The sequence below is a fragment of the Rhodoferax sp. genome (assembly GCF_014859475.1).
Classification (GTDB): Bacteria; Pseudomonadota; Gammaproteobacteria; order Burkholderiales; family Burkholderiaceae_C; genus Rhodoferax.
This window is the reverse complement of the sequence record NZ_JACUUE010000002.1, coordinates 1-44,535: the sequence shown is the minus strand read 5'-3', so window position 1 is coordinate 44,535 and position 44,535 is coordinate 1. Positions and strand designations below refer to the sequence as shown.

The 44,535-nt window shown below is 61.1% G+C and carries 40 protein-coding genes; 19 read left to right on the top strand and 21 right to left on the bottom strand.

Going from position 1 to position 44,535, the window contains the following annotated elements; genetic code table 11:
* Window positions 1-5: 5 nt before the first annotated feature.
* The 6 genes from pheS to aceA form a co-directional block, all read right to left on the bottom strand.
* Complete coding sequence (gene pheS / locus IBX54_RS00470) at window positions 6-1,079, bottom strand: phenylalanine--tRNA ligase subunit alpha (protein ID WP_296540695.1); 1,074 nt, start codon at window positions 1,077-1,079, stop codon at window positions 6-8.
* Window positions 1,080-1,197: 118 nt separating this feature from the next.
* Window positions 1,198-1,557 (bottom strand): 50S ribosomal protein L20, encoded by a 360-nt coding sequence (gene rplT, locus IBX54_RS00465; RefSeq protein WP_296540694.1) that lies wholly within the window; start codon window positions 1,555-1,557, stop codon window positions 1,198-1,200.
* A gap of 25 nt (window positions 1,558-1,582) precedes the next feature.
* Window positions 1,583-1,786, bottom strand: coding sequence for a 50S ribosomal protein L35 (gene rpmI, locus IBX54_RS00460; RefSeq protein WP_296275693.1), 204 nt, complete (start codon window positions 1,784-1,786; stop codon window positions 1,583-1,585).
* 171 nt (window positions 1,787-1,957) lie between these two features.
* Window positions 1,958-2,584 carry a translation initiation factor IF-3 gene (gene infC / locus IBX54_RS00455; protein ID WP_296540698.1) on the bottom strand — a complete coding sequence of 209 codons (627 nt, stop codon included), beginning with the start codon at window positions 2,582-2,584 and terminating at the stop codon, window positions 1,958-1,960.
* 43 nt (window positions 2,585-2,627) lie between these two features.
* Entirely contained in the window at window positions 2,628-4,541 is a 1,914-nt protein-coding gene (gene thrS / locus IBX54_RS00450) for a threonine--tRNA ligase (protein ID WP_296540693.1), read from the bottom strand.
* A 143-nt stretch (window positions 4,542-4,684) separates the two neighbouring features.
* Entirely contained in the window at window positions 4,685-6,004 is a 1,320-nt protein-coding gene (gene aceA / locus IBX54_RS00445; protein WP_296540692.1) for an isocitrate lyase, read from the bottom strand.
* A 252-nt stretch (window positions 6,005-6,256) separates the two neighbouring features.
* Here aceA and IBX54_RS00440 point away from each other — a divergent pair, with 252 nt between their 5' ends.
* Window positions 6,257-6,415 (top strand): hypothetical protein, encoded by a 159-nt coding sequence (locus IBX54_RS00440; protein WP_296540691.1) that lies wholly within the window; start codon window positions 6,257-6,259, stop codon window positions 6,413-6,415.
* A gap of 6 nt (window positions 6,416-6,421) precedes the next feature.
* Here the strand turns inward: IBX54_RS00440 and IBX54_RS00435 are convergent, their stop codons facing one another.
* The 7 genes from IBX54_RS00435 to IBX54_RS00405 form a co-directional block, all read right to left on the bottom strand.
* Window positions 6,422-7,891, bottom strand: a complete 1,470-nt coding sequence (locus IBX54_RS00435) for an aldehyde dehydrogenase (RefSeq protein ID WP_296540690.1) — start codon at window positions 7,889-7,891, stop codon at window positions 6,422-6,424.
* Window positions 7,892-7,950: 59 nt separating this feature from the next.
* Window positions 7,951-8,811, bottom strand: a complete 861-nt coding sequence (locus IBX54_RS00430; protein ID WP_296540689.1) for an ABC transporter permease — start codon at window positions 8,809-8,811, stop codon at window positions 7,951-7,953.
* Between the two features lie 8 nt (window positions 8,812-8,819).
* Entirely contained in the window at window positions 8,820-9,737 is a 918-nt protein-coding gene (locus IBX54_RS00425) for an ABC transporter permease (protein ID WP_296540688.1), read from the bottom strand.
* Window positions 9,738-9,746: 9 nt separating this feature from the next.
* Complete coding sequence (locus IBX54_RS00420) at window positions 9,747-10,847, bottom strand: polyamine ABC transporter ATP-binding protein (protein ID WP_296540687.1); 1,101 nt, start codon at window positions 10,845-10,847, stop codon at window positions 9,747-9,749.
* A gap of 308 nt (window positions 10,848-11,155) precedes the next feature.
* Window positions 11,156-12,316 (bottom strand): extracellular solute-binding protein, encoded by a 1,161-nt coding sequence (locus IBX54_RS00415; protein ID WP_296540697.1) that lies wholly within the window; start codon window positions 12,314-12,316, stop codon window positions 11,156-11,158.
* Between the two features lie 95 nt (window positions 12,317-12,411).
* Window positions 12,412-13,821, bottom strand: coding sequence for an aspartate aminotransferase family protein (locus tag IBX54_RS00410; RefSeq protein WP_296540686.1), 1,410 nt, complete (start codon window positions 13,819-13,821; stop codon window positions 12,412-12,414).
* Between the two features lie 55 nt (window positions 13,822-13,876).
* Window positions 13,877-15,244: a glutamine synthetase family protein gene (locus tag IBX54_RS00405; protein ID WP_296540685.1), complete on the bottom strand. Its 1,368-nt coding sequence runs from the start codon at window positions 15,242-15,244 to the stop codon at window positions 13,877-13,879.
* Window positions 15,245-15,367: 123 nt separating this feature from the next.
* Between IBX54_RS00405 and IBX54_RS00400 the strand changes: the two genes are divergently transcribed.
* The 8 genes from IBX54_RS00400 to egtD are packed head-to-tail and all read left to right on the top strand — an operon-like array spanning window position 15,368 to window position 27,888.
* The gene (locus IBX54_RS00400; RefSeq protein ID WP_296540684.1) at window positions 15,368-16,846 is read left to right on the top strand and encodes a PLP-dependent aminotransferase family protein; all 1,479 of its coding nucleotides are present in this window, start codon (window positions 15,368-15,370) and stop codon (window positions 16,844-16,846) included.
* Entirely contained in the window at window positions 16,843-20,496 is a 3,654-nt protein-coding gene (gene recC / locus IBX54_RS00395; protein WP_296540683.1) for an exodeoxyribonuclease V subunit gamma, read from the top strand. Before IBX54_RS00400 ends, recC begins: the two co-directional genes overlap by 4 nt.
* Window positions 20,493-24,137 carry an exodeoxyribonuclease V subunit beta gene (recB, locus tag IBX54_RS00390; RefSeq protein WP_296540682.1) on the top strand — a complete coding sequence of 1,215 codons (3,645 nt, stop codon included), beginning with the start codon at window positions 20,493-20,495 and terminating at the stop codon, window positions 24,135-24,137. Before recC ends, recB begins: the two co-directional genes overlap by 4 nt.
* Entirely contained in the window at window positions 24,134-25,903 is a 1,770-nt protein-coding gene (recD, locus tag IBX54_RS00385) for an exodeoxyribonuclease V subunit alpha (RefSeq protein WP_296540681.1), read from the top strand. The genes recB and recD overlap by 4 nt, the downstream gene beginning before the upstream one ends.
* Window positions 25,884-26,252 carry a type II toxin-antitoxin system RelE/ParE family toxin gene (locus IBX54_RS00380; protein WP_296540680.1) on the top strand — a complete coding sequence of 123 codons (369 nt, stop codon included), beginning with the start codon at window positions 25,884-25,886 and terminating at the stop codon, window positions 26,250-26,252. The genes recD and IBX54_RS00380 overlap by 20 nt, the downstream gene beginning before the upstream one ends.
* A 17-nt stretch (window positions 26,253-26,269) precedes the next feature.
* Entirely contained in the window at window positions 26,270-26,419 is a 150-nt protein-coding gene (locus IBX54_RS00375; RefSeq protein ID WP_296540679.1) for a hypothetical protein, read from the top strand.
* Window positions 26,419-26,931, top strand: coding sequence for a type II toxin-antitoxin system VapC family toxin (locus IBX54_RS00370; RefSeq protein ID WP_296540678.1), 513 nt, complete (start codon window positions 26,419-26,421; stop codon window positions 26,929-26,931). The genes IBX54_RS00375 and IBX54_RS00370 overlap by 1 nt, the downstream gene beginning before the upstream one ends.
* 45 nt (window positions 26,932-26,976) lie before the next feature.
* Entirely contained in the window at window positions 26,977-27,888 is a 912-nt protein-coding gene (gene egtD, locus IBX54_RS00365; protein WP_296540677.1) for an L-histidine N(alpha)-methyltransferase, read from the top strand.
* 7 nt (window positions 27,889-27,895) lie between these two features.
* Here the strand turns inward: egtD and selD are convergent, their stop codons facing one another.
* From selD to senA, 3 genes are all read right to left on the bottom strand, one after another.
* Entirely contained in the window at window positions 27,896-30,193 is a 2,298-nt protein-coding gene (gene selD / locus IBX54_RS00360; protein WP_296540676.1) for a selenide, water dikinase SelD, read from the bottom strand.
* On the bottom strand, window positions 30,180-31,169 hold the full coding sequence (senB, locus tag IBX54_RS00355) for a selenoneine biosynthesis selenosugar synthase SenB (RefSeq protein ID WP_296540675.1): 990 nt from the start codon (window positions 31,167-31,169) through the stop codon (window positions 30,180-30,182). The genes selD and senB overlap by 14 nt, the downstream gene beginning before the upstream one ends.
* Window positions 31,170-31,259: 90 nt before the next feature.
* Complete coding sequence (senA, locus tag IBX54_RS00350) at window positions 31,260-32,456, bottom strand: selenoneine synthase SenA (RefSeq protein WP_296540674.1); 1,197 nt, start codon at window positions 32,454-32,456, stop codon at window positions 31,260-31,262.
* 280 nt (window positions 32,457-32,736) lie between these two features.
* On the opposite strand from senA, the gene mtnP reads away from it, so the two are divergent.
* The 7 genes from mtnP to IBX54_RS00315 are packed head-to-tail and all read left to right on the top strand — an operon-like array spanning window position 32,737 to window position 39,044.
* The gene (gene mtnP / locus IBX54_RS00345; protein WP_296540673.1) at window positions 32,737-33,615 is read left to right on the top strand and encodes an S-methyl-5'-thioadenosine phosphorylase; all 879 of its coding nucleotides are present in this window, start codon (window positions 32,737-32,739) and stop codon (window positions 33,613-33,615) included.
* 22 nt (window positions 33,616-33,637) lie between these two features.
* Complete coding sequence (gene arsS, locus IBX54_RS00340) at window positions 33,638-34,600, top strand: arsenosugar biosynthesis radical SAM (seleno)protein ArsS (RefSeq protein ID WP_296540672.1); 963 nt, start codon at window positions 33,638-33,640, stop codon at window positions 34,598-34,600.
* 37 nt (window positions 34,601-34,637) lie between these two features.
* Entirely contained in the window at window positions 34,638-35,708 is a 1,071-nt protein-coding gene (locus IBX54_RS00335; RefSeq protein ID WP_296540671.1) for a methyltransferase domain-containing protein, read from the top strand.
* A gap of 14 nt (window positions 35,709-35,722) precedes the next feature.
* The gene (locus IBX54_RS00330; RefSeq protein ID WP_296540670.1) at window positions 35,723-36,544 is read left to right on the top strand and encodes a phosphate ABC transporter substrate-binding protein; all 822 of its coding nucleotides are present in this window, start codon (window positions 35,723-35,725) and stop codon (window positions 36,542-36,544) included.
* The gene (pstC, locus tag IBX54_RS00325) at window positions 36,525-37,379 is read left to right on the top strand and encodes a phosphate ABC transporter permease subunit PstC (protein ID WP_296540669.1); all 855 of its coding nucleotides are present in this window, start codon (window positions 36,525-36,527) and stop codon (window positions 37,377-37,379) included. The genes IBX54_RS00330 and pstC overlap by 20 nt, the downstream gene beginning before the upstream one ends.
* Window positions 37,372-38,205, top strand: a complete 834-nt coding sequence (gene pstA, locus IBX54_RS00320; protein ID WP_296540668.1) for a phosphate ABC transporter permease PstA — start codon at window positions 37,372-37,374, stop codon at window positions 38,203-38,205. The genes pstC and pstA overlap by 8 nt, the downstream gene beginning before the upstream one ends.
* Window positions 38,202-39,044, top strand: coding sequence for a phosphate ABC transporter ATP-binding protein (locus tag IBX54_RS00315; RefSeq protein WP_296540667.1), 843 nt, complete (start codon window positions 38,202-38,204; stop codon window positions 39,042-39,044). The genes pstA and IBX54_RS00315 overlap by 4 nt, the downstream gene beginning before the upstream one ends.
* A gap of 17 nt (window positions 39,045-39,061) precedes the next feature.
* Here IBX54_RS00315 and merR read toward each other — a convergent pair whose 3' ends face one another.
* Window positions 39,062-39,523: an Hg(II)-responsive transcriptional regulator gene (gene merR / locus IBX54_RS00310; protein WP_296540666.1), complete on the bottom strand. Its 462-nt coding sequence runs from the start codon at window positions 39,521-39,523 to the stop codon at window positions 39,062-39,064.
* 80 nt (window positions 39,524-39,603) lie between these two features.
* Between merR and merF the strand changes: the two genes are divergently transcribed.
* The 3 genes from merF to IBX54_RS00295 all read left to right on the top strand — a co-directional run bounded on the left by merF (window position 39,604) and on the right by IBX54_RS00295 (window position 41,672).
* Window positions 39,604-39,849: a mercury resistance system transport protein MerF gene (gene merF / locus IBX54_RS00305; RefSeq protein ID WP_296540665.1), complete on the top strand. Its 246-nt coding sequence runs from the start codon at window positions 39,604-39,606 to the stop codon at window positions 39,847-39,849.
* The gene (gene merA, locus IBX54_RS00300) at window positions 39,846-41,354 is read left to right on the top strand and encodes a mercury(II) reductase (RefSeq protein WP_367141792.1); all 1,509 of its coding nucleotides are present in this window, start codon (window positions 39,846-39,848) and stop codon (window positions 41,352-41,354) included. The genes merF and merA overlap by 4 nt, the downstream gene beginning before the upstream one ends.
* A gap of 81 nt (window positions 41,355-41,435) precedes the next feature.
* Window positions 41,436-41,672 (top strand): SHOCT domain-containing protein, encoded by a 237-nt coding sequence (locus tag IBX54_RS00295; RefSeq protein WP_296540664.1) that lies wholly within the window; start codon window positions 41,436-41,438, stop codon window positions 41,670-41,672.
* 50 nt (window positions 41,673-41,722) lie between these two features.
* Here the strand turns inward: IBX54_RS00295 and IBX54_RS00290 are convergent, their stop codons facing one another.
* From IBX54_RS00290 to IBX54_RS00275, 4 genes are all read right to left on the bottom strand, one after another.
* Complete coding sequence (locus tag IBX54_RS00290) at window positions 41,723-43,150, bottom strand: patatin-like phospholipase family protein (protein WP_296540663.1); 1,428 nt, start codon at window positions 43,148-43,150, stop codon at window positions 41,723-41,725.
* Between the two features lie 31 nt (window positions 43,151-43,181).
* Window positions 43,182-43,430, bottom strand: a complete 249-nt coding sequence (locus IBX54_RS00285) for a zf-HC2 domain-containing protein (RefSeq protein WP_296540662.1) — start codon at window positions 43,428-43,430, stop codon at window positions 43,182-43,184.
* A complete protein-coding gene (locus tag IBX54_RS00280) occupies window positions 43,427-44,047 on the bottom strand; it encodes a sigma-70 family RNA polymerase sigma factor (RefSeq protein ID WP_296540661.1) in 621 nt (206 codons plus the stop codon). The genes IBX54_RS00285 and IBX54_RS00280 overlap by 4 nt, the downstream gene beginning before the upstream one ends.
* Before the next feature lie 164 nt (window positions 44,048-44,211).
* Window positions 44,212-44,535 (bottom strand): DUF4148 domain-containing protein (locus IBX54_RS00275; protein ID WP_296540660.1); only part of this gene is annotated, 324 nt, incomplete at its 5' end.

The following is a 44,535-nucleotide window of genomic DNA, read 5'->3' as shown; positions in this document are numbered from 1 at the left end:
GCGGCTTAACGGAACTGCGACAAAAAGCGAATGTCGCCGTCAAAAAACAGCCGCAAGTCATTCACGCCATAGCGCAGCATGGTAAGCCGGTCCGGGCCCATGCCAAAGGCGAAGCCGATGTAGCGCTCGGGGTCCAGGCCCATGTTGCGGATGACATTGGGATGCACCTGACCGGAACCAGCCACTTCGAGCCAGCGCCCGGCCAGCGGGCCGCTGGGAAACTGGATGTCGATTTCGGCGCTGGGTTCGGTGAACGGAAAAAAGCTGGGCCGAAAGCGCAGCACGAGATCAGGGTTTTCAAAGAAGGTGCGGCAGAAATCGGTAAAAACGTACTTCAGGTCTTTGAAGCTGATGGCCTCGCCCACCCACAGGCCTTCGCACTGGTGGAACATGGGCGAATGGGTGGCATCGCTGTCCACCCGGTAGGTGCGCCCTGGGGCGATGACGCGAATCTCGGGCATCTCACCGCTGTAGAGCGTGCCGTCGTTAGTGCTGCCATGGGCCAGGCGGTGTTGCTTGACGTGCTGCACCGCGTGCCGGATTTGCATCGGGCTGGTGTGGGTGCGCAATAAATTGGGCGCTGTTGCGCTGCCGCCTTCGACATAAAAAGTGTCGTGCATCGAGCGCGCCGGATGGTCTTCGGGGGTGTTGAGCGCGGTGAAGTTGAACCAGTCAGACTCGATCTCGGGGCCCTGCGCCACTTCAAAACCCATCGAGCCAAAAATGGCTTCGATGCGCTCCAGCGTGAGCGATACCGGGTGCAGGCCACCGCTGCCGCGTTGGCGCCCCGGCAGAGTCACATCGAGCGCCTCGGCTTGCAACTGCGCCTGCAATTCACGCTCGGCCAGCGCTTGGCGGCGCGCATTGAGCGCGGCTTCGATGCCTTGCTTGGCCTGGTTGATGGCGGCGCCCTGCAACTTTTTTTCTTCGATCGGCAAGCGGCCCAGACCTTTCATCAGCTCGGTGATGCGACCTGACTTACCCAAAAAAAGTGCCTTGCTGTTTTCAAGATCAGCAGGGGTGTGCGCCAGCTCAAAAGCGGCACGGGCTTGTTCAACAACAGTGGTCAAGTCGTTCATAAATACTCTAGAAAGCGCAAATCCAAGGAAAAAGGGCTAGTGCCTTTTCAAGCTCTAGCCCTCATCTGATTTTGCAAGATGCTATAACTTAAATAGCAACAATTACAGATAATGCAACTCAAGCCGCCAGTTTGGCCTTGACTTGTTCCACGATACCAGCAAATGCGGCCACATCATGGATCGCAATATCAGACAGAACCTTGCGGTCGATCTCGATATTGGCCTTCTTCAGACCATTGGCGAACTGACTGTAAGTCATGCCACACTGACGGGCAGCAGCATTGATACGGGCAATCCACAACTGACGGAAGACACGTTTTTTGGTACGACGGTCACGGTAGGCGTATTGCCCAGCCTTCATCACCGCTTCTTTAGCGACCCGGAAGACATTACCACGACGACCGCGGAAACCTTTGGCAAGGGCGAGAACTTTTTTGTGGCGGGCGCGAGCCGTTACACCACGTTTGACGCGAGGCATGTGAGTACTCCTTGTTCGTCGTTAATTAAAGGCCACGGCCGGGTAACATCTGTGCCATGCGACCCATTTCGGTCTCACGAACAGTCAACGTACCACGATGATGGCGCTTAAGCTTGGTGGACTTCTTGGTCAAGATGTGACGTTTAAAGGCTTGACCGCGTTTAACGGTACCACCTGGACGAACGCGGAAACGCTTTTTAGCGCCGCTCTTGGTCTTCATTTTGGGCATCTTCATGCTCCTTTTTACATTGTGCTCGTGAGGCGTCTGCAAACAATTTGCAGCCTTGATGGCCCCGAGCCACTTTGAGTGGCGAGTCAAAAACCCACCACCTTCAAGCGACAAACCTGGATTTGCCACTTGTCTCTTGGTCAACACCCTGCAGGCGTTGACCGTAATTTTCTAACCGTTTACAGCAGCCTCTGTCACTACCGCTTTGGGCGCAGAGGGCTTCTTGCGGCTTGGCGCGATCATCATGATCATCTGGCGCCCTTCCAGCCTGGGAAACTGCTCGACCAAAATCAAATCACCCAGCTCATCACGAATGCGGTTGAGCAAAGCCATGCCCAAATCCTGGTGCGTGATTTCGCGCCCGCGAAAGCGCAAAGTAATCTTGCACTTGTCGCCTTCGGCCAAAAAGCGCCGGATGTTGCGCATCTTGATGTTGTAGTCGCCATCATCGGTACCGGGTCGGAACTTGATCTCCTTGATTTCGATCACGGTCTGCTTGGCTTTGGCTTCGGAAGCTTTCTTTTGTTCCTGGTACTTGAATTTGCCGTAATCCATCAAACGACACACCGGCGGATTGGCCGTGGCGGCAATCTCGACCAGATCAACGTCAAGTTCGCCCGCCATGCGTAGCGCGTCGTTGATATTGACCACACCCAAGGGTTCATTTTCCACACCCGAGAGGCGAACCTCCGGAGCCATGATTTCCCGATTCAATCGGTGTTTGCGTTCTTCGCGGTGACGGCGATCACGGTATTCGGTAGCGATGACTTGATCCTTTACAAAAACTGCCACATCCATCGTGGCCACAGCTGGCAAAGCCAGCCCCTGAACATTTCAAAAATCAAACGAGTGATTTGTTTGTGACATCTGCCGAGATCTTTTGAACGAACTCAGCGACCGACATCACGCCAAGGTCTTGTCCACCTCGGGCTCGCACTGCAACAGCGCCGGAAGCCATCTCTTTGTCACCAATGACGAGCAGATACGGCACCTTTTGCATTGAATGCTCGCGTATTTTATACGTGATTTTCTCATTGCGAAGATCAGCCTCTACCCTAAAGCCTTGATTTTGCAGCGTTTTGACGACATCCATGGCATATTCTGCCTGCGCGTCGGTGATATTGAGCACCTTGACCTGCACCGGCGCGAGCCAGGTTGGCAGGGCACCGGCGGTTTCTTCGATCAAAATTCCTATAAAACGCTCGAGGCTGCCGACGATGGCACGGTGCAGCATGACCGGGCGATGGCGTGCGCTGTCTTCACCCACATAATCGGCATCGAGCCGCTCGGGCATGGAAAAATCGACCTGGATGGTGCCGCATTGCCAGTGCCGGCCAATGGCGTCTTTCAGGGTGTACTCCACCTTGGGGCCGTAAAAGGCGCCCTCGCCGGGAGACAGTTCGAACTCGCACCCCGAGGCGCGCAAGCTCTCGATGAGCGCGTGCTCGGCTTTGTCCCAGATGTCGTCCGAGCCAATGCGCTGCTCGGGCCGGGTGGCGATTTTGTAGATGATGTCCTTGAAACCGAAGTCGGCATACACCTTTTGCAGCAGCGTGGTGTAGGCCACGCATTCGGCCAGTATCTGATCTTCGGTGCAAAAAATGTGGCCGTCGTCCTGGGTGAAGCCGCGCACCCGCATGATGCCGTGCAGGCCGCCGGTGGCTTCGTTGCGGTGGCATTGACCGAACTCACCGTAGCGCAGTGGCAGGTCGCGGTAGCTTTTCAGGCCCTGCTTGAAGATCAGGATGTGGCCCGGGCAGTTCATGGGCTTGAGAGCGTAGTCGCGCTTTTCGGACTCGGTGGTGAACATGTTGTCACGGTACTTGTCCCAGTGACCGGTTTTTTCCCACAGGCCCTTGTCGAGCAGTTGTGGTGCCTTGACCTCTTGATAGCCGTTGTCGCGATAAACCTGGCGCATGTACTGCTCCACCGCCTGCCAGATCGCCCAGCCCTTGGGGTGCCAGAACACCAGCCCCGGGGAGTGGTCGTCGATATGGAACAAGTCAAGCTCGCGACCTAATCTGCGGTGGTCGCGCTTTTCGGCCTCTTCGAGCATTGTCAAATGCTGCTGCAACTCGTCTTTGGTGGCCCAGGCGGTGCCGTAAATGCGCTGCAGCATTTCATTTTTGTGGTCACCGCGCCAATAAGCGCCCGCCACTTTCATTAGCTTGAAGTGTTTGAGCTTGCCGGTGCTGGGCACGTGCGGGCCGCGGCACAGGTCTTCGAAAGCGCCCTCGCGGTACAGGCTGACGTCTTCATTGGCCGGAATGCTGGCAATGATCTCGGCCTTGTAGTGCTCGCCCAGACCCTTGAAATAGGCCACCGCCTCGTCGCGCGGTAGCACCCGGCGCAGTACCGGTTCGTCTTTGGCTGCCAATGCTGCCATGCGCTTTTCGATCAGGGCCAGGTCCTCCAGCGTGAACGGGCGCTCGAACGCAAAGTCGTAGAAAAAGCCGTTTTCGATCACTGGGCCAATCGTGACTTGCGCGGTGGGGAAAAGCTCCTTGACGGCGTAGGCCAGCAGGTGGGCAGTGGAGTGGCGAATCACCTCCAGACCCTCGGCATCTTTGGCAGTAATGATCGAAAGCTGGCTGTCCTTGTCAATGACAAAACTGGTATCGACCACCTTGCCATTGACCTTGCCCGCCAGTGCGGCTTTGGCCAGGCCAGTGCCAATGGATTGCGCAACCTCTGCCACCGTGACAGAGGAATCGTAGTCGCGTTGCGAGCCGTCGGGGAGCGTGATGTGAAGCATGGGTATGAAGCGTCCAGGTAACTAAAAAACGCGGCAATGCCGCGTCTGTCTGCTGCGATTTTACCCGCACTCGTCGCCATCAAAAAAGGCTGGCCACCCCCATTAAGGGAGCGCCAGCCCTTGACCCCATCGGGTCAGATTTTTTAGTGGAACTGTTCTTCTTCAGTGGAGCCCGTCAGTGCCGTCACACTTGACTTGCCGCCCTGGATCGCGGTGGTGACATCGTCGAAGTAGCCCGTGCCCACCTCTTGCTGGTGCGACACAAAGGTGTAGCCACGGTCACGAGCAGCAAACTCCGGGTCTTGCACACGTTCAACGTAGGCCGACATGCCGCGCTTGACGTAGTCTTGCGCCAGGTCGAACATGTTGAACCACATCGAGTGAATACCGGCCAGCGTGATGAACTGGTACTTGTAGCCCATGGCGCCGAGCTCTTTCTGGAATTTGGCAATGGTGGCTTCGTCCAGGTTTTTCTTCCAGTTGAACGACGGGCTGCAGTTGTAGGCCAGCATCTTGCCCGGGTGCTTGGCGTGCACACCTTCGGCAAACTTGCGGGCAAATTCCAGATCCGGGGTGCCGGTTTCGCACCACACCAGGTCGGCGTAATCGGCGTAGGCAACGGCGCGGCTGATGGCCTGGTCCATGCCCTTGCGTGAACGGTAGAAGCCCTCTGCCGTGCGCTCGCCGGTCAGGAACGGCTTGTCGTTGGCATCGTAGTCGCTGGTCAGCAGGTCAGCGGCTTCTGCATCGGTACGGGCAATCACCAGTGTGGGCACACCGCACACGTCAGCAGCCATGCGGGCAGCGACGAGTTTCTGGATAGCTTCGGCCGTGGGCACCAGCACCTTGCCACCCATGTGGCCGCACTTCTTGACCGAGGCCAGTTGGTCTTCCCAGTGCACGCCTGACGCACCGGCACGAATCATGTTCTTCATCAGCTCAAACGCGTTGAGCACGCCACCAAAACCGGCTTCGGCATCGGCCACGATTGGAGCGAACATGTCGGTGTAACCCTTGTCACCCGCATCAATGCCTTTGGAGTGCTGGATCTCATCGGCACGGCGGAAAGCGTTGTTGATGCGCTCGACCATGGTCGGCACCGAATCAACCGCGTACAACGATTGGTCAGGGTACATCGACAGCGAGGTGTTGCCGTCAGCGGCCACTTGCCAGCCTGACAGGTAGATGGCCTTCACGCCAGCCTTGACTTGCTGCATGGCTTGGCCACCGGTGAGGGCACCCAGGCAGTTGATGTAGTCCTCGTTGTGCAGCAAATCCCACAGCTTTTCGGCACCGCGGCGCGCCAGCGTGTGCTCAATCGGGAACGAACCGCGCAAACGCACCACATCAGCGGCGCTGTAGCCGCGCTTGATGCCTTTCCAGCGCGGATTGGTGGCCCATTCCTTTTCGAGGGCGGCAATTTGTTGTTCGCGGCTCAATTGTTCGGTAACGGTTTGTGGCATGAAAAACTCCTGAGTTAATGAAAAGCGGGGCCATCGTTTGCTTGAAGCAGTCGATGTCTTGGCGCCTATTTTAGGTCTTATAGAAGACTATTTAGTCATCTTATGTCTTATAGAAGACTTTTATTTAATTCAATATTATCAATTAGTTAGGTTTGTTATTTTGCAATATGAAACCATATTTTTCAATTTCTGCTAAAAATCAGAAAAAAGAAAGGGTTTAAATTCCGCAATGCGATATTTAATTGGCATATCGTGAAACTAATAAAGGACTGCACCGAGGTCGCGAGGCAGGCGCCATTCGATGCTCCCGGCGACCATGTGGTGTCGGCGGCACTGTCGCTGCAGGCCAGCCGCTTGCACCAGTTAACCGTGGGCGCGCACAGTGTGCTCAAGGCGTCGGCGGGGGCTTGAAGGGTGTCAAACCGGACTGTCAATGCGAATCCAGGTGGTCTTGGTCTCGGTGTATTTGTCAAACGCGTGCAGCGACTTGTCGCGGCCCACCCCACTTTGCTTGTAGCCACCAAAGGGCACGGTGATGTCGTCCTCATCGTACTGGTTGACGTGGACCGTGCCGGCACGCAAGGCGCGCGCCACGCCGAGCGCCTTGTTGATGTCTCGGCTCCAGACTGCCGCCTGCAAGCCATACACACTGGCGTTGGCCTGGCACACGACATCGGCCGCATCAGTGAACGACAGCACCGAAAGTACCGGCCCAAAGATTTCTTCGCGGGCAATGGTCATGTCAGGGGTCACGCCGGCGAAGATGGTGGGCTGCACGTAGCAACCACCGGTGTCCACCAGCGCCTGCTCACCGCCAGCCAGCAGGGCCGCGCCCTCCTGCTTGCCCAGTGCGATGTAGCGCAGCACCGAGTTCATTTGGGTCTGATCAACGATGGCGCCCATGACGGTGTCGGGCACCAGCGGATTGGCGGGCGCGTAGCCGGGCACCAGCGCCAGCGCTTTTTCAAGAAACTGCTCGCGGATGCTGGCCTCCACAAAAAGCCTCGAGGGCGCGTTGCAGCTTTCGCCCTGGTTGAAGAAAATGCTGCCCACGGCAGCCTGCACCGCGCGATCCAGATTGGGGCAATCGGCAAAGACGATGTTGGGCGACTTGCCACCCAGTTCGGTCCAGGCGCGTTTGAGGTTGCTTTGCCCTGCCATCACATGAATTTGCTTGCCCACGCGGGTCGAGCCGGTAAAGGCGATGCAATCGACATCCATGTGCAGCGCCAGCGGCGAGCCGGCCTCAACGCCATAACCTGGCACCACATTGAACACGCCCGGCGGAATGCCCGCTTCAAGCGCGAGTTCAGCCAATCGAAGTGCTGTCAGAGGCGACTTTTCGCTGGGCTTGAGCACCACCGAATTGCCCGCAGCCAGCGCTGGTGCAATCTTCCAGGCGGCCATGATCATGGGGTAGTTCCAGGGCACGATGACGCCGACCACACCCATCGGCTCGCGCTGAATCAGTGCCAGCGCAGTGCTGGCCGTGGGGGCAATTTCGTCATAAATCTTGTCCACCGCCTCGCCGTACCAGCGCAGGCAATTGGCCGCGCTGTTGACATCGACATTGCGGGCGTATTGGATGGGTTTGCCCATGTCGAGCGTTTCCATCAGGGCAAGCTCGTCGGCGTGGGCCAGCAACTGGTCGGCAAATTTGATCATGACGCGTTTGCGTGCCGCCGGGGCCATGCTGCACCAGCGCCGCTCTTCAAATGCTGCCCGCCCCGCCGCTACCGCCGCATCCACATCGGCCTGGCCGCAACGCGCCACGGTGGTGAGCAGACGACCATCAACGGGCGAAATGCAGTCAAAGGTTTGCCCGTCCTGCGCAGGCACGCGCGTGCCATTGATCAGTGCCCGGCCGTCGTAGATAGCTGTTGTCATGTGTGAAAAACCTCAAAAGTAAAAGCGCTTGCTGCGTGAAGGTAAAGCACCAAAAAATATCATTGCGACTGCAAGGCCGCCAGTTCGGCCCGCGTGGCCGCCGCAATCTCACGCTCGCGGCGCCGCGTCTGGCGCGCCACCCAAACGCTGTAGCCAATCACCACCAGCGTCACCGACACGATCAGCAGCGTGGCCGCCGCGTAAATGGTCGGGTTGATACCGCGCCGGGCATAGCCAAAGATGACCTGCGGCAGGGTGTTGACACCGGGGCCCGACAGGAACTCGGCAATCACCACGTCGTCAAACGACAGCGTGAATGCCAGCAAATAGGCGGCGAAGATGGCCGGCAGAATGTTGGGCATGGTGATCAGAAAGAACACCTGAAAGGGTTTGGCGCCAAGGTCCATCGCGGCTTCTTCGATGGCGCGGTCCATTTCCAGCAAGCGCGACTGGATCACCACCATGCCGTAAGCCATGCCCAGCAGGGTGTGCCCCAGCACAATCGTCAGCATGCCGCGCTGCGGCCAGCCAAACGCGTTTTGCACGCCCACCATGAGCAACAATAAAGACAGGCCAATCACCACCTCGGGCATCACCAGTGGCGCATTGACCATGCCCGAGAACAGCGTGCGCCCCGGAAAGCGGCGGTAGCGCACCAGTACAAAGGCGGCAAACGTGGCCAGCACCGCCGAGGCCACACCGGCGGCCATGGCAATCTGTAGCGACAGCCAAAAGCCGTCAACGATCTTGCTGTCGCGCGTGAGCGCCTCGTACCAACGCAGCGAAAAGCCGGTAAACACGGCATCCTGGCGCGTGCTGTTGAACGAAAACACAATCATGAAGCACAGCGGCAGGTACAGAAACAGGAAGGTCAGCCCCAACCACAGCTTGCCAAAATGACGACTCAGAAAATGCTTCATGCTTGGCATCAGGCTTTGGAATCGGGTGCATCACCGGTGTAGTGGTAATAAATGGCCAGCGGCACCACGATGAGGCCAATCATCACCACCGCCAGCGCGGTGGCACGCGGCCAGTTGTTGCTGCTGAACATTTCGTCCCAGACCACGCGGCCGATCATGATGTTCTCGGGGCCACCAAGCAGCGACGGAATGACAAATTCACCCACCGACGGGATGAACACCAGCATGAAGCCGGCAATGATGCCGGCCTTGGACAGCGGCACGGTGACCAACCAGAACGCCTTGAACGGCGAGGCGCCCAGGTCGTGGGCCGCCTCAAGCAGCCGGAAGTCCATCTTGACCAGGTTGGCGTAGAGCGGCAGCACCATGAAAGGCAAATAGACATAGGTCATGCCCACCAGCATCGAGACATCGGTGTAAAGCATTTGCAGCGGCTCGTTGATCAGGCCCAGTGCCATGAACATCTGGTTCAGCACGCCCTGATCGGCCAGAATGCCTTTCCAGGCATAAACCCGCAGCAGAAACGAGGTCCAGAACGGCAGCATCACCATCATCAGCAAGGCCGGACGCACGCTGGGTTTGGCGCGCGCAATGAAATACGAAAACGGGTAACCAATCACCAGACAAAGGAGCGCCGTGCACAAGGCGTACCAGATCGAGCGCACGTAGGCTTCGACGTAAATGGTCTGGAACAGATTGCCACCGTCGTCGGCGCGAAAGATCGACCAGTAGTTTTCGTATTTGAGCTTGAGCAGGCCGGTGGTGGAATCCCAGATCGGCTTGAACGGCGAAATGTCGTTGCCCATATCGACAAAGCTGATGTACAGCAAAATCAAAAACGGCAACAGGAAAAACAGGATCAGCCAGACAAAAGGCACGCCAATGACAAAGCGTTTGCCGGGCATCGTCAGGGTTGCAATGGCCATGGCTGCTCCTCAATCGCGCAGCACAATGCCGGCACTGTCATGCCACCAGAAAAACACATCGTCTTCCCAGGTGATATTGCTGAGTTCATGGCGCGACGTGTTGGCTTCGGTGATCTTCAGCTTGCTGCCATCCGAGGCGACCACGATGAAGGTGTTGTGCGCACCAAAGTAGGCAATCTCCTTGACTTTGCCGGTAAACAAGTTGTGGTCAACGTCTGGCCGCTCCTTGCTGATCTCTATTTTCTCAGGACGCACGGCGATGGCCACCGGCATGTGCAACGCGCCGCTGACACCGTGACCCACATGAATCTCGCCAATGCCCGTCTGCGCCGCGCAACGGTCGGGTTGGTCGATGCTGAGCTTGCCATCGAACAGATTGACGTTGCCAATGAAGTCGGCCACGAACCGGTTGGCCGGGTGCTCATAGACCTCTTCAGGCGAGCCCACCTGCAACACCCTGCCCTTGCTCATGACCGCAATGCGGCCCGCCATGGTCATGGCTTCTTCCTGGTCGTGCGTCACCATGACACAGGTGACACCCACTTTTTCAATGATGTTGACCAGTTCGAACTGGGTTTGCTCGCGCAGTTTTTTGTCGAGTGCGCCGAGCGGCTCATCAAGCAGCAGCACCTTGGGGTTTTTGGCCAGGCTACGCGCCAGCGCCACGCGCTGCTGCTGCCCACCCGACAACTGGTGCGGTTTGCGCTTGGCATAAGCGCCCAGTTGCACCAAATCAAGCATTTCGCCGACGCGCTGCTTGATGTCGCTCTTTGGAAGCCCTTCGCGTTTCAGGCCGAAGGCGATGTTCTCCCAAATATCCAGATGCGGGAACAACGCGTAGGACTGGAACATCATGTTGAACGGGCGCTCGTAGGGTGCCAGATTGGCCACATCCTGGCCGCCCAGCAAAATGCGCCCAGAGCTGGGTGTCTCAAAGCCTGCCAGCATGCGCAGCAAGGTGGATTTGCCGCAACCCGAGCTGCCCAGCAGCGCAAAAATTTCACCCTTGCTGATGGACAGGTTGACCTCATCCACGGCCAGCGCCTCATCAAAGCGCTTAACCAGCTTCTCGGTCACAAGATAGTCTTTTTTAGAACCCACATCTGCCATGGTCAGCCCTTTGCTTCAGCACTCATTCACCTCTGCAGGGCATCCGAAGCACCCTGAAGCCATGTGAGACAACGTCATTGGGAGCCCGCCGTATCCAGCCCGATGCCGCACACGGACCTTGAACAGAGACTTCGTCATCGCGAGCGAAGCGTGGCGATCCATGACTTCCGGGGTCATGGATTGCTTCACTGCGTTCGCAATGACGGGGCTGTTCATGGAAAGCGCAGCGCGCCAGTCCAGGCTGTCCGGGCACATGGATTGCGTCACTTCTTTCGCAATGACGGCAACAGCTCGCAACAAGCCTGGTTTTACTTGCCTTTTTTGAAGCTGTTATAGGCGTTGGCCATGGCTTCACGCGCCTCGTTGCTGAAGCTGCTCGGCGGGATCATCTTGGCCAAGTAGTCGGACTCGACAAAGATGGTCTTATTGGCGGCAATCTCAGGATTGACGAGATGCATGGCGGCCTTGTTGGCGGTCGGATAATTCATTTCGTTGGCCATCAGGGCGGCGTTTTCAGGGCGCAGATAAAAGTCGATGAACGCGTGTGCGTTATTGGGGTGCCTGGCATCCTTGGTGATGGCGATGGTATCGAAGAAGATCAGCGCGCCGGTGTTTGGCAACATGGCCTCGATCTCGTCCTTGGACTGGTTCTCTTTGGCGCGATCGGCAGCAAGATTGATGTCACCCGACCAGCCAATCGCCACGCAGGCCTTGCCGCCCGCAATATCGTCAATCATGGTCGAGCTGAAGATGCGAACGTCCTTGCGCACCTTGGCCAGCATGTCGGTGGCCAGCTTGTAGTCTGCCGGATCGTTGGAGTAAGCGTCCTTGCCGATGTAGTGCAACGCCACGGGGATGATCTCGGTGGGCGAATCCAGATAGGCAATGCCGCAAGACTTGAGCTTGGACGTGTATTCGGGTTTGAACACCAGGTCCCAGGCGTTTTCGGGCATTGGCGTTTCGCCGAGCGCCTTGGCCACTTTATTCTTGTTGATGCCCACCGTGGTGAAACCCCAGGCCCAGGGCACCAGATGCTTGTTGTCGGGGTCGGTGTATTTGGCCAGCGTGGCCATCATCGGGGTGTCAAGGTTGCTCAAGTTGGGAATCTTGGACTTGTCCAGCGCCTGCAGCAAGCCGCCTTCAATTTGCGGCTTGGCAAAGACCGAGCCCGGCACCACGATGTCGTAACCCGAATTGCCAGCCACCAGTTTGGCGTGCAGGGCCTCATTGGTCTCGAAAGAGTCGTAATTCACCTTGATGCCGGTTTCTTTTTCAAACGTGGCAATCATGCCGTCGGGAATGTAGTCGGCCCAGTTGTAGATGTTGAGCACCTTTTCTTCGGTGTTGACGGGCGCAGTGGCCGGGGCACTCGCCACCGGTGCCGCCACAGGCGCAGGCAGCTCCTCTTTTTTGCCACAACCAGCCAGCACGATGGCGGACAGCGCGAACGACCACAGGTATTTTTTCATCATGACGAGACTCCAATAAAGAGAACGAGGTAAGAGAGAAAGCTTAGTTTAAGGCGCGCAAAAAACCAGACCAGACAAATTTTTGAAGCAAACGCTTAAATCAAGCCTTTTTGGATCAATTCCTGCTGCGTCAGGTCAAGCGCCTGTTGAATCAGAACCATCATTTCGTCAATCTCGGCACGGGTCATGGTCAAGGGCGGCGCGATGATCATGCGGTCGCCCACGGCGCGCATGATCAGACCGTTCTCAAAACAATGGCGTCGGCAAATCATGCCCACGCCCAGTTCTTCGGCAAAGCGCGTTTTGTCTTCCTTGTTTTTGACCAGCACCAGGCCCGCAGTAAAGCCGCAGGTTTCGGCGAGTCCCACCAACGGATGCCGGGCAAGCGATTCAAAACATTGAGCCAGGTAGGGACCAATGTCGTCGCGCACGCGCTGCGGCAGTTGCTCGGCCTCCATGACATCAAGATTGGCCAGCGCCACGGCACAGGCCACCGGATGGCCGCTGTAGGTGTAGCCATGGTTGAATTCACCACCTTTTTCGATCAGTACCTGGGCCACGCGGTTGCCCACCATGACGCCGCCCAGCGGTATGTAGCCGCTGGTGACGGCCTTGGCAAAGGTCACCAGGTCGGGCTTGTAACCAAATTTTTCGTAGGCAAACCAGTGGCCAAGGCGGCCAAAGGCGCAAATCACCTCGTCGCTGATCAGCAGGATGCCGTATTTGTCAACAATGCGCTGAATCTCGGGCCAGTAAGTGGGCGGCGGGATGATGACACCGCCGGCGCCCTGGATGGGTTCGGCAATGAAGGCGGCCACCTTGTCGGCGCCCAGTGCCAGAATCTTCTCTTCCAGCCAACCGGCGGCGCGCACACCGAAGTCGTCAGCGCTTTCGCCCGGCAGGCCGTTTTCAAAAAAGTACGGCTGCTCGATGTGCGTGATATTGGGGATCGGCAGGTCACCCTGCGCATGCATGCTGCTCATGCCGCCCAGCGAGGCACCGGCCATGGTGCTGCCGTGGTAGGCGTTTTTGCGGCTGATGATCACCTTGCGCTGCGGCTGCCCCAGCAGGTCCCAGTAGCGGCGCACCATGCGCACGTTGGAGTCGTTGCTCTCGGAGCCACTGCTCGAATAAAACACATGCTCAAAAGTGCGGTCGCCCACCTTGGGCGCCAGCGCCGCCAGACGCGTGGCCAGCTTGACCGCCGGCACGTTGGTGGTCTGGAAAAAGCTGTTGTAGAACGGCAGTGTCAGCATCTGGTCATAGGCGGCTTGCGCCAGCGCCTGGCGGCCGTAACCGACATTGACACACCAAAGGCCGCTCATCGCGTCGAGCAGTTTTTTGCCCTCGGAATCCCAGATGTAGATGCCCTCTGATTTGACAATCACGCGCGCGCCACGGGTGGCCAGGTCGCCGTGGTCGGTGAACGGGTGAATGAAATGGGCGCTGTCGAGCGCCTGGATTTCAGGCGTGGACAGGGTTTGGGAAGCGGTAAATGCGTTCATGGTGGCGCTCCTTGCGTCAGTCAAAAAAAGAGGTCAATCAACGCCCAATGGCAAATCAAACGTGCAGCAGCAGGTGCTCGCGCTCCCACGGCGAAATCACTTTCATGAATTCGTCAAACTCAAGCTCCTTGATTTCCGAATACACGGTGATGAATTCCTTGCCCAGCACCTCGTGCAGGTCAGACTCGCGGCGCAGCCAGTCGAGCGCCTCGCCCAAGCTGCGCGGCAGCGAGTACGGCGACAGGTAGGCGTCGCCCTTCATCTCGGCCTTGGGCTTGATCTTGTTCTTGAGCCCCAGGTAGCCACAGGCCATGGTCATGGCCAGCGCCACATAGGGGTTGGCGTCGGCACCAATCACGCGGTTTTCCACCCGGCGCGCCTCGGGCGATGAAATCGGCGAGCGAATGCCCACGGTGCGGTTGTCGTAGCCCCACTCGATGTTGATCGGCGCGGCGGTGTTGCGCGACAGGCGCCGGTAGCTGTTCACATACGGTGCCACCAGCACCATCGCTGCCGGAATGTAACGCTGCAGGCCGCCGATGTAATGCATGAACGCCTCGGAAGGCGTGCCGTCCGGGTTGCTGAAAATGTTCTTGCCGGTGCTCACGTCCAGAATGCTCTGGTGCACGTGCATGGCGCTGCCGGGCTCGCCGGCAATCGGTTTGGCCATGAAGGTGGCGTACATGTCGTGGCGCAGGGCCGACTCGCGCACCGTGCGTTTGAATAGAAAGACCTCGTCGGCCAGGCCCAGCGGCTCGGCATGAAAAAAGTTGATTTCCATCTGGCCAGCGCCGATTTCGTGAATCAAGGTATCGACGTTGAGTTCCATCTTGTCTGAAAAGTCGTAGATTTCCTCGAACAGCGGGTCGAACTCGTTGACGGCATCGATGCTGTAGGCCTGGCGCGAGGTCTCGCTGCGGCCGCTGCGGCCGATTGGCGGGCGCAGCAGCGTGTTGGGGTCGGTGTTACGCGCGGTCAGGTAAAACTCCAGCTCGGGGGCCACGATGGGTTTGAGGCCCTCGGCGGCAAACAGGTCGCAGACCCGGCGCAACACGCTGCGCGGCGCGAACGGCACCAGGTTGCCCTGGTGGTCAAAACAGTCATGAATCACCTGGGCGGTAGGGTCAGTAGCCCACGGCACGATGCGCACGGTAGAAGGGTCCGGGCGCAGCTGCATGTCTTTGTCGGTGGGGTCGATCACGTCGTAATAAGGGCCGCTCACGGGGAATTCGCCTGTGACCCCCAGGGCCACCACCGACTGCGGCAGGCGCATGCCGCGGTCTTCGGTAAATTTGACGCGCGGCAAAATCTTGCCGCGTGCGACACCGGTCAGGTCGGGCACCAGGCACTCCACCTCAGTGACGCGGCGCTCATTGAGCCACTGCTCGAGATCATTGAAATTCATTGACTTGTTGGCATTCATGTTTGCTCCAGGGTGATGCTGATCACCTATTTTGCGCGTTGTTCTGAAAATCATTGTGAGCCATAAATTGGTTCACAATCAGGGCCATTTAAACCTTGGCACTGGTGCCACTTTCTCAACGTCATGCTTTCGGAACTGTTACTGACCGAAATCGGCCGCCCCAATCAGCCCACCAAGCTGCCACTGCACCGCCAGCTGTACGAGGCGTTGCGGCGGGCCATTCTGGACGGCAAGATCGCCGCCGGCGAGCGCCTGCCGTCGAGCCGCGACCTGACGCAAGACCTGCAGTTGTCGCGCAACACCGTGGTTGCCGCCATCAACCAGCTTACGGTGGAGGGTTACCTGGTCAGTCGTATTGGCAGCGGCACCTTTGTCAGTGACAACGTGCCCCGCATGCCAGCGCAGCCGCAGCGTAGCGCCCCCGCCCGACACACCAGCCTGTCGGCACGCGGCATGCGTTTAAGCAGCACGTTCTGCGCCACCGACCTCGAGATTCAGCCGTTCACGCCGGGCATTGCCGACTTCAGCGCGTTCCCGGTGGGCTTATGGCAACGCCTGCAAAACAAGCACTGGCGCATGACCTACCCCGAGATGCTCGACTACAGCAGTTCGGGCGGCTATGCGCCGCTGCGCCGTGCCGTGGCCGACTACCTGCGGGTGATTCGCAGCGTGCCGCTTGAATTGGAGCAGGTCATTATCACCAGCGGCACGCAGGAGTCGCTGGTACTGTGCGCGCAGTTGCTGGCCAACCACAATGATGCCGTCTGGCTCGAAGACCCGGCCTACTGGGGCGCGGTCAAGGCCTTCATGGCAACCGGATTGAGCCTGCACGCGGTGCCGGTGGATGAGCACGGCATTGCGCCCGAGCCCGCCGATGACACCACGCCGCCGAAGCTGATCTACGTGACGCCGTCGCACCAATACCCCACTGGTGCCGTGATGACGCTAGCCCGGCGACAGCAACTGCTCACGCTGGCGCGCCAGCACCAGGCCTGGATTCTGGAAGACGATTACGACAGCGAATTTCGCTTCAGCGGCCCGCCCATTGCCTCGCTGGCCGGGCTTGACACCGACCAGCGCGTGATCTACCTGGGCTCGTTTTCCAAAGTGCTTTACCCGGGGCTCAAGCTTGGCTACATGGTGGTTCCCAAAGGGCTGGCCGCGCCCTTCAAGCGCGCCCACTACGACCTGAACCGCCCCGGCCAGATGCCGCTGCAAGCTGCACTGGCCGAGTTCATCGAGATGGGGCACTTTGCCAGCGCGCTGCGCCGCGCCCGGCAAAGCTACGCCCAGCGCCGCGCCAGCTTGCTGGCCGCGCTGCAACCCTGCCTGGGGCCGCTGGCCCGCATCACCGGCGCCGAGCAGGGCTTGCACCTGTGCCTGCGCTTGCCTGATACGCTGGACGACAAGGCACTGGCGCGGCGCATTGCCAAACTCGGTCTGACGGTGCGCCCGCTGTCGAGCTATTGCATTGAGCAAACCCGGTTGCGCGGCTTGATCATTGGTTACGGCTACGCGCCACTGGCAGAAATTGAACACTTCGGCCCGCTGCTGGCCCAAACCATCACCAGCGCCCTGTCCTGCAGCAGCACCACAAAATGATCCAAGCTGAATCCGCTACCACCGCCCCATCCTTCCAGCCAGGCTTCATGGTCTTGCATGGCAATCGTCTGGAAGACCTGCGCAGCCTGCTCTGCGAATTTCTGCGCGACCATCCGCTGCCACCACTGACCCCGGAGGTGATTCTGGTGCAAAGCAACGGCATGAAGCACTGGCTGGAAATGGCGCTGGCCGACGACAGCGCTCTAGGCATTTGCGCCGCCACCCGGCTGGAATTACCCAGCGGCTACCTGTGGCAGGTCTATCGCAGCGTGCTGGGCGCAAATGCCGTGCCGGCGCACATGCCATTTGACAAAAGCCATCTGCTGTGGCGCCTGGTGCGCCTGTTGCCTGCACTGGCCGCGGCCAACCCGGTTTATGAACCGCTGCAGCGCTATCTGGCGGCTGATGCCGACGGCCGCAAGCTGTACCAATTGGCGCTGCAGGTGGCGGATGTGTTTGACGCTTACCAAAGCTACCGCGCCGACTGGCTGGCGGACTGGGCGGCTGGCCAGATTGGCCGCGACGTGCTGCGCGACCACAACGGCCAACCCGGCGTGCTGGCCGATGCCCACGCCTGGCAAGCCCAGCTGTGGCGCGACCTGCGTGCCGATGTCGGGCCCGAGCTGGCCGAGGCCTCACGCGCGGGCGTGCATGCCCGCTTCATGGCCGCGCTCAAGTCGCAATTGGCGCTCTGCCAGTCCAGCGGCCAGCGCCCGGCGGGCTTGCCACCTCGCTTGGTAGTGTTTGGCATCTCGTCCCTGCCGATGCAAACCGTCGAAGCGCTGGCGCAATTGGGCCAGTTCTGCCAGGTGCTGATGCTGGTGCAAAACCCGTGTCAGTATTACTGGGGCGACATCGTGGCCGGACACGACCTGTTACGCGCCCAATTGCGCCACCGCCAGACCGCCCGGCCGATGGCCAGCAGCAGCCACCCCTTGCTGGCCTCCTGGGGCAAACAGGGGCGCGACTACCTGCACTTGCTCGATGACTTTGACAACGTGGCGCAGTACCGCCAACGCATGCAGCGGGTCGATATGTTTGTCGATCCCGCCGCCGATCTGGAAGCCCCGACGTTGTTGAACCAGCTGCAGTCGGGCATCCTGAACCTTGAGCCAGCGCACGGTGCGCTTGATGCCAAACGCGACGTGCGGCCGGACGACGACAGCATCCACCTGGTCACCTGCCACAGCGCGCAGCGCGAAGTCGAGGTGCTGCACGACTGGCTGCTGGCCTTGTTCGACACCGAGCCGGCTTTGATGCCGCGTGATGTGATGGTGATGGTGCCCGACATGGCCGCCTTTGCGCCGCATATTCAGGCGGTGTTTGGCCGCTTTGCCGCCGGACAGGTGCGGCATATTCCGTATTCGGTGGCGGACACCACACCGCGCCAGTCGCCGCTGGTGCAGGCGCTACAGCAACTGTTGTCGCTGCCCACCTCGCGCCTGTCGCTGGCCGACTGGCTGGGGCTGTTTGAAGTGGCAGCGCTGCGCCAGCGTTTTGGCCTCAGCGAGGCCGACGTGGCGCAACTGCACGAGTGGCTGGCGCAGGCCGGCGTGCGCTGGGGCCTGGACGCTCGCCACCGCCTGGCCTGGGGCGTGCCACCCGGCGTGCCGGGCCTGGACCAGAACACCTGGGCCTTTGGCCTGCGGCGCCTGCTGCTGGGGTATGCCGTGGGTGCGGGGGCGCCGTGGGGCACCACTTTGCCGCAGGCGGCGCTGAACGGGCTTGATGCCGGCGTCATCAGCGCCCTGCTCGACTGGGTGGATGCCGTCAACCAGACCCTGCAGGAACTCTCTGGCAGCCATACGCCCGCCCAATGGGTACCCATTCTGACGGGCATCGTCGAACGCTTTTTCAGCGCCGCTGATGACCTTGATGGGCGCCTCATCCAGCGTTGCCTGGCACCGCTGGAAGTTTGGCTTCAAGCCTGCGAGGCAGCCCGGCTTGACACCCCGCTGCCGCTGGACGTGGTGCGCGAGCATTGGCTGTCGCAAATCGAAGAGCCCAGTTTGCAGCAGCGCTTTTTTGGCGGGGGTGTGCAATTTGGCACCCTGATGCCGATGCGCTCGATCCCGTTCCAGGTGATTTGCCTGCTGGGCATGAACGACGGCGACTACCCGCGCCAACAAGCCGCGCGTGACTTTGACCTGATGGCGCAGAGCTGGCGCGCGGGTGACCGCTCGCGCCGCGAGGACGACCGCTACCTTTTTCTGGAAGCCCTGCTGTCGGCACGGCAAAAGCTCTACATCAGCTGGCAGGGCCACCGCGCCACCGACAACAGCGAGCAACCGCCCTCAGTACTGGTGGCGCAACTGCTGGACTATTTGCAAGCGGGCTGGCAGGGTGCGCCCAAGCCACAGCAGCACCCGCTGCAGGCGTTCTCTGAAGCCTATTTTTTGCAGGATTCACCGTTTGAAAGCTACGCCAGCGACTGGGCACGGGTGCATGAACAGGCCGTCGTTGCGAAAGCAACCGTCTTTGCGAACGAAGTGACGCAATCCATGACGCCGGACAACATGGATCGCCACGCTTCGCCTTCCATGAACAGCCCCGTCATTGCGAACGCAGTGAAGCAATCCATGTCCCCGGAAGTCATGGATCGCCACGCTTCGCTCGCGATGACGAAGTCTCTGTTCAAGGTCCGTGTGCGGTATCGGGCCGGATACGGGGGGCTCGCGATGACGGTTCACGGTTCGCACGCCGTACCGGACCACTTGACGCTGGCCGACCTGCGCCAACTGCTGCGCCAACCGGTCGAGGTGTTCTTCAAATCGCGCCTGCGGGTGCGGCTTGACACGGTGGACGAGCTGGAACAAAGCGAGGAACCCTTCACCCTCAATGGCCTGGAACAGTACCAGGCCGGCCAAACCTTACTTGACGCCGCTGAGTTGCCCCAGGCCCTTGAACGCATGCGGCTGTCGGGCCAGTTGCCGATGGCCGCCTTTGGCCAGCGCCTGGCTACCGAATTGCAGACCAAGGCCCAAGTGGTGCTGGAGCGACAAAGCGAATGGACACTGCGCTACCCCGAGCCGCTGCCGGTGCAATCCATTAACCTGCAGCTGGGCGGCATCAGCCTCAGCGGCACGCTGGAAGGTCTTGCCAGCGGGCGCACCGGCTGGCTGCAGCTGAGCCAGCGCGTGGGCGCTGTGCTGCAGGGCGAAAAAGAAGCGCGCACGGCACGCGCTCATGTGGTGGTCGGCTTGTGGCTGCAGCACCTGGCGGCCTGCGCCAGCGCCATGCCGCTGACCAGCGTGCAACTTGGGCTGGACGGCCAGGTTGTCTTTGCCCCGCTGCCCCAGGCTGACGCCCTGCGCATGTTGCAAGGGCTGGTCACGGCCTACCTGGCGGCCTGGGAGCGGCCATTGCCGGTGGCCTGCAAATCTGCCTGGGCCTACCTGCAAGCCCAGGCGCAAGCCGCCCGGCTGGCCGAGACCGAGCCCGACAAGGCGCCCAAAGACCCGCATGAGGCCGCACAGGCCGTGTTTGAAGGCGCGCACCATGGCGGTGAGCGCGACGAATCGGCCTATCTGGCGCGGGCGTTTGAAAATTATGAAGACATCGAGGCCGAGTTGCCCGACTGGGCCGAGCAGCTTTATGGCGACCTGGCCCGGCACCTTCAACTAACCCAAAGCGAAGGCGCGAGCGCATGAGCGAGATCAAAAAACTTGACCCCCTGACCCTGCCTTTGCGTGGCCTGCAGGTTATTGAGGCCTCGGCCGGCACGGGCAAAACCTGGACCCTGGCCGCGCTGTACGTGCGTTTGGTGCTGGGCCACACGCCTGGCGGCAGCAACATCAAACAGGGTTTGTTCCCGCCGCAAATCCTGGTCATGACCTTCACCGATGCCGCCACGGCCGAGCTGCGCGGGCGCATCCGCGTGCGCCTGTCGCAGGCGGCGCGCTACTTTCTTCATGGCGAACAGCCTGGCATTGAGGCGGATGATTTTCTGCGCGCACTGTACGCAGAGATCGACATCGCACAACGGTCGGCCTGCGCCGAGCGGCTCGACGTGGCCGCCCAATGGATGGATGAAGCCGCGATTTTTACCATCCACGGCTGGAGCAGCCGGATGCTCAAAACCCACGCCTTCGACAGCGCCAGCCTGTTCCAGCAAAGCCGCGTTGAAGACAGCACCCGGCTCAAGCTGGTGGCCGTGCAAGACTATTGGCGCAAGTGGTTTTACCCGCTCTCAAGTGAACAGCTCGGTGCCCTGCAGGCGCTGGCCAGCAACCCGCAGGAGCTGTTGGACCAACTGGGGCCACTCTGGGCAAAAGAGGACAAGGCACCGCAGCCAGCCACCGCGCCAGAGTCAGAAGCCTGGGCCGCACAGCGTTCTGCTACGTGTCCCCCGCCCTGCGGGCTCCTCCTTTTACCTGCGCAGAACGCTGTGCCGCCCAGGCTCCTGGCGCCCGACGTCATCATCCAGACCTGGGAAGCCTGGCAACACCAGCAGCAGGCGCTGGCCGCCAGGGCACGGCTTGGCTGGACGCCGGAACAGGTGGCGCGGGTCGCTGACGCTGCCGCGCGCAAAGCCATCAAGGGTTACCGCGCCGACTGGCTGGCAGGCTGGCTTGAACAAATGGCGGCCTGGCAGCAAGGCGAGGCCATCAAGCTCGACACGCTGCAGCGTTTTGCCGCATCGCGCCTGCTGGAAAAAGGCTGGGCTGAGGCCGCGCAACACAGCACTTTTGGCCACATCGAGGCCCTGTGCGAGCACCTTGCCGCCGAGCCCGAGGTGGCCGAGCCCTTGCTGGCCCATGCCGCCTTTGAGGTGGGTGCCGCTTACGCCCAAGCCAAGGCCCGCCTGGCGCAGTTCGATTTTTCCGACCTGTTGCAAAACCTGTACCACGCGCTGCAAGCCCCAAGTGGCCACCTGGCAGCGGCGATTCGCCAGCAGTTTCCGGTGGCGCTGGTTGATGAGTTTCAGGACACCGACCCCTGGCAATACGGCGCGCTGGCCAAAATTTACGGCAACGCTGAAGACCCACCCCACGCCACCGGCCTGATCATGATTGGCGACCCCAAGCAGGCCATTTACAGCTTTCGCGGTGCCGATCTGGCCACCTACCTGCAAGCGCGTGCGCAAGCCCAGGCCATTCACACACTGTCGGGCAACTTTCGCTCCACGGCGGGCGTGGTGGCGGCGGTGAACCATGTGTTTACCTACGCAGCCAAACCTTTTGGCGATGTTCCTTATGAAAGGGTGAGCGCCTGCAATCCCAAGGTGCAGCCGCTGCAGGTGGCGGGTCAAACCCAGCCCGCCATGACCGTCTGGCAGCTGCAACACACCAAACTGCCGCGCAAGCCGGTGCTGCTGCGCCAACTGGCCGAGGTGTTTGCCACGCAAATGGTGGGCTTGCTCAACACCGGTGCGGCCCGGCCCGGTGCCATGGCCGTGCTGGTAAGGAACTGGGTCGAGGCGCGCGCCATTCGCACGGCGCTCTCAAACCGTGGTGTGCGCAGCGTCTATTTGTCGGAGCGCGACAGTGTCTTTGCCACGCCGCAGGCCACCGACCTGTGGCGCATTTTGCGCGCCGTGGCCCAGCCGCGCGATGCCCAATGCATTCGGGCCGCGCTGGCAACCGCGCTTTGGGGCCTGCCCTGGCACGCGCTGGAAAACCTGTTTCAGGATGAAGTGGCCTGGGACACGTTGACTGAACGTTTTCATGACTGGCAAAAAACATGGCAACGCCAAGGCTTTTTGCCGATGCTGCACCAGTTGCTGCACCAGCAGTCCATCCCCCAGCGGCTGCTCAACCAGGGCGATGTCGCCGCCAACCAGGGTGAGCGCCAGTTGACCAACCTGCTGCACCTGGGCGATTTGCTACAGGCCGCCAGCCTGAGTTTGCAAGGCGAAGGCGCGCTGCTGCGTTACCTGGAAGACCAGTTGCGCGCGCCCCAAGCCAGTGGCGACACCGCGCAATTGCGCCTGGAGAGTGATGCCGATCTGGTGCAGGTCATCACCCTGCACAAAGCCAAGGGCCTGCAATACCCGCTGGTGTTCCTGCCCTTTGCCTCCGGCTACCGCGCCGCTGACAAGGGGCAGGACGATGGCTTGCGGCTGGCCGAAGACATCCGGCTGCTGTATGTGGCGCTAACGCGCGCCGAGCAAGCGGTGTGGCTGGGCATCACGCCCACGCGGGGCGATGTGGATGGCAAAAACGCAAAGATCGCAAGTGCGGTGTCAGCGCTGCTGGGCCGCCAGGCCCCCGATGACCTGGCGCAGTGCCTGCAAGCCTGGGCATCAGAACACATCGTGGTGCAAGACGCCCCCGCGCCCAACGACACCGCGTACACCCCGCAGGCAGCCGCCAAAATCTGGAAACCGGCGCTCACACCCCGGCGCCAGTTACGCAGCCGCTGGTGGAGCGCCAGCTTCAGCGCGCTGACGCGCGAGGTGGCGCATTCAAGCCCGGCGCTGGCCCCCGGGTCGGCGCTGGACGAACGCCTGGGCGACGCCCAGATCGACAGCGCCCCGACCGAGGCCACCGATGCGCCAGACCAGCCCGAGTTGCTGTGCCCGCCGCTCAATGCCTTCCCCGCTGGCAGCGCCTACGGCACCCTGCTGCATGACCTGCTTGAATGGCAGGCGCAACAGGGCTGGCCCGCAGCGCAAAACAAGCCGTCGCCAACTGTGGCCGCCGACTGGCAAAAGCTGCTGGCCCGCAAGGCGCAGGGGCTCAAGCTCGATGAAGCCGAGTGCGCATTGCTGGCCGCCTGGGTGCCCGCCATTGTCAACACGCCGTTGCCACTGACAGGGTCGTCCAGGCTGATGTTGGCCAGCTTGACACCTGAACAACACTGGGCCGAGATGGCTTTCAGCCTGAAGGTCAGCGCACTCAGCAGCGCCCGGCTCGACCAGCTGATCGGCCACGGTGTGTTGGCGGGCCAGCCGCGCCCGGCCATGCAAGCGCGCCAGCTGGCGGGCCTGCTCACCGGCTTCATGGACCTGGTGCTGGCATTTGAAGGCCGCTACTACGTGCTCGACTACAAGTCCAACAAGCTGCCCGGCTACGCGCCGGCGCAATTGCAGCAGGCCATGCTGGCGCACCGCTACGACGTGCAATACACGCTGTATTTGCTGGCGCTGCACCGGCTGCTGAAATCGCGCCTGGCAGACTACGACTACGACTTGCATGTGGGCGGTGCGCTGTACCTGTTTCTGCGCGGCATTGACCAGGCCGGTGCCGGGCTCTATGCAGACAAGCCACCCAAAGCCCTGATCGAAGCGCTTGACGCGGCGTTTTCTGCCAGCCCGGCGCACGCTGAACCTTTGGAAACAGCCGAATGAACGCCGAACCAACCCAAGCCAACACCCTGACCTTGACCGCGCTGGACCGCGCGCTGGTGGCATTTTTGCAAGACGTGCAACCCAGCGCCAACCCGTTGCACGGCGAACTGGTCGCCCGGGTCAGCCAGCAGTTCGGCCGGGGCCACGCCTGCCTGGACCTGAGCACGCTGGCGCCCGAGCTGCGCCAGAGCGCGGCCAGCCTGCCCTGGATTGACGGCCCCAACAGCCCGCTCGTGCTCGACACTGCGCGCCTGTACCTGCGCCGCAACTGGAACGCCGAGCAAAGCATCCGCGCCTCGATTGCCGCCCGCCTGGCGCAGCCCTGCCCTGTGCCCGAAAACCTGAGCAAGACACTGTCGCAGCTGTTCCAGGCAGACCAGCAAACAGCCGCCCCCGACTGGCAAAAAGTGGCCTGCGCGCTGGCCGCACGCAAACGTCTCACCCTCATCACCGGCGGCCCCGGCACCGGCAAAACCACCACCGTGGTGCGCCTGCTGGCACTGCTGCAAGCCGACCCGGCGCGCCAGCACACGCCCTTGCGCATCGCGCTGGCGGCACCCACCGGCAAGGCGGCAGCGCGGCTCGGCGAATCGATTGCTTCAGCCGTGCAAAAACTGCCCGAGCACTTGCAGCAGCACATCCCGACCCAGGCCGTCACCCTGCACAAATTGCTGCAAGTGCGCAGCAATCTGGCGCAAGACGCCGTGCCAGAGTTGGCCGTGGACCTGGTGGTGGTGGACGAAGCGTCGATGATCGACCTCGACATGATGGCCCGCCTGCTGGCCGCCGTGCCCCCGAGCGCCAGCCTGATCCTGCTCGGCGACAAAGACCAGTTGGCCTCGGTCGAGGCCGGTGCCGTGATGGGCCAGCTCTGCGCCGGTGCCGACCAGGGCAACTACACGCCCGACACAATAAGCTGGCTGGCGCAAACCACCGGGGCCGACCTGAGCGCCTGGGCTGGCAACGGCTCAAACCTGGCGCAACAAACCGTCATGCTGCGCAAAAGCCACCGCTTTGCCGACGACAGCGCCATCGGCCAATGGGCCCGTGCGGTGAATGCGGGCGACGGTGCCGGGGTCGCCAAACTGTGGCGCCAAGCCCCTGACTGGCGCCTTGACGTGTCAGCCAACGTCACCCGGCTGCAGCCCGGCCAGGCGCATGACCCGCGCCTGAAGGCGCTGCTGCAGCAGGGCTGGCAAGCCTGGCTGCAACAACTGGCAAACGCCAAAGCCAGCGTTTGCAGCGACACGCAAGCGCTGACCGCGCTCAAGGCATTTGCCAGCTTTCAGGTGCTGTGCGCGGTGCGCGACGGCCCGTGGGGGGTGACCAGCCTGAACCAGCGCATTGCCGCCAAGCTGGGGCTGCCAACCGAGGGCTGGTACGCCGGCCGCCCGGTGATGGTGACGCGCAACGACTACAACCTCAAACTGATGAATGGCGACGTCGGCCTGTGCCTGAACCATGCCCGGGGCCTGCGCGTGGCGTTCCCGGACGGCCAAGGCGGCCTGCGCTGGGTGCTGCCCGCCCGGCTCGACGCCGTGGAAACCGTGTTTGCCATGACCGTGCACAAATCACAAGGCTCGGAGTTTGACCATGTCGCCCTGGTGTTGCCGGACCGACCGGTGGCGGTGCTCACGCGCGAACTGCTTTACACCGGCATGACGCGGGCCAAAACACGGCTGACGCTGATGGCACCGCAAGCGCAGGTGCTGCTGCATGCGGTGGCGGCCAAGGTGTTGCGCAGCGGTGGCCTGGCTGGCCTGTGAACCGCATGTGACAAAATTTGCATTACTGGATGCCGTGGCACGTATGGAGCGCGGCCTGATCGATGCCGACCTTGGCCGTAATCGCCTTAAGCAACGGGTTGCACTTCCAGTGCGCGGAAACCGGTTTGCCAATGTGGTGTTTTTCCTTTTTGGATTCGAGAAGAACGACCGCAGCAACATCTCAGCCAAGGAGTTGATGCTGTACCGGCGCTTGCGTGAGCACTTTCATGTCAGTCAGTCAGTCCGTATTTGCCGCCTGGATCGCCTGAAAAACCGTGGTCTGTCCCTTATTTCCCCTTGCCGCCTATGGTGCTTGAGCTTGCGGGTGTGGTTCCTTACAATTCAATAAAATGTAAGGAATTTCACATGTCTGAAGCTGCACTGACCAGCAAGGGCCAAATCACTATTCCCTCCAATATCCGGAAGTCGATGTCCATCAAGGACCTCAAGGGCATGCTCAAGTCGCCGCCAGGCGTCTCTGTCCCGGTTTCTGACATGCGCATGGGCGGGGATTAATGGCGGCACTGGACACCAACATACTGGTTCGCTGGCTGACCAACGACGATGTGAAGCAATGCGCAGCAGTGGCCCGGCTGCTTGACGCGACCATCAGCAAGGGCGAGCGCCTGTTTGTCAGCGTCACTGTCATGCTGGAGGTCGAGTGGGTGCTGCGGGCCAGGTACCGCCATGACAGGCAGCAGGTGACGGCCGCGCTGGATGCTTTGCTTGATGTGACAGAACTGGCGTTCCAGACGGAGCCTGCTTTGGAACAAGCGCTCTGGCTGTTCAAGCAGACCGGTTCCAGAGATTTCGCCGACTGCCTGCACATTGCACTCGTCAGCCAGGCAGGACAGCGGCCGTTGCTTACCTTTGACGACCGTGCGTCGAAGATTGAAGGCGGCCCAGTCTTCGGCGTCATCAACCGGTGCGCAAAGCGCTTCGGTGGAGAGTGGCGACAGACATGGAGACTTTCGCTGGACAGGCCATTGAAAAGGGTCTGGTCTGGTCCTGCAAACCTATGGTTTTAAGGGCTTGAACCGTGGTCTGTCCCTTATTTTTGGCTTGACTATTGCATGAGTCCACAAGCAGAAATCATTCATGGCCTGACGCAGGTCGCGCCAAGCCTCTCGCCCAAGTATTTTTACGATGCCAGGGGCTCGGCGCTGTTTGAGCAGATCACCGTGCTGCCAGAGTACTACCCGACGCGCGTCGAGCGCGGCATCATGGCCGGGCATGGCCCCGACATCGCGCGCAGCGTGGGCACCGGCAGCACGGTGATCGAGCTGGGCGCGGGCAATTGCGACAAGGCGCGCGCGCTGTGCGAACTGTTGGCGCCAAAGCGTTTTGTGGCCGTCGATATTTCTGAGGCGTTTTTGCATGAGGCAGTGGCCAGCATGCGCCCGAGTTTTCCCGACATCGCCATCCAGGCGCTGGTGGCTGACCTGAGCGCCGATATCGTGTTGCCGGCCAACTTGCCATTGGCGCAGCGGCTGGTGTTCTACCCAGGCTCTTCCATCGGTAACTTCGACCCGCGCCAGGCGCTGGCTTTGTTGTCGCGCATGCGGGGCTTGCTCGGCGACGATGGCGCCCTGTTGATTGGCGTCGATCTGGTCAAGGACGCCTCGATACTCCATGCCGCCTACAACGATGCCGCCGGTATCACGGCCGCCTTCAACCTGAACGCGCTGGCGCATGTGAACCGGCTGATCGGCAGCGACTTTGATGTGGCGCAGTGGCAGCACGTGGCTTTTTTCAACCCCGTGGCCTCGCGCATCGAGATGCACCTGCAGGCCAGCACAGACACCCTGGTGCGTTGGCCCGGTGGCGGGCGCAGCTTTGTGCGTGGCGAGCGCATTCACACCGAGAACAGCTACAAATATCTGGCGGAGGATTTTCTGGACTTGTTGCGGCGTGCAGGTTTGCCCAACACTCAGGTCTGGACCGACGAGCTGGCCTGGTTTGCCGTTGTGCTGGCCCGCCCCTGAGGCGCTGTCAGCCGCGCAGCGTGATCGACGCCAGCGCGTCGCCTTGCGCAAGGATGCGACCAATCGCCACAGTGTGGACGTAGCCCTGCGCCCGTAGCGCGGCAATGCAGGCATCGGCACGGTCCGCCGGCACGCTGGCCAGTAAGCCACCTGCGGTTTGCGGGTCAAAAAGCAGCGGGTAACGCGGGTGGCTCACCATCGCCTGCTGGTTGCTCAGGGCACGGCGCAGGCGCACGTTGGCACTTTGCAAAGAGCTGACGATGCCTTTCCCCACGCATTCCTGCGCGCCATCCAGCAGGGGCAGTGCGCCCAGATCAAGTTCCGCATCCACGCCTGAAGGGCGCGTCATTTCCACCAGATGGCCCAGCAGGCCAAAGCCGGTCAGGTCGGTGCACGCGGTGGCGCCGAATTGGCGCAGGGTTTGGGCTCCCTTTTGGTTGGAGACCACCATCGATTGCAGTGCTGCGTCAATCCAGCGGCCCTTGGCGGCCAGGCGGGCATGCGCGGCAAACAGGGTGCCGGTGCCAATCGGCTTGGTGAGAATCAGCACATCGCCCGGGTGCATGCCGTTCTTGCGCAAGATTTGCGCCGGGTCGTCGTCGATCAGGCCATTGATGGCAAAACCCAGCGCCAGCTCCCGGCCCTCGCCGGTGTGCCCCCCCACCAGGGCGCAGTTGGCATCGTTGAGCACCTCCAGCGCGCCGGTCATCATCTGGAACAGCACGTCTTCCACCTTGCTCTCCAGCCCTGCGGGCACAGTGGCGATGGCCGTGGCCGATTGCGCCTGCGCGCCCATGGCCCAAATGTCGCCCAGCGCGTGGTTGGCAGCAACTTTGCCAAACAGGTAGGGGTCGTCAATGAAAGAACGAAAGAAGTCCACCGAATGCACCATCGCCTTGCCGGGTGGCACCCGCACCACGGCAGCGTCGTCGGGGTCGGCCAGGCCGATGAGCACGTCGTCGCGCGGCACCGGGTGCAACTGGCTCAGGGCGCGCGACAGCACCGTGGCTCCGACCTTGGCGCCGCAGCCTCCGCAGCGCATGGCAATGGCTGAGATGGCCTGCAAGGATTCTTCGGAGGTGAGTTGCACGGTGCCGGGTGCACCACCCGGAGCCACCTGCGCGGGCGTGGCACGGGCCTCCATGGGCGCGAGGTCTTGAAACTTGCGCATGAAACCCCGGTCGATCCAGTCTTTCCAGCGCCACACCCAGGCCCCGGAAAAGCCGAGCCAGCCGCGCGAGGCCACCGCGTACCTGTCGCCGGTGCTGATGAGCGCCAGCCAGCTGCGCTGCGGGTGATAGGGTTTGAGCGGCGCGCCCTGCACGCTCAGGCGCAGGTTATGCGCCAGCGGCGGCCCCTGGCGCACGGCAAACACACCGGCCTTCTCCAGTGGGTGGTTCACCATGCTGGCAATGTCGCCGGCGGCAAAAATGCCGGGATCGGTCACGGTCTGCAAGGTGTCGGTGACCTGGATGAAGCCATTTGCATCCAGCGCCAGGCCGGTGTCTTTCAGCCAGGCTGCTCCCCCCGCGCGGGTGACCCAAACGATCTCGTCGGCATCTATCGTCTGGCCGGTGGATGTTTGCAGCCTGCCTGGACTGACCTGTGTGACGGCCGCATGGCGGTGCACCTGCACGCCGCGCGCTGCCAGCACCGCATCAAATGTGCGCCGCACGCGGGCGTTGTGGGTGGGCAGGATATTGGCGTTGTTGGTGAACAGGTGAAACACCAGTTCATCCGGGTTGCGGCCCAACGTGCGCAGTTCCTGGCGCAGGCGGTATTGCATGGCCAGCAGCAGTTCAACACCGCCCGCGCCCGCGCCCACCACCGCCACGGTGGTGGTGCCGGGGTGATGCTGCACGCGGTTTAGCAGAGCCAGCCAGCGCGCATTGAACCGGGTGATGGGTTTGACCGCAATGGCGTTGTCTGCCGCACCCGGCACGTTGTGGAGTTGCGGCGTGGAGCCGGTGTTGATGGACAACACGTCGTAGGGCACCGGCGGGCGGTTGCGGCACAGCACCTTGCGGTTGGCGCGGTCCAGCCCGATCACCTCGTCGCGGTACAGGCGCGCGCCGGCAAACACCGCCAGGCGGCTGAGGTCGATGTGCACCTCGTCATAGTCGTAATGCCCCGCCACGTAGCCCGGCAACATGCCCGAGTAAGGCGTGTGCATGTCGGTGCAAATAACGGTCAGGCGCACACCGGGAATCGGTTGCATGCCAAAGCTTTTGATGACCCCCACATGGCTGTGGCCGCCGCCGACCAGCACGATGTCTCTGAGAATGGGTTGTTCAGGTGTCTGCATGTAATAAATTTTGGGCCAGAGCAAGCACTGCGGCTTGCTCGGTGGTAGGTGAAAACAGGGGAGCGCGAAATGTGCACTGCCCGCACAGCCGGGCATAAAGTCCACTGGCATCATGCATGGATGCGCGACAGCGTAGCAGCAAGTTTGCCAGTTCGGCTGCGTCGCCCAGCGCAAAATAACCGGCGTAGCCTGCCCCCAGCATACCCACATTGCCGGGTATGTTTGATGCCAGCACCGGCGTGCCGCTGCACACCGCCTCCAGAATCACATGCGCGCCGCCCTCCATGCGGCTGGTGTGCACCAGCACATGCGCTTGGGCGATTTTTTGCAGCGTGTCGGCATGCGCCATGCCACCCAGCCAGCGGTAATTCGGGCACTCCAACATGCAGGCGCGGGCCTGTGCGCCCAACGCGGGGTCCAGCGCATCACCAATGTGATTGATCAAAATGTCGGATTGCCCCTTGAGCAGACGGGCCGCTTCAAACAGGGTTTGTGGCAATTTTTCGTCGCGCAAATGCCCCACCATCAGCACCCTCAGCTGCTCGGTGGACTTAAGCAGCACATCTTGTGTTGCCGTGGATTGAAAAATCACCCGCGTCTTGGCGCGCAACGCCACCGGCAGTGCCTCTGCACCGCATTCCTGCAGCACCACCAACTGGTTCGCATAACGCAAAGAGGCTTGCGCCGAAGCGTCAGACTGGATATCGCGGTACAAGTCCGTGCCAGTCAGCACCACGCCCAGACCCTCAGCATCTTCCATTGCACCCTTGGCCCTTGCCCAGCGCGCAATGGATTCGGCACTGCGCCGCGCGTGCAGAGCCAACATCACGTCAAACGGCGAGCCATTCCAGGCTTGGGCAATCGTGACATCAAAGGCCGGGCGCAACATTTGCGACCAGCGCCACGCGGTTTGCCAATTGCCATTGTTGGCATCGGCTGCAGCGGGGCTGATGATCAGCACGCGTGGGATGTTCATGTGAAAAATAGGATCGTGGGCTGGAGGGCTGATTGCATAAGTCGTTGTTTAACGGTCAAAAAATTACACTTGTCATGCGCTCAATCGAACTCATAGCGCCACCGTTCGAAAACCCGCAAAAACATCGGTGCGGTGCGGCTCAAAAAAATTGCGGTAACGCGGATGGTGCATGCGGGCGTGGCTGGCAAATGCGCCGCCACGCAGTTCACGGTGGTTGCCAAACCAGGGCTGCGAGTAGGCGTGGTAAGGGCCAGCTGTAAAGCCCGGATAAGGCGCGAAGGCGCTCGATGTCCACTCCCACACGCTGTGGCCCCACTGAAAGCCGGGTTGCGAGGTGGCTGCATATTCCCACTCGCTGGCGCTGGGCAGACGCCGCCCGGCCCACAGGCAATAGGCCTGCGCTTCGAAGGCGTTCAGATGCATGGCCGGTGCCGCGCTGTCGAGTGGCAGCCATTGGTCGAACCAGCGCATCTGCCAGTCGCCGCCAGGGCCGCGGCGCCAACGCTGCGGGTGTGAGCAGGCCGACTGCTTGCGCCATACGCCGGCCTCCAGCGGCCAGTACGCTGCGGTGTCGTAGCCCCCGGCCTCGACGAAGCGGACAAACTCGCCAGCGGACAGGGGCGTGCTGTCGATCTCGTAATCAGCCAATCGCACGCTCATGGCGGGGCGTTCATTGTCGAAGGCAAAGCCTGGCTGCGCGTCGCGCCAGCCAATGCAGGCCTCGGTGCCCGGCACGGCCAGCGGCTCGCCCTCAGGCAAATGGGGCACGGCCACGCCAACAGGCGCGGGGTAACACAGTGCCGAGCGCATCCAGCAAAAGGCTTCACCGTGCATATCTTCATGAAACAGTGCCAGCCGATGGAAGTACAACGGATCCGGCTCGGCATTGCTGGGCTCTGGCGCGCCAAGCGCCAGCGCTGCGATGCAGGCCTCCAACTGACGGACAAGCATCGGCGCCAGTTCAGCGCGCGTTGGCATGGCCTCTGCCCAGCGCCGGGTGTGCGCCAGCCGTGCCGAGTCAAACAAGGCGTCGGGCCCGACAAAGCACGCTGGCTGCGCCGCGTGCAACTGGCCCTGGGCATCGCAATGATGGGGGCCGCGCAATATCCAGAACTCGGCAAACCAGGCGATATGCGCCAGCTCCCACGCCACCGGGTTGATGCCAATCTGCCGCGGCGGGCTCCACTGCGCGGGGCTCAAATCATTCACCAGCAACAGGGTGCGCTGGCGACTCTCACGCAGGGCTGCGGCCAGTTCGACACCAAAGAGTTGGCGCGCTTCAAACATACAAGTTGCTCCTGTAGAGTACGGGGTTGGTCAGTTTCACGGCTCTATTGTGATCATGCCATCTGATTTTTTGAAGCTGGCTATTTCGCAGGTGCAAGAAGACTTTTCTGCCGAATGCGTTTAAGCGTGGGGCGACTGTAAGAAATCACTCAAGCCTGCGACCAATGCCTGTAAAAAGGTGGTTGACATGCCCGCAAAAAGACCCGTATCAACAGGCCAGTGTTGCCTGACCATTTAGCGGCTAATTAATTAATTTTGGTTTGACAGGAGCTTCTCAAGAATGAATCAACCACTGATTGGCGTCATCGGGGGCAGTGGCCTCTATCAGATGGATGCCCTGCAAGATGCGCAGGAACGCGTAATGCACACGCCGTTTGGCGCCCCCTCCGACATGCTGGTCACGGGGCGTGTGCACGATGTGCCGGTGGTTTTTTTGGCCCGGCATGGCCGTGGCCACCGCTTGCTGCCCGGCGAAGTGCCCTACCGCGCCAACATTCACGCCATGAAGCAACTGGGCGTGCGTTACCTGTTGTCGGTATCGGCCGTGGGCTCATTGCGGGAAGACTTCAAGCCGCTCGATATGGTGTTGCCCGACCAGTTCATCGACCTGACCAAACACCGTGAGAGCAGCTTTTTTGGCCGCGGTGCCGTGGCCCATGTGTCAATGGCGCAACCGGTGTGCCCGCTGACGGCAGACGTGCTGGCGCGCGCGGTGCGTAACGTGCTCGCGCGCGATGCCAACGCTGACGGCGTGGCGTTGCACCCGGGCGGCAGCTACGTCTGCATCGAGGGCCCGCAATTTTCCAGCCTGGCCGAGTCCAGCTGGTACCGCAGCATGGGTGCGGGCGTGATCGGCATGACCAACATGCCCGAGGCGAAACTGGCGCGCGAAGCGCAAATCGCTTACACCACACTGGCCATGGTGACCGACTACGATTGCTGGCATCCGCGCGAAGCCCATGTCAACGCCAACATGGCGCTGGCCAACCTGCTCAAAAACGCCGGTCGGGCGCAGCAAATCGTGGCCGAGGCGGTTCGTTTGCTGGGCACAGAGCAACCCGCAAGCGAGGCGCACACGGCGCTAAGCAATGCACTGGTCACCCAGCCCGACGCCATGGCGCCCGAGGTGCGCGAACGTCTGGCCGTATTTTTGAACTGATTCTCAATAGCAACATAGTCTTATGCACGATACCCTCCCCCTGTTGGAAAAAACCCGCTTTCCGAGCATTCACCGCGCCCACCTCGACACCTTGCAAGTCAACCTCGGCTACAAGTGCAACCAGAGCTGCGTGCATTGCCACGTCAACGCCGGCCCGAACCGCACCGAAATGATGGACGAGACCACCATGGCGCTGATCCCGCAGGTGCTGGCCGCGCGCGAGATCGGCACGCTCGACCTGACCGGCGGCGCGCCCGAGTTGCACGAAGGTTTTCGCGATTTGGTGCGCACGGCACGCGCCATGGATGTGCGCGTGATCGACCGCTGCAATCTGACCATTCTGTTCGAACCCGGGCAAGAAGGACTGGCAGAATTTCTGGCTGACCAACGCGTCGAAGTGGTGGCTTCCATGCCCTGCTATTTGGCGACCAATGTGGACAAGCAGCGTGGCGACGGCGTGTTTGACCTGAGCATCGCCGCCTTGCAAAAACTCAATACCCTGGGTTATGGCCAGGAAGGCTCAGGTTTGCTGCTGAACCTGGTCTATAACCCGCAAGGCGCGTCGCTGCCACCCGACCAGATCACGTTGCAAGGTGATTACAAACGCGAGCTACGCAAACATTTCGGCATCGTCTTCAACGAGCTGTATGCGCTGACCAACATGCCGATCCAGCGCTTCGGTTCGACGCTGGTGTCCAAAGGCACGTTTGACGCCTACATGGATTTGCTCAAAGACAGTTTTCAGGCGCACAACCTGCCCGGCGTGATGTGCCGCAGCACGGTCAGTGTGGACTGGCAGGGCTGGCTGTCCGATTGCGACTTCAACCAGCAGCTTGGGCTGCCGCTTGGCACCTCGGGGCTCAAGCGCCACCTGCGCGATCTGCTCAAAACCGGTCTGGACGAGCAGCCTATTCGCGTGGCCGGCCACTGCTTTGGCTGTACCGCGGGCCAGGGCAGCAGTTGCGGCGGTGCGCTGGAGCACTGACTTTATTTTGTACCCCTTCAATCCTGAAAGACCATTCATGAACGCCCACACCAGCACCCATAACCTCGTTCAAAACTACTACGGCCAAGAATTGCAAGGCACCGCCGACCTCAAAACCAGTGCCTGCTGCGATGCCAGCGCCATGCCCGAGTGGCTCAAGCCGCTGCTCGCGCGCGTGCACCCCGAGGTGTTGTCGCGCTACTACGGCTGCGGCCTGGTGTGTCCGCCGCTGCTCGAGGGCTGCCGCGTGCTCGATCTGGGTTGCGGCTCGGGGCGCGACGTTTATGCGCTGGCGCAACTGGTCGGGCCCACAGGTGAAGTGGTCGGCGTGGATATGACCGATGAGCAACTGGCGGTGGCGCGCGCCCACCAGGCCCACCACAGCGAGGTGTTTGGCTACAGCAACACCAGGTTTCTGCACGGCTACATCGAGCGGCTCGATGAGCTGGGGCTGGAGCCCGCCAGCTTCGACGTGATCGTGTCCAACTGCGTGGTCAACCTCTCGCCTGACAAAGATGCGGTGCTGGCCGGGGTGCAGCGCCTGCTCAAATCGGGTGGCGAGTTCTATTTCTCGGATGTGTATGCCGACCGCCGCGTGCCAGCGGCCGTGCGCAACGACCCGGTTTTGTATGGCGAGTGCCTCGGTGGCGCGCTTTACTGGAACGACTTTATCGAGCTGGCCCGGCGCCACGGCTTTGCCGACCCGCGCTTGCTCGAAGACCGCCCACTGGAGGTGACCGACCCCAAGCTCGCCGCGCGCACCGGCCGCCTGCGCTTTTTCTCGGCCACCTACCGGCTGTTCAAACTGGCAGCGCTGGAGACGGCCTGCGAAGACTACGGCCAGGCCGTGATTTACCAAGGCAGCATCACTGATCACCCCAACCGTTTTGTGCTCGACAAGCACCACGACATGCAAACCGGCAAGGTGTTTGCGGTCTGCGGCAACACCTGGCACATGCTGCACGACACGCGTTTTGCGCCGCACTTCAGTTTCATCGGCAATTTCGACACGCATTACGGCATTTTCGACGGCTGCGGCAGCGGTCTGCCATTTGGCGCGAGTTCTGAAAATAGCTCGGGTGTCTGCGGACTGGCGGCTTGCTGCTAAAAAAAAGACACATCATGCGTACCCTTCAAGCCCTCGTTCGCATCGCGGGCGCGTCGGCTTTGCTGCTGTTTGCGCTCACCTCCCATGCGGCCACCGACCGGCTGGTCATCACCGGGTCGAGCACCATCGCGCCGCTGGCGGCCGAGGTCGCCAAACGTTTTGAGCAACAGAACCCCGGCGTGCGCATCGACGTGCAAACTGGCGGCTCGTCGCGCGGCGTTGCCGATGCACGCAGCGGCCTGGCCGACATCGGCATGGCCTCGCGCAGCCTCAGGGACAATGAAAAAGACCTGCTGCCGCACAAAATCGCAATGGATGGTGTGGGCATCATCCTGCACAAAAACAATGTAATCAACGTGCTCTCTGATGCGCAGATCAAGGCGATTTACCAGGGCCAGATCACCAACTGGAAAGACGTTGGCGGCAGTGACCTGGCAATCACCGTGGTGAACAAGGCCGAAGGCCGCTCCACGCTGGAGCTGTTCCTGCACTACACCGGGCTGAAAAACAGCCAGATCAGGCCGCAAGTGGTGATTGGCGACAACCAGCAAGGCATCAAAAGCGTGGCAGCCAACCCCGGCGCCATCGGCTATGTGTCCATCGGCACCGCCGAGTACGAAGAGCAACATGGCACCCCGATCAAGCTGATTGCCTTGCGCGGCGTTGCCGCCACGGTGGCCAACGTGAAAAACGGCAAATTCCCGCTGGCGCGCCCGCTCAATCTGGTGACCCGCGGCGTGCCCACCGGACTGAGCAAACGCTTTATTGACTTCGCCACGTCTGCCGATATCAATGACTTGGTTGAGGGCCAATACTTTGTCCCGCTGGACCACTGATCGCTGGCTGGCCCCTGCTCTGGGTGTTGCCGCTGCAGCGGCCGGCCTGATCCTGCTGCTGGTGCTGGTCTTTTTGCTACGCGAATCGGCACCGCTGCTGAGCAGCCACGCGTTCATGGGTTTTTTCCTTGATGCTGGCTGGTATCCGCTGGAAGGCCAGTTTGGCATGCTGCCCATGGTGGCAGCATCGCTGGCTGCGGCCATGGGCGCGCTGCTGCTGGCGGGGCCGCTTGGCATCATCAGCGCGATTTTTCTGCATTTTTTGGCGCCGCCCGCGCTCGCCCGCCTCTACCGCATGATCGTTGCGCTGCTGGCGGGCATTCCGTCGGTGGTGTTCGGGCTGTGGGGTCTGACGGTGCTGGTGCCGCTGATCGCGCGCTGGCAACCGCCCGGTGCCAGTCTGCTGGCGGCCATTTTGATTCTGACCCTGATGATTCTGCCGACTGTGGCCCTGACCAGTGCGTCGGCACTTGCCGCAGTGCCCAAGAGCCTGCTGCATGGCGCGGCCGCATTGGGGCTAACCCGACCGGGCACGATTTTGCGGGTGATGTTGCCGGCCGCCCGTGGCGGCATCATCAACGGGGCGCTTCTGGCCAGCGCGCGCGCACTCGGCGAAACCATGGCCGTACTGATGGTCGCGGGCAACGTGGTGCAATACCCGGGTGGGCTGTTTGACCCGGTTCGCGTGCTCACGGCCAACATCGCGCTGGAAATGGCTTACGCCACCGGCGCGCACCGGGCCGGGCTGTTTGCTTCCGGGCTGTTACTCACGCTGGTGGTGATGCTGCTGGCATGGCTGGCAATTCGTGCGAACCGTGGCGGCCAGCATGTCTGAGCGCGTCTTCACCGCCACGGTCTGGCTGGGTGCCGGCATCATTGCCGGGCTGTTTCTGTGGCTGCTGACTGACTTGATATGGCAGGGGGCGCCGCACCTGTCCTGGTCGTTTCTGTTGTCTGACACTGCCGACTCGGGCCGCTCCGGCGGCATTGCCGCCATCCTCGTCTCCACCTTGTTGATCCTGACGGTCGCGCTCGTGGCCGCTGTTCCCCTTGGGCTTTTGAGCGCCGTGTGGCTAACCGAATACACCCGGCGCGATAGCACCATGGGCGAGTCTGTGCGCCTGAGTCTGGACGTGCTTGCCGGTGTGCCCTCGATCGTTTTCGGCTTGTTTGGCAACGCGTTTTTCAGCGTTTATCTTGGGCTTGGCTTTTCCATTGTTTCAGGTGGCTTGACGCTGGCCTGCATGATTTTGCCGATCTTCATCCGCACCAGCGAAGCCGGTCTCTCCGCGGTGTCCGATGACTGGCGCCGCAACGCCGCGGCGCTGGGCATGTCGCGGGCCAGTGTGTTGTGGCACGTGCTGCTGCCCACGGCCGCGCCGACCATCGTCGCTGGCCTCATGCTTGGCGTCGGCCGCGCCACGGCCGAAACGGCAGCGCTGATTTTCACCAGCGGCTATGTGGACCGCATGCCGACATCGCTGCTGGACTCGGGGCGGGCGCTGGCCGTCCACATTTATGACCTCAGCATGAATGTGACTGGTGGCGACCAGGCGGCCTATGCCTCGGCACTGGTGCTGATCGTGCTCATCGTCGCCGTCAACACCGGCGCATTGGCGTTGTCTGATCGCTGGCTGGCCAGAAAAGTCACACTATCATGACCTCAAAAATCTCCACCTCCTGTATTCCGTACACGCTCGGCGATGTCAAATCGGGCCCGCCATGCTGCGAGCCGGTGCCGCATGTTCGCATCGCCAATCTCACAGTGGGCTATGGCGGCAACACCGTGCTCGAGGGCGTGTCGCTGGACATTTATAAAGGCTGTATCACGGCCTTGATCGGCCCATCCGGCTGCGGCAAGACCAGTTTTCTGTCGGCCCTGAACCGTCTGACCGACCTGATACCGGGCGCAACCGTCAAGGGCAAAGTGGACATCGCTGGCCTGGACGTGCTGCACCCGCAGACCGACCTGCTGGCTTTGCGCCGACGCGTGGGCATGATTTTTCAGAAACCCAACCCGTTTCCGCTGTCAATCCGGCGCAATCTGGAGCTGCCCTTGCGCGAGCATGGCACTCGCAACCGCGCCCTGCTGGCCAACAAGATCGAAGCCGTGTTGAAAGAAGTCGGGCTGTGGGCCGAAGTCAGCGACCGCCTGGACAGTCCGGCACTGGCGCTCTCGGGTGGACAGCAGCAGCGCCTGTGCATTGCCCGCGCGCTGGTGCTGGAGCCCGAAGTGTTGCTGATGGACGAGCCCTGCAGTGCGCTCGACCCGATCTCCTCAAGGGTGGTCGAAGAACTGATCGGGCGCTTGCGCGGCCGCCTGACGGTCGTCATCGTGACCCACAATCTGGCGCAAGCCCGGCGCATCGCCAACTACGCCGCTTTTTTCTGGATGACCGAGCGCGTCGGCAAGTTGGTTGAATTTGGCCAATGCATCGAGCTGTTCGATGCACCGCGAAGTGTGCTGACGCAGGCCTACGTCACGGGAGCGGCAGGGTAAAGAAGGCGCTGACGCTGTCAGGCTGCGGGCGGCTTTGGGCAAGTTGAGGCACCTGCGCCTGCGCCGCTGTGCAACGCCGAGATCAATGGGCAGGCCACATTGCCAACGGTGCCGCAGCATTGTTCAACCAGGCCGTTCAGGGCGGCTTCCATGCGCGTCAGGTCTGCCAATTTTTGCCGTATACCGATGAGTTTGTGCTGCGCCAGCGTGCGCGCCTCGCTGCATTGCGTGCCGTCTTGCAGCCGCAGCAATTCAGCAATTTCCTCAAGACTGAACCCAAGCTGTTGCGCAGACTTCACGAACTTGATCCGCGCCACATCATGGCCGCCATAGCGACGAATGCTTCCCAACGGCTTGTCGGGCTCCGAAAGCAAGCCCTTGCGCTGGTAGAAGCGGATGGTCTCCACATTGACCCCGGCGGCTTTGGCAAAGGCACCAATGGTGAGACTGTTTTTCTGGCGTTCAAACTTATTTTCCATAAAGTGCTTGACTCCGTACTTGACTACGGACTTATCTTACGCTGACATTCACTTCATATGCGTCAAACGGAGACCCTCTCATGAAAAACCCCGACACACTGCTGCGCGCCGGCATCATCGGCACCGTGCTGATAGCGCTGTGCTGCTTCACGCCCATTCTGGTTGTTCTGCTCGGCGTGCTCGGCTTGTCCGCCCTGACCGGCTATCTGGACTACGTGCTGCTGCCCACGCTCGTGGTGTTCATCGGTCTGACCATTTATGCCGTGCGCCGCAAACAAAAGATGGACGCTTGCTGCACTGCCACTACTTCAGGCCTCAAAAAATGACAGCATCACACAACAACATGACACATGACAACAACATGAAACAGGGCAACACTTGCACAAGCTGTGCCGCGCCTGGTGCCAACAACCCGCACCAGGCACCGGGCGATACTGGCCTGCACATCGCCATCATCGGCAGCGGTGGCGCGGCCATGGCGGCGGCGCTCAAGGCGGTGGAACGCGGTGCGCGCGTGACGCTGATCGAGCGCGGCACCATCGGCGGCACATGCGTCAACGTGGGTTGTGTGCCATCCAAAATTTTCATTCGCGCCGCGCACATTGCGCATCTGCGCCAGAGCAGTCCGTTTGACGGCGGCATCAGCGCACCCACATCGCACATCAACCGGCCTGCCTTGCTGGCCCAGCAGCAAGCGCGTGTCGATGCGCTTCGCCACGCCAAATACGAGGGCATTCTGCAAGGCAATGCGGCCATCACGGTGCTGCACGGCACAGCGCGCTTTCATGACAGCCACAGCCTGTTGGTGCGTTTGAATGATGGGGCTGAGCAAGCCTTGGCGTTTGACCGCTGCCTGATTGCCACCGGGGCCAATGCTGCGGTGCCAGCCACTCCAGGCTTGAATGAGACACCGTTCTGGACATCGACCGAGGCACTGGTGTGCGACGCAATTCCAACTCGGCTGGCGGTCATCGGCTCCTCTGTGGTGGCGCTGGAACTGGCGCAGGCTTTTGCCCGCCTGGGTAGCCAGGTCACCGTGCTGGCGCGCCACACGCTGGCTTACCGTGATGACCCGGCCATCGGCGAGGCCTTGACCGCCGCCTTCAGGGCGGAAGGCATCACGGTGCTGGAGCACACGCAGGCGAGCCAGGTGCGTTATGACAACGACGAATTTGTGCTCACCACGGCCAGCGGCGCGTTGCACGCCGACAAGTTGCTGGTGGCCACCGGGCGCACGCCCAACACCAGCGCTCTGAATCTGTCCGTTGCAGGTATCACCACCACCGCACAGGGGGCGATTCAAATCAACGAGACGATGCAGACCAACATCTCCCACATTTTTGCCGCCGGCGACTGCACCGACCAGCCGCAGTTTGTCTATGTGGCCGCCGCCGCAGGCACACGCGCGGCCATCAACATGACCGGGGGCGAGGCGCGGCTGGACCTGACGGCCATGCCCGCCGTGGTGTTCACTGACCCGCAAGTCGCCACCGCAGGAGAATCGGAGGCCACGGCGCACTTGAAGGGCATCGACACCGACAGTCGGTTGCTCACACTTGACAACGTGCCGCGTGCGCTCGCAAACTTCGACACGCGCGGTTTTATCAAATTGGTCGTCGAGAAAAGCAGTGGGCGGCTCATTGGCGTGCAGGCGGTGGCCCCCGATGCGGGCGAGTTGATCCAGACCGCAGTGCTGGCCATTCGCAACCGCATGACGGTGCAGGAATTGGCCGACCAGCTCTTTCCTTACCTGACGATGGTCGAAGGACTGAAGCTCGCAGCGCAAACCTTCACCAAGGACATCAAGCAGTTGTCCTGTTGTGCCGGTTAACCCGGGGCGCAGAGGCGGCTGCACCCTTCGATCTGGCAATGGCCTACCGCACAGGCCAATTCGTCAACAGGAGATACAACCATGATGAACAGCATGCAAGGCAGTGGAATGATGGGCGGCATGTGGCTGCTATGGCTTCTTTTCTGGGTAGTGGTTATTGCCGGCATCGTGTTGGTCGCTCGGTGGTTGATCGGGCGTCCTGGACAAGGGCAAACCTGCCCGCCTGAAGCGCCGCTTGATGTCTTGAAGAAACGTTACGCGCGTGGCGAGATCGACAGCGCAAGCTTCGAGAAAATGAAACAGGACATCGAGGGCTGATGACCGCAAAAAAATGAAAGCAGTAAAAGCCCTGACCTGCAACGCGCAGATTATTGGTCCAAATTGTGGCTTTGCGGATTCAATCGCCGAAGAAAAGCATCAAACTCTGGCGACTCATCCAGCATTCTGGCGGGCAGGATTCGCAGGGCATCGACGGTTTCGCGGTCGAGACGAAATGTTGTTGGCATGGTGCTGAAGCGCTGGCGCTCTTGTGCATCGGCCAGCTTGTCAAAGCTGAGCACGGAAAAATCGATACTGACGTTGGGGCAGGTCGGGCATCGGCCCAGATTGATGAAGTGAGCCCACATGTCAAAATTTTGCTGGGCCAGCAAGGTCGTCTCGGCATTGAGCAGGTTGTTGGTGGCGTCGGCGAGCGCCTCTGCCGTCTCCACCAAACCCGGCCCCTCCTCCGAGCGCAACCAGTCGCGACCCGACAAGGCCTGGGTGTTGGATGCGATCACCAGCACATGTTCGACCTGTGCCATCGCCTGATGCGAAAAAGCACCTGCCATTTCGATCACACGACCGTGGTGGTTGACCTCGCTCATGATGCTGCCACGCACGCCGAGGTTGTCAACGATGCCGCCGTCAACGAGCTGGACATAGGGAACTTGCTGCGGCGACCCATAACTCGCCAGCGCGGTGGCGGCGTGAAACCTGCGATCTGCCGGGTTGCGCTCAGCCAGCGCCTGCGTGACCCAGTCGGGGTGTCGTTGCGGGCAATCGCCGGGATGATTGCGCAGCACCAGCGGCGTAAACACAAAGGGCACCGCCGCCGAGGCCATCACGGCGCGGGCCACCGGAAATTTCGCCAGATCGGAACACAGGTAATCAAACTGTATCTGCGTGAAGGAAAAAGTGGTTCCCGTGTTCAGGTCAGCCGCGTTGAGGATGATGTAGGGTGCCTGGCCGTCGCTGGCCAGGTCGGCGAAGGTTTTGCCCTTGAACAATTTGCGGTCAAGGTAGTCTGCCACCGCGTCAGTACGGCTGTAATGAGGTGCCGAAATTTTCAGCAATTGCAGCGGCGAAAAGACCTCGGTCATCATCTCGCCCTGAATGTCCCGGTACAGAAATTCCTGCGCAAAGTCCGTGAACACCCGATCGCCAAACAAGCCATAGTAGGCTGCCGTGAAACTGCCACCCGATACCGCCGTGATGACATCGACTTCGTCAAGCAGCCTGCGAGATTCACCATCAACCCATATCTGCGTATTGGCAAGCTTCTCCAGAACCCCTTGCGTGAAGGCCGCAGCGCGCATGCCACCACCGGAAAACGACAAAACCACAAAGAGCTTTGGCGAGTTATGCGGCAGACGGTTGAGAAATGTGTAGGCAGTGGCCGGGTCGGCGTGATCCAGCGGCGCGTTGTAAGGCCGCGTGGCGCAACCCGTGATCGTGACCGCGAGCAGCACCCATGCGGCACACCGAGCCAACTGCCGACCCGACGCGAGGATCAGGGCAACTGGCCATAGCGCCATCAAGCTTGGGGGCCACTGGTCGGGTTGCACGTCAGTAAGGGCCCATACCGACTTGCCCCCCAAAATTGGGGTTTTGGCTTTGCTCGTCGTCGCAGAGGTCCAGCGTGCCAAGTTCACCCCCCATTTTGTGGATCATGTTGAGCTGTTGCTGCACGTTGCGGCAATCGCCACACATGCTCAGGTGCATGCGCAAACGCAACTTGTCAACCATGTCGAGGGGTTCGTCGAGCGACTGGGAAAGCAGTTCGGCGGCTTTTTTACAAGAATGAAGAAGGGTCATTGAATACTCCCGGTAAGGTGTCCCTGGCTTGTCATGCATTGGCGCAGACCCATACGCGCCCGATGCAGGATCATGCGGCAGTTTTCAGCGCTCAGGCCCAAACGCTCACAAATTTCTGATGTCTCGAAACCCAGCCACTCGCGCATCATGAAGACCCGCCCCGTCTGGTTTGGCAGGCGCTTCAGACAGGCATCCATGACAGACATCATTTGGCGCTGGGTCTCCTGCTTTTCGGGCTGCTGCCACGACGGCACAGCCTCCTTGTAGCTGCCCTGCTCGTCGTAAAGACCTTCGGTTGGATCAGTCTCAACGTCACTTTCGTCGTTTTCAATCCAGGCGCGTCGGCGCTGATGGGGAGATCGATACCAATCGGCAATTTTATGCTTGAGGATGGCCACGGCCCAGGTCATGAGCGAGGCCTCGCCGCGATGGGCTTCGGGCTTTTCCAGCACGGCAACCAGCGATTCCTGCACCAGGTCTTCAGCCTGCGCAGGCTCAAACACCATCATGCGGGCATGGCGCAACAGGCGTTGCCGCAGTCTGACCCAAGAGGCACCCGAGGCATCGGGATGCGTGGCCGAGGCTGGCAGCGCAATGGATTCGGTCTGGAGATTCATGGGAAGCACCTTGGAAGCTTTGAAGATTCGACATCGGTAAATGGCAGATTTTTGACAAGTAGTCGTGGCACGCGCCTGCTTCTTACACCTGCTGAATCAGCGCGGGGGAATTGATCAGGCCTGAACGCGTCAGACCTGATCCCGCCGCAAGGAACACCCCGTTTTCAACGGTGATCACCCTGGACGTCGAGCAGGCCCTGCTGGCGTAGCGCGACCACTTCCTGCCGAACCTGGTGCCTGGTCAGGTTGGAGGTGCTTTGCTGGCGGCTCAGACGCTCGGCATGCCGCATTTCAGAATCGGTCAGGTAAATCAAGCCAGCAGCCTTGGCCTCATTCAACTCAGCGATAACTTCGGCACGCGTTTTTCCGGGCCCGGAAGCCGCTTCCTGAATCAAAGAGTCGTGGTGGTCGGCCATGGCGGTAAATGACGTGGCGACCAATGCAGCGGCGATGAGTAGGGTTTTCATGATGTTTCCTTTCGGGTTTGC

Coding starts and splice junctions, on each gene's coding strand:
- pheS (WP_296540695.1), bottom strand. CDS start 1,079: ATGAACGACTTGACCACTGTTGTTGAACAAGCCCGTGCCGCTTTTGAG.
- rplT (WP_296540694.1), bottom strand. CDS start 1,557: ATGCCTCGCGTCAAACGTGGTGTAACGGCTCGCGCCCGCCACAAAAAA.
- rpmI (WP_296275693.1), bottom strand. CDS start 1,786: ATGCCCAAAATGAAGACCAAGAGCGGCGCTAAAAAGCGTTTCCGCGTT.
- infC (WP_296540698.1), bottom strand. CDS start 2,584: ATGGATGTGGCAGTTTTTGTAAAGGATCAAGTCATCGCTACCGAATAC.
- thrS (WP_296540693.1), bottom strand. CDS start 4,541: ATGCTTCACATCACGCTCCCCGACGGCTCGCAACGCGACTACGATTCC.
- aceA (WP_296540692.1), bottom strand. CDS start 6,004: ATGCCACAAACCGTTACCGAACAATTGAGCCGCGAACAACAAATTGCC.
- IBX54_RS00435 (WP_296540690.1), bottom strand. CDS start 7,891: ATGACAACAGCTATCTACGACGGCCGGGCACTGATCAATGGCACGCGC.
- IBX54_RS00430 (WP_296540689.1), bottom strand. CDS start 8,811: ATGAAGCATTTTCTGAGTCGTCATTTTGGCAAGCTGTGGTTGGGGCTG.
- IBX54_RS00425 (WP_296540688.1), bottom strand. CDS start 9,737: ATGGCCATTGCAACCCTGACGATGCCCGGCAAACGCTTTGTCATTGGC.
- IBX54_RS00420 (WP_296540687.1), bottom strand. CDS start 10,847: ATGGCAGATGTGGGTTCTAAAAAAGACTATCTTGTGACCGAGAAGCTG.
- IBX54_RS00415 (WP_296540697.1), bottom strand. CDS start 12,316: ATGAAAAAATACCTGTGGTCGTTCGCGCTGTCCGCCATCGTGCTGGCT.
- IBX54_RS00410 (WP_296540686.1), bottom strand. CDS start 13,821: ATGAACGCATTTACCGCTTCCCAAACCCTGTCCACGCCTGAAATCCAG.
- IBX54_RS00405 (WP_296540685.1), bottom strand. CDS start 15,244: ATGAATGCCAACAAGTCAATGAATTTCAATGATCTCGAGCAGTGGCTC.
- IBX54_RS00400 (WP_296540684.1), top strand. CDS start 15,368: ATGCTTTCGGAACTGTTACTGACCGAAATCGGCCGCCCCAATCAGCCC.
- recC (WP_296540683.1), top strand. CDS start 16,843: ATGATCCAAGCTGAATCCGCTACCACCGCCCCATCCTTCCAGCCAGGC.
- recB (WP_296540682.1), top strand. CDS start 20,493: ATGAGCGAGATCAAAAAACTTGACCCCCTGACCCTGCCTTTGCGTGGC.
- recD (WP_296540681.1), top strand. CDS start 24,134: ATGAACGCCGAACCAACCCAAGCCAACACCCTGACCTTGACCGCGCTG.
- IBX54_RS00375 (WP_296540679.1), top strand. CDS start 26,270: ATGTCTGAAGCTGCACTGACCAGCAAGGGCCAAATCACTATTCCCTCC.
- IBX54_RS00370 (WP_296540678.1), top strand. CDS start 26,419: ATGGCGGCACTGGACACCAACATACTGGTTCGCTGGCTGACCAACGAC.
- egtD (WP_296540677.1), top strand. CDS start 26,977: ATGAGTCCACAAGCAGAAATCATTCATGGCCTGACGCAGGTCGCGCCA.
- selD (WP_296540676.1), bottom strand. CDS start 30,193: ATGCAGACACCTGAACAACCCATTCTCAGAGACATCGTGCTGGTCGGC.
- senB (WP_296540675.1), bottom strand. CDS start 31,169: ATGAACATCCCACGCGTGCTGATCATCAGCCCCGCTGCAGCCGATGCC.
- senA (WP_296540674.1), bottom strand. CDS start 32,456: ATGTTTGAAGCGCGCCAACTCTTTGGTGTCGAACTGGCCGCAGCCCTG.
- mtnP (WP_296540673.1), top strand. CDS start 32,737: ATGAATCAACCACTGATTGGCGTCATCGGGGGCAGTGGCCTCTATCAG.
- arsS (WP_296540672.1), top strand. CDS start 33,638: ATGCACGATACCCTCCCCCTGTTGGAAAAAACCCGCTTTCCGAGCATT.
- IBX54_RS00335 (WP_296540671.1), top strand. CDS start 34,638: ATGAACGCCCACACCAGCACCCATAACCTCGTTCAAAACTACTACGGC.
- IBX54_RS00330 (WP_296540670.1), top strand. CDS start 35,723: ATGCGTACCCTTCAAGCCCTCGTTCGCATCGCGGGCGCGTCGGCTTTG.
- pstA (WP_296540668.1), top strand. CDS start 37,372: ATGTCTGAGCGCGTCTTCACCGCCACGGTCTGGCTGGGTGCCGGCATC.
- IBX54_RS00315 (WP_296540667.1), top strand. CDS start 38,202: ATGACCTCAAAAATCTCCACCTCCTGTATTCCGTACACGCTCGGCGAT.
- merR (WP_296540666.1), bottom strand. CDS start 39,523: ATGGAAAATAAGTTTGAACGCCAGAAAAACAGTCTCACCATTGGTGCC.
- merF (WP_296540665.1), top strand. CDS start 39,604: ATGAAAAACCCCGACACACTGCTGCGCGCCGGCATCATCGGCACCGTG.
- merA (WP_367141792.1), top strand. CDS start 39,846: ATGACAGCATCACACAACAACATGACACATGACAACAACATGAAACAG.
- IBX54_RS00295 (WP_296540664.1), top strand. CDS start 41,436: ATGATGAACAGCATGCAAGGCAGTGGAATGATGGGCGGCATGTGGCTG.
- IBX54_RS00290 (WP_296540663.1), bottom strand. CDS start 43,150: ATGGCGCTATGGCCAGTTGCCCTGATCCTCGCGTCGGGTCGGCAGTTG.
- IBX54_RS00285 (WP_296540662.1), bottom strand. CDS start 43,430: ATGACCCTTCTTCATTCTTGTAAAAAAGCCGCCGAACTGCTTTCCCAG.
- IBX54_RS00280 (WP_296540661.1), bottom strand. CDS start 44,047: ATGAATCTCCAGACCGAATCCATTGCGCTGCCAGCCTCGGCCACGCAT.